The following is a 57671-nucleotide window of genomic DNA, read 5'->3' on the forward strand; positions in this document are numbered from 1 at the left end:
TGATGTATGCTGAATTAACAGGAGGCTTTAACTTGGGAGATTCTAGGCAGCCAACTTGTAAAAGTCCTCTGCCATTTGATTTGGTGTCTTAAAATCCAATCCTTTCTGAATTCTCTGCTGATTATAAAATAACTCTATATATTTTGTAATATCAGCCTTAGCTTCCTCCCTTGTTTTATAATTGCGATGATGTACAAGTTCGTTCTTTAATATTCCCCAAAAGCTTTCAATCGGCGCATTATCGTAACAATCTCCTTTTTTACTCATTGAGCCTTCGAAACCATATTTTTCAAGCATATTCCGATATTCTTTACTGCAATATTGGCTTCCTCTGTCTGAGTGAACGATTAAGTTTCGAGAGGGTTTATGATTGCGGATAGCCATGCTAAGTGCGTTGCAAACAAGCTGTGATGTCATCCGTTCACTTAAGCTATAGCCAACCACTTGTTTGCTACAAAGGTCTTTTAAAGCAGCTAGATACAGCCATCCTTCAGCTGTCCATACATATGTAATGTCACTTACCCACGCAACATTTGGAGCAGTTACTGCAAAGTTTTGCTCTAACAAATTATTATAAATAGAACGATTGTGGTCGCTATTCGTTGTTCTTTTAAAACGCTTATGGCGCTTACAGTACAGATGATTCTGCTGTTTAATGCAACGCACAGCATACTGGCTAATTTGGATACCTTGAGCCTGTAAATACTTGGTCAGCCGAATATAACCGTAACTTTCATTGGTCTTTTGATGGGCGATTTTGACCAATATTGTCTGCTGATTGCTTAGAATCTTTCGTTGGCTTAAACCTTGTTTAAGCCAATCATAAAACCTTGATACTGAGACATTTAGCAATCTAGCCATCATCGTGGTTGGGTATGTGTTTTTGTGCTCTTTCATATAAGCGTACCTCACTGACTTTCTTTGGCAAAGTACGCTGCCGCTTTTTTTAGAAATTCTTTTTCCATTTCCGCAGTTTTGAGTTGTTGTTTGAGTTTCTTATTTTCTTCGAGTAGAGCAACGAGATCGGGCAAATATTGTTGTGTTCCTTCTAATGTCCCAACCTTTGCTTTGTTGTACCAATTTGAAAGGGTTTGCATGGAAATACCAAGCTGTCGAGCAGTTTCAGAGACATTGCCTTGATTTGATTCAATCGCTTTGATTGCTTCAGCTTTGAATTCTGCTGTATAAATCTTTTGTTTTTTGCTCATGGTAAACTCCTGATGAGTATGTCTAGTTTACCAAGTGAAAGCCTCCGTTTTTATCAGCACACATCACTATCGAACTTTGTAATTTTAAAACTTTTGATATTATTTTTTATGCATGTAATTTGAAATTTAAGACGATTTGTAATTTGTAAATTTAGAGATTCTTCTTCATTAATATACATGCTTAAGAAGCGTATATTTTGCTTGTGTATATGATTGTAAAGAGTGTGGGTGAGAGAGGAATGTGCAATTTCGATTTCTCTATCTAGAATTGGGAATTCTTCATCGAGTGTATACATGGGTTGCATGAATTTATCTCATATAATTGATTTTTAATAAGTTAATTATTTAATTCAAATCACAATAAAAAAAGGGAGGGATTAACCCTCCCTTTTTAGAAATAAATCTAAAAAGCTATTACCAGCTTAACGCACCGCCAGTTTGATAATCTGTAACACGTGTTTCGAAGAAGTTCTTCTCTTTACGTAAGTCCATCATCTCAGACATCCACTGGAATGGGTTATTCACACCAGCGAATTGTTCAGGTAAGCCCAATTGAGCCAAACGACGGTTTGCGATGAACTTCAAATATTCTTCCATCATCGCAGCATTCATACCCAATACACCGCGTGGCATGGTATCACGTGCATATTCGATCTCAAGCATCGTACCTTCAAGAATCATTTGAACGATTTCTTCTTGGAATTCAGTCGTCCATAGACTTGGGTTCTCAATCTTGATTTGGTTGATCATATCGATACCAAAGTTCAAGTGCATAGACTCATCACGTAAGATGTATTGGAATTGCTCAGCAACACCATTCATCTTGTTACGACGACCCATAGACAAGATTTGAGAGAAACCACAGTAGAAGAAGATCCCTTCAAGAACACAGTAGAACGCGATCAAGTTGCGAAGCAAGATTTGGTCGTTTTCAGGTGTACCTGTTTTGAATGTAGGATCACACAACGATTGAGTGTACTTCAAGCCCCAAGCTGCTTTACGTGCAACTGATGGAACTTCACGGTACATGTTAAAGACTTCGCCTTCATCCATACCTAAAGATTCGATACAGTATTGGTAAGCATGCGTGTGAATCGCTTCTTCAAACGCTTGACGCAGAATGTATTGACGGCATTCAGGGTTAGTAATGTGACGGTAGATCGCCAATACTAAGTTGTTTGCAACCAGTGAATCGGCAGTCGAGAAGAAACCTAAAGAACGCATGACGATGGTACGCTCATCTTCAGTTAAGCCATTTTCAGACTTCCAAAGCGCGATGTCGTGGTTCATGTTGACTTCTTGAGGCATCCAGTGGTTTGCACAACCGTCCAGATACTTCTGCCAAGCCCATTCGTATTTGAACGGTACAAGTTGGTTCAAGTCAGCACGACAGTTAATCATGGCTTTGTCGTCAACTTGTACACGTTGCGCGCCCATTTCAAGCTCTTCCAAGCCTGGAGCAGCATCCAAAGTTTCTAAGGCAGCAGATGCTCTTGCCAATGAATCGGTTGAATGTTTTGCGGCGCTTTGATTGGTTCGAGCGGGTTGTGCAGCTGCCACACTCGACGGTTGGTTGCTTGCATCAGATACCAACGGTGTATTAACCGTTTTTTGCGGTTCGAGGGGCGCAGACTTGAGTTCAGGTGCAGCCGGTTTTTGCGAATCATCTTCGAAATCGTCCCAACTTAGGATAGACATATCAATTCTCTCTACGTTGCTTATATCTTTTTGTGCAGATATCTCAACGAGAGATATCTACTATACGCTTAATTTGTGTAAGCAAAATTAAGTTTTGCGGATCATCGCCATTTTTTAAATAAAAGGCAGTCCACACTACTTATTTTGCTTACGCTGTTGTTTACGAATCGTAATCCACGCAATTGCCAGTGGAATATAAAAGCAAACTAAAAAGGAAATCACCAAGGCAATTAGGCCTAACATGTAGTTATGCGTCATATGTGGCATAGTGATTTCCTTTTGTTTGATTTTTTTAATCTCCCTAAATCCCTCTTTAAGAAAGAGGGACTTTCACACCTTAGATTATGGGATGTGATTCCCCTTCCTTTTAGGAGGGGTTAGGGGAGGTGGTCAGATTACTGACAAGCCTCACAATCAGGGTTGTCAATTGAACATGCCATTGGCACTGGCGCAGCTTGACCGAAATCATCTTCTTCAGTCGGAGCTTCTGCTTTAGGTTGTTCTTTTGCAACAGCAGCCACAGGTGCAGCAACAGTCGTTGCTTTTACTGCATTCAATGCGCCAGTGTTAATGGTTGATTTCTCAGCAGATGTCGCACCCAATGCACGGAGGTAATAAGTTGTCTTAAGACCACGCAACCATGCCATTTTGTAGGTCATATCCAATTTCTTACCATTCGCACCAGAGATGTAAAGGTTAAGAGACTGTGCTTGATCGATCCATTTTTGACGACGAGATGCAGCATCCACAATCCAACGTGGCTCAACTTCGAACGCAGTTGCAAAGATTGCTTTTAATTCTTCAGGAATACGTGCAATTTTTTGTACAGAACCTTCAAAATGTTTCAGGTCATTTACCATGACAGAATCCCACAAACCACGATCTTTTAACGCACGCACTAAGTACGGGTTGATCACTGTGAATTCGCCAGAAAGGTTAGATTTCACATACAGGTTTTGGAATGTTGGTTCGATCGACTGGGACACACCGCAAATATTTGAAATAGTTGCCGTAGGTGCAATCGCCATTACGTTTGAGTTACGCATACCGTCTTTTTGAACTTTGGCACGTAAAATATCCCAATCCAAACGGGTAGTACGATCTACTTCAAACATACGATCTGGACGAGATTTAGCAACGATGTCTAAAGAGTCGATTGGTAAGATACCTTGATCCCAAAGTGATCCTTTAAAGGTCTCGTAAGCACCACGTTCAACAGCTAAGTCACTAGATGTTGAAATGGCGTAGTAAGAAATGACTTCCATTGATTCATCGGCAAAATCAACTGCCGCATCAGAACCGTAAGCAATTTGCATTTCGTATAAAGCATCTTGGAAGCCCATGATACCCATACCCACAGGGCGGTGCTTCATGTTAGAAGTGCGTGCTTGTTCAACAGCGTAGTAGTTGATGTCAATGACGTTATCGAGCATACGAACAGCAGTTTTTACTGTGCGAGCCAATTTTTCACGGTCTAATACACCACCTTTCACGTGTTGTACAAGGTTAATCGAACCTAAGTTACAAACTGCGATTTCGTCTTGGTTTGTATTGAGTGTGATTTCTGTACACAAGTTAGAAGAGTGAACGACACCGACGTGTTGTTGTGGTGAACGTAAGTTACACACGTCTTTAAATGTGATCCACGGATGACCTGTTTCAAACAACATCGACAACATTTTGCGCCACAAATCTTTTGCACGAATTTTCTTGTGCAGCATATTTGTTTCTTTCGCGATGCCTTCATAATAAGCATAGCGTTCTGCGAATGCTAAACCAGTCAAATCATGTAGATCAGGTGTTTCAGATGGCGTGAACAATGTCCATTCAGCATCTTCAAATACACGTTGCATGAACAAATCTGGAACCCAGTTTGCTGTATTCATGTCGTGTGTACGACGACGGTCATCACCTGTGTTTTTACGAAGCTCTAGGAATTCTTCAATGTCTAAGTGCCAAGTTTCAAGGTATGCACATACTGCACCTTTACGCTTACCACCTTGGTTGACCGCAACAGCGGTATCATTGGCAACTTTTAGGAACGGAACAACGCCTTGAGATTTGCCGTTTGTGCCTTTGATATAAGAGTTCAATGCACGAACAGGTGTCCAGTCATTACCTAAACCACCCGCCCATTTAGAAAGAAGGGCATTGTCACGCATAGAACCGTAGATGTTATAAAGGTCATCTGCGATTGTCGTTAAGTAGCAGCTTGATAATTGGGGACGTAAAGTACCTGAGTTAAACAATGTCGGCGTAGATGCCATGTAATCGAAGCTAGACAATAAGTTATAGAATTCGATGGCACGATCTTCACGGTTGTCTTCGTTGAGCGCTAGGCCCATACATACACGCATGAAGAATAACTGTGGTAATTCGAAACGTACGTCATCTGAGTGGATGAAGTAACGGTCAAATAATGTTTGTAGACCTAAATACGTGAATTGGTTTGAGCGTTCAGGTTTAATTGCTGCTGCTAATTTTTCAAGGTCAAAGTTAAGCAATTCTGGAGATAGAAGCTCAAGCTCAACACCTTTTTTCAAGAATGTTTCTAAAGCAGCACCTTCATGGGTATCTGTCGGTAGACCCAAGAACTCAAGACCTGTTGCAACCAAGTTGTCACGAAGTAAACGTGCTGTCACATAAGTATAGTTTGGTTCTTGTTCAATACGGGTACGCGTTGCCATCATCATGGTGGTTGAGATGTCGGTTGCTTTCACGCCGTTGTATAAGTTCTTTACAGTTTCATCAACGATGGCTTGAACATCGATGCCTTCCAAGCCTTCACTTGCTTTGGCAATTGTTGCGTGTAAGCGACTTAAATCAAGAGGTTCTAGCTGACCGTTCGTACCTGTGATTTGAAGAGAAGGGTGATGATGAGCGCCTTTTTGTTTACGTGCTTCTGAGCGTTGTTCACGATAAATCACATACGCACGAGCAACTTTCTGTTCGCCTGTACGCATCAGTGCTAATTCAACTTGATCTTGAATTTCTTCAATGTGAATTGTGCCACCAGACGGTAAACGACGGTTAAACGTATTCATCACCATCTCAGTCAACTGCGTGATGCGATCGTGGATTCGACTTGAATCAGCGCTTGGTTGACCTTCAACGGCCAAGAAAGCTTTACCAATGGCTACAGCGATTTTATCTGCATCAAAAGTGGCAACATCACCAGTGCGTTTAATCACTTGAAGTTGACCGGGGGTTGTATTAGCGCTCATTGTCAGCGTAGCTCCATTGTCATCATTATTATGTTTATAGACCATTTGAATCGGACAAAATGATGGAATTTCATCGTCACGACATTTGAGGGATAAACACAAGACTTAGTGGTTTAATTAGATTTAAGACACAAGATACGGTAATTTTTCGCTTAGATCAATATTGACATTTTGATAATTTTTTTTACCGAGGGGATGCATGATTTGAGCATTGTTTTCCCGACGAAAATCATTTTTGTGGTGTGAATATTTTTAAAGGTGGCTAGCATAACAGAGCTTTTTTGGTGTGCTTATAGATAAGGTTGTGGATAACTTTAAAAGCCGAAAAAAGAGATAATTGGCAGTAAAAAAGAAGCCAATGAAACAATTTGTATAAAAATTACTCGCAATTATTACTCAAAATAATTTAAATAAAGGATAAGGTGTGAATTAAGGGATAAAAACGCCTAAAATTCAAGGATTAATAAAAAACAACAAATTGCTACGGTCGTGTATCAGTTTGGTGAATAGCATCTTGTTTACAATGTAAACGTGTGTATATTGCAAGCATAGCGTGTTGAATCTACAAAATTTGTAGCGTAAACCCAGTCAAATATAGGGGCGGTGTATGAGCCAAGAAGAAAAGTTACCTAAAATTTTAATCGTTGAAGATGACGAGCGTCTTGCGCGTTTAACGCAAGAATACTTAATTCGTAATGGTTTAGAGGTTGGGGTTGAGCCAGATGGTAATCGTGCCATTCGTCGTATTATTGCGGAACAACCTGACATGGTTGTATTGGATGTGATGCTTCCTGGTGCAGATGGTTTAACCGTTTGTCGTGAAGTTCGTCCACATTATCATCAACCGATTTTGATGTTGACTGCCCGTACTGAAGATATGGATCAGGTACTCGGCTTGGAAATGGGTGCAGATGACTATGTTGCGAAGCCTGTGCAACCGCGTGTGCTTTTAGCGCGTATCCGTGCATTACTGCGTCGTACTGATAAAACGCCTGAAGATGAAGTGGCACAGCGTATTGAATTTGATGACTTGGTCATTGATAACGGTGGTCGTTCAGTGACATTGAATGGTGAGTTGGTTGATTTCACCAGTGCTGAATACGATTTATTGTGGTTGTTGGCGTCGAATGCCGGTCGTATTTTATCTCGTGAAGATATTTTCGAGCGTTTACGCGGTATTGAATACGATGGTCAAGACCGTTCAATCGATGTGCGTATTTCGCGTATTCGTCCAAAAATTGGCGATGATCCAGAAAATCCAAAACGTATTAAAACTGTTCGTAGTAAAGGTTATTTATTTGTTAAAGAAACCAACGGGATGTAATCATCTCTTGGTTTAAACCAGAAGGCTTGAATCTGCTTTCAAGCCATTCGGCTTATCCGCCAATTTTCTAGGTTATTCATACGTGTCTAAACACAGTATCTTTCTGCGAATCTATGCAGGTCTCGTGATTTTGGTTGTTCTGGTGGCGATATTTAGTTATTTGCTGGTGCAAATCATTAACTATCAGCGCGCGCAAGAATATCGAGAGTCTTTGACAGATGGCATTGCGTATGTCATCAGTGAGGGCGTTGCTCGCCAGCAAACATCTCAACAAAAAAATGATTGGATTTCTGATGCATCTCATCTACTAGAACTTCCGATTTTTTTATTGGATTCAAAAAAAGTTGAGTTGTCACGTACAGAGTTAAAGCGAATTGAACAACACAAGGCTGTGGTGCGTTACGATGCTGAAAAGGGCATTGCTTATCTGGTGGTTGGTATTTCCAATGATCCTACACAGTACCTCTATATCAAGATAGACAGTATTGGTGAAAAACAAATGAAGGTAATTCCTGTCTTTATTTGGGATTACTTGGTTTACTATCCTGGACAAGAACAAGAACACTTACAGAAAATCAAAGACCACTTCTATTACGATATTGAAATTAAGAATATTGCAACTTTGAAGTTGGATTCAGAACAAATTGGTCGCTTGCGTTCAGATCAAAGTGTGATTCTTTATCAAGATAGCGCAACGGCAAAAGGCACGACTTTTTCAGTCATTTCACCCATGCCAAACTCTCCAGGCAATGTGTTGCAAATTGGTCCGATTCCAATGTTCAATTGGATGCCATTTCAGTTGGCGGCAGGTATTACTTTACTCAGTATGTTTATCCTTTGTCTGGGTGTTTATGGTTTGATTGTACCGATGCAGCGTAAGTTGCGTCAGGTGAATGATGCTTTAAATGTCATGCAAAAGGGGGATATGTCAACGCGCGTACCTGTTGAAGGGCGCGACGAAATGGCCAGTCTTGCTTCTAGCTATAACAGCATGTCTGATCATATTCAGCGTTTGATTGAGGCGCAGCGGGAGCTGATGCGTGCGGTGTCACATGAACTTCGGACACCTGTGGCACGTATTCGTTTTGGGATGGAGATGTTGGCAGATGAGGACGAGCATGAGTATCGTCTTCAACAAGTGGAAATGATTGATAAAGATATTGAAGCACTGAATACTTTGATTGATGAAATCATGACTTATGCCAAGCTTGAGCAAGGTATGCCCTCCTTAGAGATTGAAAAAATTATCTTATTTGAAGTGCTTGATCAGGTGGTCATCGAAACTGAAGCACTGAAAACCAATAAAAAGATTCAATTGGCGGCACCGCCTTTAAACTTAGTGGTCGATGCTGAGCGCCGTTACTTGCATCGCGTGGTGCAGAACTTGGTGGGAAATGCGGTGCGCTACTGTGACGATCAAATATTGATTAGTGGTGGTGTAACTGCTGAAGGCATGGCCTATGTTTGTGTAGAGGATGACGGTCCAGGTATTCCTGAAGCCGAGCGCGAACGAGTGTTTGAAGCCTTTGCACGTTTAGATGATAGTCGTACTCGAGCATCGGGTGGTTATGGTTTGGGGCTTTCGATCGTGAGTCGGATTGCGTACTGGTTTGGTGGAACAATTAAAGTAGATCAAAGTCCAACCTTGGGCGGTGCCCGTTTTGTGATGGAGTGGCCCGCACAGCGGTTTAAAAAGAAAAGAAGCGCAACGCATACATAGTTAAATTCAATAAAATTTAATAAGCATTGAGAAGCTTTGATAGGCTTTATAATCTGATTAGATCGTGTGAATCATAAAAAAAGCACCAGAAGGTGCTTTTTTATTGATTGGATATTTTTATTTATTGGATAATTGGAGCGGTGTAAACAATTAGAAGATCATCAAGAGGTAAATTGGTTGATCTCTTGATTGAATCTATCTCCAGCACATTTATAACTATTGCCAGCACATTTATAACTATTGATAGTTATTTGCATCAGGCTCATTGATTTTTTTACCGTCTCTCAGGGCGGTTAACGCATCTGAATTAAAATCAATCAATAAGCTGTTGTCGGATGCATTGATATTGTACTGACTAATGATCTTTTGATCTCCAGCGAGTGTTTCCACTGTATATTCATCTGCGATATTTAAAATCGCATCTAAATTTGTCGTGGTCGATGGGAGGTCTTCGCGGAAGACTTGATAAATGTCACGCAAATCGAAAATGGCATTATTCGCATCAGGATGTTTTTTGATATAAGACTCAATATGACGGATCATCAGTTGAGCATATAAAAAGTAATTCGGTTTGTGCGTAAATTCTAGGGACATTCTTGTTTTCCTTTTCGATGGAATTTGGTTGGTTAAATTCTTTATTTTTTAAACAGGTTGTTTATTTGGAAATAGTCAATGATGTTATGCAACATCTTTTACTGATCAAATTTTATATTGATCAGCTGTCTATATTTTTGAACTCTGTTTGAAAACAATGATGTTTACATTATAAATAACATAAACAATGGATCAGATGCAGTAAGATTTGCAAAAAATCACACGAATCTTAATGGGTTGCTGGGAATTTATTTTTGGCGTCTTGAACTTTGACTATTTTGAAAAGGTGATGCAATGTAAGCGATATGAGGAGCTTTCATACAATTAATAACCAGCTTTTATCAAAATAAAAAAATAATAATCAAAAATCACTTTTCTATTCAATAAAACGATTAATGCTGAATATAGGGTGATCAAATCATTTTTTTCTGAAGATTGCTTAAAATATCATCCCAAAGACTAAGACGCTTACGCTAGCAACTGACGACTGCAATCAGGTACAATTGGCGGGATTAATTTTGTGTTTGGTGTATTTAAAGGCCAATACATACATTCTTTTGTTAATAAATAGGCCTGCCAGGAGTTATCCCCGCATGAGTGCCATTACTCCATACGAATGGGCAATTATTGCCTTCGTGATCGGCGTTACATTTTTATGCGTCTTTATGCTGACTGTTCCATTACTCCTTGGTGGTAAATCATGGGGTCGTGCGAAACAAGAGCAATTTGAGTCAGGTGTTGTAGGTGCAGGTGGTGCACGTATTCGCTTGTCTGCAAAGTTCTATTTAGTTGCAATTTTCTTTGTGGTTTTTGACTTAGAAGCACTTTACTTATATGCATGGGCTGTTTCAGTTCGTGAAGTAAGTTGGGTCGGTTTTGCAGCTGCAGCCGTATTTATTTTAGTTTTACTTGTGGGTTTGATTTACGAACTTTCTACAGGCGCACTGAATTGGGCTCCTTCGGATAAGCGTAAAGCAGCAGGAATTAAAGCTAAAATCGGTTCTCCAAATATGGACATCGCGGAAATTACACGCTTTAACTCAATTGAAGAGTTGGTAATCGATCCTACGGGTCAAATTCCAGCACAATCGTCTGGTCGTGTGAAGTCTAAGACACCGACTGCATCATCTGATAAGGAGTAATACGGGATGAAATATACATTAACCCGTGCGAATCCGGATGCTGATCAATATCCACTTCAAGAGCGTCAAATCGTGACAGATCCGCTTGAAGAAGAAGTGAATAAAAATGTGTTTATGACTCGTTTAGAGGACGTAGCACATACAGCAGTAAACTGGGGGCGTAAGAACTCAGTTTGGCCGTTTAACTTTGGTACATCATGCTGTTACGTTGAGTATGCAACCACCTTAACAGGTGTGCATGACTTGTCGCGTTTCGGTGCAGAAGTTATTCGTGCTTCACCGCGTCAGGCGGACTTGATGATCGTTGCAGGAACGTGCTTCGTAAAAATGGCTCCAGTAATTCAACGTTTGTATGAACAAATGCTTGAACCAAAATGGGTGATTTCTATGGGTGCATGTGCAAACTCTGGGGGTATGTACGACATTTACTCGGTTGTACAAGGTGTAGATAAAATTATTCCTGTTGATGTGTATATCCCAGGTTGCCCACCTCGTCCTGAAGCTTTGATTCAAGCCTTGATGTTGCTGCAAGACCAAATTCAACTTGAGCGCCGTCCACTTTCTGCGGTGATTGGTGATGATCTTAAGCCTGTATATAAGCCAAAGATGATGCCAGAACGTGATCGTAAGAATGCTGAACGTATTGCAGTGAAAAACTTACGCTCTATGGATGAAATTAAATAATCTGAGCGACAAAATTTTGATGCACCCAAATGGGTGTAATTGTCGTTTTGGTTGACTGAATTTGTATTAAATAGGAAGCCAAGCTAATGGCTGAAACTGACATTGCTATGCCAGAGTCAACTCCAGTTGATTCACGCCCAGCATTTGCGATTGTAGAAGATCTCAAAACCAAATTTGGTGAGAACTTCTATGTGCAAACGACTTTTGAAGATTTTCCAACGGTCTGGGTTGAGCGCGCACGTGTACAAGAAGTTTTAATGTTCTTGCGTACAGTGTCACGTCCTTACGTGATGTTGTTCGACTTGTCTGCGGTAGATGAGCGTTTACGTACGCACCGTGACGGTTTACCTGCGTCTGACTTCACTGTGTTCTATCACTTGTTGTCACTTGAGCGTAACACGGACATTCGTATTAAAGTGGCGCTGAACGAGAGCGATCTCAATCTTCCGACAGCAACCAACATTTGGCCAAATGCCAACTGGTACGAGCGTGAAGCGTACGATATGTTTGGAATCAATTTCGAAGGGCATCCAATGCTCCGTCGTATTTTGTTGCCAACGTATTGGGAAGGTCACCCACTTCGTAAAGAGTATTCTGCTCGTGCGACTGAATATACACCGTATATGCAGAACCAAGCGAAGCAAGATTATGAACAAGAGCATCTGCGTTTTGTACCTGAAGATTGGGGTATGAAGCGTGGTAATGATGATGAAGACTTCATGTTCTTGAACTTGGGTCCTAACCATCCATCTGCGCACGGTGCATTCCGTGTGATTTTGCAGTTGGACGGTGAAGAAGTGAAAGACTGTGTGCCCGATATCGGTTATCACCACCGGGGTGTGGAAAAGATGGCTGAACGTCAAACTTGGCATTCATTCATTCCTTATACAGACCGGGTTGATTACTTAGGTGGTTGTGCGCAAAACATGCCTTACGTGTTAGGCGTAGAGCAAATGGCAGGGATTACAGTTCCTGATCGTGCGCAATGTATCCGTGTCATGATGTCTGAATTGTTCCGTATCAATAACCACTTGTTGTTTATCGGTACTGCGATTCAGGATGCCGGCGGTATGACGCCAGTCTTCTACATGTTTGCGGACCGTCAAAAAATCTATGACGCGATCGAAGCGATCACGGGTTACCGTATGCATCCTGCATGGTTCCGTATCGGGGGTACAGCACATGACCTTCCAAATAACTGGCAACACCTGATCCGTGAAATCTTGGATTGGATGCCAAAACGTTTGAAGGAATATCATACTGCTGCACTGAAAAACTCTGTGTTTGTAGGCCGTACTCGTAATGTTGCTCAATACGATGCAAAATCTGCATTGGCTTGGGGGGTAACCGGTACAGGTCTACGTGCAACAGGTATTGATTTCGACGTTCGTAAATATCGTCCGTATAGCGGATACGAAAACTACGATTTCGATGTGCCCGTTGAATATGAAGGCGATGCTTATGCACGTGTGATGGTTCACTATCGTGAAATCGAAGAATCATTAAAAATCGTGAAGCAGTGTTTAGATAACATGCCTTCTGGCGCGTACAAAGCGGATCATCCATTGGCTGTTCCACCGCCAAAAGATAAGACTTTGCAAGACATTGAAACACTGATTACGCACTTCTTAAGCGTATCGTGGGGTCCTGTAATGCCTGCGGGTGAAGCTTCTGTCATGGCAGAAGTGGTGAAAGGTGCGTCGAACTACTACTTGACTTCAGACAAGTCAACCATGAGTTACCGTACCCGTATCCGTACACCGACTTTCACGCATTTACAGCAAATGCCTTCTGTGATTAACGGCAGCTTAATGTCTGACTTGATCATTTATTTAGCGACAATTGACGTCGTAATGGCTGACGTGGATCGCTAAGGGGTAAACGCATTATGATGATTTTGACTGATAAAAAGCCACGTGTGAACGTTGAAGGGATTTTGACTGCGGAAGAAATCCACGATATCGAACATCACATTGAGCATTATCCGTACCCACGCGCAGCATGTTTGGATGCACTGAAATGCGTTCAACGTCGCAACGGTTGGGTAGATGATGCACAGATGAATGCGATTGCTCAAATGTTGAGTATGAGCCTTGCTGATCTTGAAGGTGTAGCAACGTTCTATAACCGTATTTATCGCCAGCCCGTAGGTCGCAATGTAATTTTACTTTGTGATTCGATTGCTTGCTTCCTGATGGGTGCTGAGACTTTAGCTGAAGCATTCCAACGTGAATTGGGTATTCAATTTGGTCAAACGACTGCAGATGGTCGTTTCACGATTTTGCCGATTTGCTGTTTAGGGAACTGTGATAAAGGTCCAACCCTGATGATTAATGAAGATACTCACGGTCTCGTTGAAGTGTCTTCTGTGAAACAGCTCTTGGAGAAGTATGTATGAATACTGAACCAAAACCGATTTATGGCGACGGTAACCCAGAAACTCATCCGCTGACATGGCGTTTGAGCAAACAAGCGAATGTTCGTAGTGCTGATGACTATGAAGCGCTTGAAGGTTATGCAGGCTTTAAAAAAGCAATCACGATGCCACCGAAAGATGTGCTTGAAGTGATTAAAGCTGCGACCGTTAAAGGTCGTGGTGGTGCAGGTTTCCCAGCAGGGATCAAATGGTCGCTGATGGCACCAAATGACAACTCAGGTCCACGTTACCTGATTTGTAATGCCGATGAGATGGAACCAGGGACATTCAAAGACCGTTTGTTGATGGAAGATCTTCCTCATCAATTGATCGAAGGGATGTTGATTGCTGCTTATACATTAGAAGCGACACATGGTTATATCTTCATTCGTGGTGAGTATATCGAAGCTGCGAAGTACTTGAATGAAGCATTAGATCAAATCCGTGCCAAAGGTTATTTGGGTGAAAACATCCTAGGAACGGGCTGGAGTTTTGAGTTATATGTGCATACAGGTGCAGGGCGTTATATCTGTGGTGAAGAAACTGCATTGATTAACTCGCTTGAAGGTCGCCGTGCAAACCCACGTACTAAACCACCATTCCCGCAAGTTGCAGGTGCTTGGGGTCGTCCTACGATTGTGAACAACGTAGAGACCTACAATAACTTACCCGCAATTATGCTTCGTGGTCCTGAATGGTATATCGGTTTGTCTGAAGGCAAGTCGAAAGATCCAGGTACGAAAATTTACGGCGCATCAGGTAAAGTAAAATTCCCAGGTCTTTGGGAACTTCCTTTTGGTACCACTGCACGTGAAGTGATTGAAGATCACGCGGGTGGTATGCGTGATGGCTTGAAGCTTAAAGCATGGTTACCAGGCGGTGCATCTACAGACTTTTTGGCTGCAGAACATATCGATCTTCCTATGGATGCGGAAAGCATCATGAAAGCAGGTTCACGTCTAGGGACGTGTTTGCTCATGGTGGTTGATGAAACTCAATGTATGGTTTCAGCAACACGTAACCTTGAAGAATTCTTTGCACGTGAGTCTTGTGGTTTCTGTACTCCATGTCGTGATGGTTTACCTTGGGCTGTTAAAGCATTGAAAGCGTTAGAAAATGGCGAAGGTAAGCAGGAAGATATCGATCACTTACAAGAGTTAACTCGTAAGCTTTGGATTGGTAAAACTTTCTGTGCTCACGCACCGGGTGCGATGGAACCTTTAATGGGCGCACTTAAACATTTCCGTGGTGAATTTGAAGCAAAAGTGGTGAATGCTGCTGCTCAAACTCGCAACGTTGAACAAGCTTAAGGAATTCGACTATGGCTACAATTCATGTCGATGGTAAATCGTATGAAGTCGACGGCTCAGAAAACTTGCTACAAGCGTGTTTGAGTCTAGGCATTGACATCCCATACTTTTGTTGGCATCCATCCTTAGGTTCTGTTGGTTCTTGCCGTCAGTGTGCTGTTACTCAATATGCGAACCCTGAAGATACTCGCGGTCGCTTAGTAATGTCATGTATGACGCCTGCGTCTGACAATACCTATATTTCGATTGAAGACAAAGAAGCAAAAGATTTTCGTGCGTCTATTGTTGAGTTCTTGATGACCAATCACCCACACGACTGTCCAGTCTGTGAAGAGGGTGGTCACTGTCATTTACAAGATATGACGGTGATGACTCAGCATGATCGTCGTCGCTACCGTTTCACAAAGCGTACGCATTACAACCAAGAGCTAGGCTCATTCATTTCTCACGAAATGAACCGTTGTATCGCATGCTACCGTTGTGTTCGTTACTACAAAGACTACGCTGGTGGTACAGACTTTGGCGTGTATGCAAATGCATCACGTGTTTACTTCGGTCGTCCAGAATCAGGCACGTTAGAGTCTGAATTCTCAGGTAACTTGACTGAAGTATGCCCAACAGGTGTATTTACTGATAAAACGCATTCAGAGCGTTATAACCGTAAATGGGATATGCAGTATGCGCCAAGCGTATGCCAAGGCTGTTCTTCAGGTTGTAACATCTCTCCGGGTGAGCGTTATGGCGAATTACGTCGTGTAGAAAACCGTTTCAACGGTGAAGTGAACCAATACTTCCTATGTGATAAAGGTCGTTTCGGTACAGGTTATGTCAACCGTGCGGATCGTCCACGTCAACCGCAGTTCCGTTCAGGTACCAATGTTGAAACCGTTTCTGTAGATAAAGCTCTAGATACAGTGATTGCAAATATCCAAGGCAAAAAAGTATTGGGTATTGGTTCACCACGTGCATCACTTGAATCTAACTTTGCGTTACGTGAATTGGTAGGACAAGCAAACTTCTCTACAGGTCTTTCTCAAAAAGAGCAGAACTTGGTGGAACTTGCTGCATCCATCATGCAAACCGAAGGTGTATACAACCCAGGTATGCGTGAAATCGAAAGCTATGACGCGGTACTGATCTTAGGTGAAGATTTAACGCAAACTGCACCTCGTATGGCTTTATCTGTTCGCCAAGCTGCGAAGAATAAAGCTAAAGAAATGGCGGCAGAGAAGCGTACTCAAGAGTGGTTAGCTGAACCTGTTCAACGTATTGCACAAGATGCTAAATCTCCAATTTATATCTTGGCTGCAACGCAAACACGTCTAGCTGATGTGGCAACGGGTGAAGTGGTTGCTTCTCCAAACGACATCGCACGTTTAGGTTTTGCTGTTGCTGCGGGTGTGAAAGGTGAAGCAATTCTTGGTTTAGATGATGATGCAAAAGCATTTGCTCAAACCATTGCGGATACGTTGAAAGCGGCTAAAAAACCATTGATCATCTCGGGTACAAGCTTACAAGATCCTGCGATCATGGAAGCTGCAGCTCAAGTTGCTCAAAACTTGGGTGCTAACGCAGGTTTGACATTGACGGTTCCTGAAGTGAACTCAATGGGTATGGCAATTTTGGGTGGTCTAAGCTTAGAGCAAGCATTTGCTCAAGACTACGACACGGTTGTGATTGTTGAAAATGACCTTTACCGTCGTTTACCAGCGAAACAAATTGATGCTGCGTTGGCTAAGGCTAAAGACATCATCGTACTTGACCATTCAGAAACTGAAACTGTGAAAAAGGCGAATATCGTTCTTTCGGCTGCTTCATTTGCTGAAGGTGATGGTACGGTGGTTTCTCAAGAAGGTCGTGCTCAACGTTTCTACCAAGTGTATGACGCAAGCTACTACAAACCTGAATATGCGATTAAAGAATCATGGCGTTGGATTCATGCCATTGAAACTGGCGTAAAAGGTCAAGCGATCTCTTGGACTGTACTTGATGATGTGATCGAATCAGTTGCGAAAAATGTCCCTGCTTTAGAAGCGGTTCAAGATGTCGCTCCAGATGCTGGCTTCCGTGTACATGGTCTTAAAGTTGCGCGTGAACCACGACGTTACTCTGGTCGTACATCTATGCGTGCGCCATTGTCGATTCATGAGCCGAAACAACCGAGCGATAAAGATTCTGCATTAACGTTCTCTATGGAAGGTTATGTCGGTAATCAAACACCTTCACCACTTGTACCATTTGCATGGTCAGCGGGTTGGAACTCTCCACAAGCTTGGAACAAATTCCAAGACAAAGTGGGTGGTTCATTGAAAGGTGGTGATTCAGGTATCCGTTTATTTGATCGTTTAACTAAACGTCCTGCACGTACATTCGTTGCGCCTGCACCTGTACTTGTAAATGCTGAAAGCTTCCGTTTAGTGCCAATGCATCACATCTTCGGTTCGGGTGAATTCACAGTGAAAACTCCTGCAATGGAATCACGTATTCCTGAAGCGGTATTTGCAGTGGGTGAGCAAGATGCGACTCGTTTGAATTTGAAAGATGGTCAAAAAATCACTGTGAAAGCAGGCGATACGTCGATCGTGCTTCCAGTTCAAGTGATTGAATATTTACCAACAGGTTATATTGGCTACCCAATTGGTCTAGCACCAACGGTATCGTTAGCAGAGCCTGTATCAGTAGCGGTAGGAGCATAATTCATGGAACAAGAATTAATCCGTCAAACGCCGCTTTGGGCTGAGAACTGGCCAATTGCCTACTCAGTCGTTCAAGCGATTGTGATCTTACTGGTTGTGGTATTGATCGCTGCGTTGATGTCGTTCATTGAGCGTCGTTTACTGGGCTTATGGCAGGACCGTTACGGTCCTAACCGTGTCGGTCCAGGTGGTATGTTCCAGATCGTTGCCGACATGCTTAAAATCATGTTCAAAGAAGACTGGACACCGAAGTTTGCTGACAAATTAACATTCCGTTTAGCGCCAGCAGTTGCGATGGCAACTGCGGTGCTATCGTTCATGGTTATTCCTGTTTCACCTTATTTAGGTGTTGCAGACATGAGCATCGGTCTATTGTTCTTTATGGCAATGGCAGGTATCGCTGTTTACGCAGTTCTATTTGGTGGTTGGTCTTCTAACAACAAATATGCATTGCTGGGTGGTTTACGTTCTGCAGCTCAAACCATTTCGTATGAAGTGTTCTTGGGTATTTCACTCATGGGTGTGGTTGCGATTGCAGGCTCATTCAACATGCGTGAAATTGTAGAAGCGCAAAAAGATGTTTGGTTTGTGATTCCTCAATTCTTAGGGTTCTTAATCTTCGTGGTTGCGGGTGTTGCGGTAACGCATCGTCATCCATTTGACCAACCAGAAGCAGAACAAGAATTGGCTGAAGGTTACCATGTTGAATATGGTGGTATGAAGTGGGGGATGTTCTTCGTTGCGGAATACGTCAACGTGGTACTGATCTCTGCTTTGATCGTGACTTTATTCTTTGGTGGTTGGTTAGCGCCTTTCAACTTAGACATTCCGTTCCTTCCACCAGCGTTCTGGTTCATTATTAAAACCGCATTCTTTGTGATGATGTTTGTCTTGGCTCGTGGTTCGCTTATGCGTCCTCGTTATGACCAAGTGATGAACTTCGGTTGGAAGATTTGTTTGCCTTTAGCGTTGGTCAACTTGTTGGTGACTGGTGCTGTGATTCTGATGAATCAGGCCTAGGACAGCAGGGAGTACAAAATGTATAAAATTCTAGCTGGATTTGGGACGATCGTTCGTTCGTTGTTCATGGTGTTTAGCCATGCAACACGTAAACGTGACACCATTTTATATCCAGAAGTTAAAGCTGAAGACATCGTACCACCGCGTTTCCGTGGTCGTATCGTGTTAACACGTGACCCAGATGGCGAAGAGCGCTGTGTGGCGTGTAACCTTTGTGCTGTTGCATGTCCTGTTGGCTGTATCTCATTACAAAAAGCTGAAAAAGAAGATGGTCGTTGGTATCCGGAATTTTTCCGTATCAACTTCTCTCGCTGTATTTTCTGCGGTATGTGTGAAGAAGCATGTCCTACGACTGCAATTCAAATGACACCTGATTTCGAATTGGGCGAATACGTTCGTCAAGATTTGGTGTATGAGAAAGAAAACTTACTCATCTCAGGTCCAGGTAAATACCCTGACTACAACTTCTACCGTGTAACGGGTATGGCTGTAACAGGTAAAGATAAAGGTCAAGCACAACGCGAAAGCGCGCCAGTTGATGTACGGAGTCTATTACCATGATGTGGCCATTTTATTTGATGGCACTTGTGGCCATCGTTTCCACGATTCGTGTTGTGACCAACGCGAATCCTGTACATGCATTATTAAGTTTGATCGTGTCGTTACTTGCTGTAGCAGGGATGTTCATGATCGTGGGCGCGCCATTTGCGGGTGCGCTTGAGATCATCGTCTATGCAGGCGCGATCATGGTTCTTTTCGTATTCGTGGTGATGATGCTGAATTTAGGTCAACACACGGTTGAACAAGAACGTAAATGGATGACTTCATCTGCTTGGGCATATCCAGCGTTGATGAGTTTCCTGATGGGCTTAACGCTGATTTGGACATTTACTTCTGATTTCAACACCGTGACTGCACCATTGATGGGTACAGAAATGGTTGGACCGAAAGAAGTCGGTATTGCACTGTTTACGAAGTACTTATTATTGGTTGAAATTGCTGCGATGTTATTGCTTGCTGCCTTGGTAGCGGCATTCCATTTGGGCAAACGTGAACCAAGTGCAGAAGAGGAAAAGAATAATGGGTAATATCCCTTTAGAACATGGTTTGATTGTTGCGACCATTCTTTTTGCACTCGGTTTTTACGGTGTGATGGTTCGTCGTAACCTTTTATTTGTGTTAATGAGTCTCGAAGTGATGATGAATGCAGCAGCGCTTGCATTCGTTATGGCGGGCAGTGCTTGGGTGCAACCAGATGGACAAATCATGTTCATTCTGATCCTAACGCTTGCTGCGGCTGAGGCTTGTATCGGACTTGCAATCGTCCTTCAGTTCTACCATCGCTTCCATCATTTGGATGTAGATGCTGCTAGTGAGATGCGCGGATGAGTTTATTAGCATTAACGATATTATTCCCGCTCATTGGTTTTGTCCTTTTAGCGGCAGGGCGTAACAAGCTTCCTGAATCTGTTGCAGCCATCATTGGTGTAGGTTCTGTTGGTCTTTCTGCATTATTTGCTCTAATTGCAGGTATGCAGTTTATCAATAGCGGTCAACAAGCTGAAGTTCATCATCTTTGGACGTGGTTCAATGTTGCAGGTTTCGCACCTGGCATTAGCTTACACCTTGATGGTTTATCGCTCTTGATGCTCGGTATGGTCACAGGCGTTGGTTTCCTGATTCATATCTTTGCTTCATGGTACATGCGTGGTGAAGAAGATTTCGCACGTTTCTTCTCTTACTTCAACTTGTTCGTTGCGAGCATGTTGCTTCTCGTACTTGGCGATAACTTAGCGTTATTGTTCCTCGGTTGGGAAGGTGTAGGTCTGTGTTCTTACTTGCTGATTGGTTACTACTACCAAAACCCATCCAATGGTGTTGCAGCAATCAAGGCATTTACCGTAACACGTATTGGTGACGTGTTCTTATTGATCGCTTTGTTCTTAATCTTCCAACAGTTTGGAACTTTGAATATTGCTGAAATCGTAGCAAATGCGCCAACGGTTATGACACAAAGTTCATCACTCACCATTTGGACTGCTTTAATGTTGTTCTTGGGTGCTGCAGGTAAATCTGCTCAAATCCCATTACAAACATGGTTAGCAGATGCGATGGCAGGTCCTACACCTGTATCTGCATTGATCCACGCAGCGACCATGGTAACAGCGGGTGTTTACCTGTGCTGCCGTATGTTCTCTGTGATGGAAATGGCGCCAGAAGTGATGATCTTCATCTCAATCACGGGTGCAGTGACTTTGCTTGTTGCTGGTTTTGCAGCTTTGGTTCAAACAGACATCAAACGTATTCTTGCTTACTCTACTATGAGTCAGTTGGGTTATATGTTCATGGCAGTGGGTGCAGAAGCATACCAAGCAGGTCTGTTCCACATGTTGACTCACGCATTCTTTAAAGCGTTATTGTTCTTGTCGTCTGGTGCAGTCATTCTTGCGTTCCATCACGAACAAAATATTTTCAAAATGGGTGGCTTGTTCTACAAGAACAAATTCCTATTCGCTTGTTTCGCCATTGGTGGCGGTGCATTGGCAGCGATTCCATATTTAACGATTGGTTTCTTCTCAAAAGATGCGATTCTTGCAGCAGTATGGACACAACAGCATTTAGCGGGTGAGTCAATCTTCAATATCTTGTATTGGGTTGGTGTTGTGGGGGCATTCTTAACGTCTATTTATACGTTCCGTTTAATCTGGATCGTATTCTTTGGTAAAGAAAACACGCCTTATCACGAAATCAAAGGTGCAACCTATTGGGCGCCTTTAGCGATTCTTGCTGTACTTTCTACAGGCTTGGCAATTGTGCTGAAAGCACCAGTCATGAGTATTTTGAATGCTGCTCAAATTCCTGCATTTGAAATTCCTGAAGCGCTAAAAGCTGGTGCGCATGGCGCTGAATATGTAGCCATTGCTGTTGCATTGACTGGTCTAGTGGTTGGTGTGGTGTTATTTGCATTTGCATATAAAGCAGTTCAATCATTTGCAAACACTTGCTTAGGTGCTGGACTCGTGAATATTTGCCGTAATGCACTTGGCTTTGATGCGTTGTATGACATCGTATTTGTTAAGCCTTATTTACTTATCGCGAAGATTTTAGGTCGTGATCCAATTGACGGTTTGTGGTTAATGCTTCCTGCTATTGTGAAAGGTGGTCATAGCTTCACAAGCTCACGTCAAACAGGTTCATTGCGTGAATACGCATCAAGTATGGCATTCGGTATCGTTGTCATTTTGATGATCTTGGTCGTGACTCAGGTCGTGGGGAAATAAGATGGAAATCACAAACAACTGGTTTTTACCCGCGCTGATCTTAGTACCGTTCATTGCTGGTTTTGTATGTTGGTTAGTCGACAAGTTCGACGAACATTTGCCGCGCTATATTGCGATGGCAGGTATGCTTGTTACTTTAGTGATCTGTATTGCACTTTGGCAGTCAGGTACGTATAGCTATGAAGTTGGTGGCGCTGCTCCAACGTGGTCTGCTGAATTCATGGTGCCATGGATTCAAACCCTTGGTATTAACATCCACTTAGCGGTAGATGGTTTATCTTTACTCATGGTTGGTTTGACTGCACTCCTAGGTGTGTTGGCAGTGGGCTGTTCATGGGGCGAGATTCAAAAGAATGTTGGTTTCTTCCACTTAAACCTTTTATGGTCTTTGGGTGGTGTGATCGGTGTATTCTTAGCGATTGATATGTTCCTCTTCTTCTTCTTCTGGGAGATGATGTTGGTACCGATCTACTTCTTGATCGCGCTTTGGGGTCATAAAGGAGCAGATGGTAAATCGCGCGTTTATGCTGCAACTAAATTCTTCATCTACACACAAGTTGCTGGTTTGATCATGCTTGTGGGTATCTTAGGTCTGGTGATCTATGGATACATGATGACGCAAACGATTAGCTTTGGTTACGGTCATTTAATGGCTGTAGCAAATGCACTTGATACTCAAGCACCCGCAATTGCTTATGCATTCATGATCTGTTTATTCATCGGTTTTGCGGTAAAACTTCCAGTTTTCCCATTACACGGTTGGTTACCAGATGCGCATGCTCAAGCGCCTACAGCAGGTTCTGTAGACTTAGCAGGTATCTTGATTAAAACAGCGGCATACGGTTTATTACGTTTCGTGATTCCGTTCTTCCCCGCTGCGTCTGCACAGTTTGCAGATATCGCAATCATTCTTGGTTTGATCGGTATTTTCTACGGTGCATGGTGTGCTTTCCAACAAACAGATATGAAACGTCTGCTTGCGTACACTTCAATTTCACACATGGGCTTTGTATTACTTGCAATTTATGCAGGTAACGTTCTGACGTTCCAAGGCTTAATGATCATGATGTTGGCACATGGCTTGTCATCTGCTGCATTGTTCATTATGTGTGGTCAAGTGTATGAGCGTTTACATACGCGTGATTTACGTTTGATGGGTGGTATCCGTGGTCAATTCCAATACTTACCATTCTTCTTAATGTTCTTCGTCGCTGCACTTGTGGGTATTCCAGGTTTAGGTAACTTTATCGGTGAATTCCTGATCTTGATGGGTGCGTTTGCCAAGTTCCCAACGTTCACAATCATTGCTGCGGTCAGCTTAGTATTCGCTGGTTTGTATGGTTTGATCCTGATTCACAAAGCATTGTTTGGTACGCCAAATGAAGAGCAAAAACAGCACTACACGAGCCCATTGAAAGATTTAAATGCGCGAGAGTTAGTGATTCTGTCGATCTGTGCTTTAGGTCTACTGTGGCTTGGTCTTTACCCACAAACTTTCCTTGATATTTCAAACTCAAGTATGGCGTGGTTAGCGAACAGCTATATTCCAGTACAAGAAGCAGTTGAAGTTGTTCAACAAACAACAACTCAATTTGAAAATGTGGAGATCCAATAAGTCATGAACTTCACACTCTCTTTTTCTGAGCTAATGCCATTGGCTCCAGTGATGATTGTTGCTTTGACAGCAATCGTCGTGATGATCCTTACAGCGATCAAACGTAATCACAATCTGATTGCGACTGTTTCTGTGATTGGTCTGAATTTAGCACTGGCAAACATTTTATTAACCATGTTTGGTGGTGAAGTTGTTCCTAAAAATGTGATGGGTCTATTTATTGTCGATCCATTTTCATTGCTTTATCAGTTGGTGATTATTGTTGCAGCACTTGCTTGCTGTACTTTATCGCACGCGTATATTGATTCGTATAAAGACAATCGTGAAGAGCTGTATATCTTAATGTTGATCTCGATTTCGGGCGCAATGTTAATGGTATCAAGCGCTCACTTTGCATCGTTCTTCATCAGCTTAGAGTTGATGTCGATTCCTGTATATGGTCTGTTGGCTTATACACATCAACGTGCGAAGTCTTTAGAAGCGGGTATTAAGTATCTTGTGCTTTCAGCAACCGCTTCGGCGATGTTGTTGATGGGTATGGCTTACGTTTACGCAATGTTGGGTTCACTGTCATTTGCTGGTCAAGTCGATGATATGTTCTGGACATTAACGCAAACTCAAGATCCACAATTGATGATGGCGCTTCAAGCGTATCTTCCACAATTGGGTGAGAAATTCACGTCTGTATTCGGCATCTTGGGTCTTGGTTTAATCGTTGCCGCAGTTGCATTTAAATTGTCTCTTGCGCCATTCCATAAATGGACACCAGACGTTTATGCAGGTGCGCCTGCGCCAATCGCAACGTTCTTAGCAACTGTTGCAAAAGTGGCGATGATTGGTTTGTTTATTCGTTACTTATTGTCTTCTGGCGTGATTGGCGTTGAAGCAATCAAGACGATCATCATCGTGATTGCAGTGATGTCGATTCTTGTAGGTAACTTACTTGCGGTTAAACAAGTCAACCTTAAGCGCATCTTGGCTTACTCTTCAATTGCGCATTTCGGTTACTTAATGCTCGGTCTGATCAGTGCATCATTCTTGAGCTTAACGTCTGTAAACGTATATGTGGTGACTTATGTATTAACAACGATCGGTGCTTTTGGTGCTGTCGCGTTAATGTCGAGTCCGTACAACAATGCCAATGAAGCAGAAACACTTGCCGACTATCGTGGTTTGTTCTGGCGTCGTCCAGTGCTAACGGCTACCTTAACAGTGATGATGTTGTCTTTAGCGGGTATTCCGTTAACAGCGGGCTTCATTGGTAAGTTCATGCTTGTGATGACGGTTGTGTCTGAGCAACATTGGTTCTTTGCTGCAATGATCATTATCGGTTCAGGTATTGGTTTGTACTACTACCTCCGTGTGATGATTGTGATGTATATGACAGCACCAGAAACACCACGTATTGATGCTGATAAACATTGGGGTCAGAAAGTGGGTGGCATCATGGTGTTGCTTGCAGCATTGGCAGTATTGGTGATTGGTGTTTATCCAGATCCGATTATTGCTTTGGCGAACCAAGCACAACTGGTAGCTCCATTACACATTGTTCTTCAATAAAATTGTGTAATCATCTAAAAAACCTATAGCGGTTAACAAAAAAAGCCCTCATTGATTGAGGGCTTTTCTTATTTCTTATATAAAAAACATTTATAATAGTGGAAATTTACTTTTATGTTTTAGGTGTTCTCCCGTGCCCATTCAAGAAATCCGTCATCCGCTCATTCGTCATAAATTAGGTTTATTACGTCGTGCAGATATCAGCACCAAGAACTTCCGTGAACTTGCTCAAGAAGTAACCATGCTTTTGACGTATGAAGCAACAAAGGACTTACCCGTGGTTGACCATGAAATTGCGGGTTGGAATGGTAAAGTCACTGTTGACCGTATCGCGGGCAAGAAAATTACTGTCGTACCGATTCTACGCGCTGGTATTGGGATGCTCGATGGATTCTTAAGCCTAATCCCAAGTGCTAAAGTTTCTGTATTGGGTCTTGAACGTGATGAAGAAACACTTGAAGCGCGTACTTACTACAAAAAGTTAGTACCTGACGTTCAAAACCGTTTAGCCATGATCATTGATCCAATGCTTGCAACGGGTTCTTCATTGGTTGCTGCGATTGATGTATTGAAAGCAAGTGGCTGTAAAGATATCCGTGTCATGGTTTTGGTTGCTGCACCTGAAGGAATTAAACGTGTAGAAGCAGCTCACCCAGATGTGATTATCTTTACTGCATCGGTTGACCAAGGTCTAAACGAAAATGGTTATATTGTTCCCGGCTTAGGCGATGCAGGTGATAAAATTTTCGGTTCTGTGCAGAAAGACTGAATTTAAAATCAGTAAAAAAGGGGCTTGGTGCCTCTTTTTTATATACTAAGATCAATGTGTTTATAGAGTAGGGTTAAGTTCATGAAATTAGAATTTAAATTTGGGAAAGTGATTAAATTCAATCCAGAGAAAGGGTTTGGATTTATTTCGATGGCGGGTGAAGATATATTTTTCCATATTTCAGACTTTCCAGATGCACTTGAAACTGAACCGAAAAAAAATGAAAAAGTGAAATTTGTCCTTGAAGAAAATGGTGACAAATTAAAGGCAGCACGTATTGAGCGTGTAGACCCGAATCCTGCTAAGACCAAGCAGAAAAAGATTTTGGCGCATAATGAGTCGATTGCGACCAGTTTATTGTCGAGTTTTAGAAAATAATAGCTTGTCTTTTGACCAAATTTTGAATGTTAATGTTCAATTCGTTAAATGTTGAAGTTATATGTGAAGGGGGGATTCCCCCTTTTTTGAATCCATTTTCAGGAGAATCAATCGATTTTATAAATTTAATCATGATAAAACAATGTTTTGTAGGGTTTTTGGATCACTTTTAGGGAAACATGATGAACAAAAATCATATATACCCTAATACCTAATATTTATATTAAATAGATCAAATTTTTAAACCTAAATCACTTACCTATATACATAAAGGCTAAAAATTGAGTAATATAGCAAAGAGGCTGCATGTCTCATTTTTGTTAATTTTCATACAAATAATGTTAAAAGAACATAACAAATTTTTTGATTGTTAAGGCTTTGGGGACAGTCTATGTTTTATAAGGGAACACTTAAATCTTATGATGCTACCGAGCAGGTGGGAATCATTCATTTATCAGATAAAGATATAGACGTTCATTTTTCAGTGAAAGATTTTCCAAATTCAACTTTAGAACCACAAATTGGTGAGCGTGTAAAATGCTTGGTTGAAGAGAAAGATGCTCAAAATATTGCCAAATTTATTGTCCGTTTAGATTACAAAAACGCCAGAACTGAAAAACCTCGAAATAACATTTTTTATAGTGAAGAGGAAGATTTAGAGGTATTAAAAAAAGAACAGCAAGAAAAAGAAGCTACTTTAAACGAAAATGATGCAGATGAAAAAAAACATCCTACTACGCTAGCACTTTTAGAAAACAATCAGAAACTTAAAAACGGTATAAAACTGAATATCAAAAAGGATGATGTTGATCAAAAGCCTTTAAATATGGTGAATACTCTAAACGCTGTAAATAAAGAGGGTACAGAGGAGCAGTCTTATCAACCTCACAAACAACAAATTCAATCAAACAATTTAACTAGTTCGAATACTCTTTTAAATCATAAAGAAAGCATTCGGGAGCAAAATACTCAAGTTACAAGGGATGTTCATCCTGAGTTTGCGTCCGAAAATCTATCTGATTTGATGGAAAAATCTGAAAATAATGAACAAGCTAAACCATATATTCCAAGTGATTCAATTGTTCAGATAAATAGTAGTACATTTGTTTCGAATGAAAATTCAGATTTACCGGAATTCATAGAAGATTCTAATTCAGTACAACAAGATTCTCTAGATCATTTTGATATAAGTGCCGATCAAACTCAAAAGGTGGTAAACACGCCTGTTTTGCTTCTGAAATCTGAAGATGAAATTAAAATACCTCAAACAGCAAAGTTGTCTACATTGACCGAGCCTGTAGATGTAGATATTAAAGGAACCTTAGATTTATCACATCCAACTGAAATAAAACCGATCTTCCATGAAAAGCCAACAGCGTCATTAATTACACCATCAAATGACTCGGCTCATTTAAGCCATGCCAAGACGATTGTTCCATTGTCGAGCGACCCTTTTGAGCAGCTTCAACAAGAACTAGGATCAAGACATACGACATCAATTCCTGAATATAACCGGAGTATGGGGGCTGATCGTCAGCAAAGTACAGCCAGCCATTCAGTTGAGTCAAATTCTAAGGATCTTACTCAACAACAGGATGAGAATAAATTACAAAAGGTCAAGACTCAGCTTTCCTATAACACGCATAAAATCAAACCCAATAGGAAAATGGAACTCAATTTTAATCCATGGATTTTACTCGGGCTAATTTCCTTAATTTTATTGGCTGGATTCGGTTATCTAGGTTTTGAAAAGTATCAACTACATAAGCAAGAGCAAGAAGCCAAAGCTCGTTATTATTTACTGGAACAGCAAAAGGCAATTGAAGATCAACGTAAGAAAATGGCGAAACTTTCTGATAAGCCGATTATTCCAGAGCATCGTCGCAAAGAGTTACTTGGTGAAAATGCTCAATAATTTTGCCGCTTGATAGCAAATTTGCATCATGAAAAAAGCCCCATCATTGGGGCCTTTATCATTTTAAACGTCTATTTTTTGAGAAAATGCTTGTTATTCATCGCAGAATTTCATAAAGGATTTTAATCCCGGGCCTTGATACTTTTGACGATGAACGAGCATAAATAATGGGCGTGTTAATTGCCAGAATGGTGTATCTAAAATCACCAATTGTCGTTTTTCAATCAAGGGTTGGATCGCAAGTTTAGAGATACACGACACACCTAAACCACCCGCGACAATTTTTAAAATTGCTTCATTGTGCCCAAGTGTTAAACGGATATTGGCATTGGGTAGATCTTTTAAAATTGCATTATCAAACACTTCACGTGTACCAGAACCTTCCTCACGAAGGATCCATTCCGCATCAACAAAATCTTTCAGGGTAATTGGATGGTCAAGCTGAGCCAAAGGATGGTTTGGAGAACAACATACGGCTAACTCATCATCACGCCAGTGAATAGACTGTAGTTGTGGCAAATGACATGAACCTTCAATCAGGGCTAAATCCAGTTGGAATTGATTAACGGCTTCAATCATTTGACGAGTATTACCGACCTGTAACTGCAAATGAGCTTGAGGTTGCTCTTGAAGAAAATTGGCCATCAAATCAGGCATGAGGTAGTCACTAATCGTCAGTGTTGCACCAATACGCAAATCAATGCTTTGTAGTTCACCTTTTGCTGCTTGTTCAAAGGCTTCACAACGACCTAAAATTTCAAGTGCTTGTGGAAGTAAGAAACGACCTAGATCATTCAATTGTAAACGTTTTCCCAAACGATCAAACAGCGGAGCACCTAAACCATCTTCAAGATCAGCCAAAGCCATACTTGCAGCACTTTGAGTTAGTCGAACTGCATCACTTGCTTTGGTCACGGTACCTTCTTGAGCAACGGCTACAAAAACAGCCAGTTGGCGTAATGTCATGCGCATGGGTGAAGCCTTAATGTGAATATATAAATAAGAGTTGGTGATGAAAATATTTCATATCGAGAACATTGTGAATGGCTGAGTCATGACCAATTATTTGAAATGAGATCATTGGCACATTCATGGACTTACTCAATAGGTATAGACCATGGATATACACCAAAATCGCGAGTTCACAATGATGGTGATAGAACATTGCTAGTATAAGACATTTGATCGTTTAAAGTTGAGCTTAAATTCGAAGCATCCACAACTCAATATCTAAAACTTTGATCAACATTTTATTGGGCTTGTATAGTATGGCGATATGAAATTTCAATCACCGCTAGTGTCATGCTAACATGAGCACAGTCTGTCGTGCCACGTTGAAATTATGTCAATTGAAAAATTTACTCTAGAAAAAGTTTTATCTGTTCACCGTTGGACCGATACATTGTTTAGTTTTACCATGACACGACCATCACATTTTAAATTCACGGCAGGGCAGTTCGCTCGAATTGGTTTAAAAGTCGGTGATGATTTAGTTGTTCGTGCATATTCCGTCGTGTCTTCGCCTTTCGATGAAACGCTAGAATTTTTTTCGATCGTTGTGCCAGATGGTGCTTTTACTTCAAATTTGCAACATCTCCAAGTGGGTGATGAACTTTATTTAGAAAAAATTCCCTATGGTTTTTTGACACTCACACGTTATCAACTGCCTTTGCCTCAAGACCTATGGTTACTTGCCACAGGGACGGGTTTAGCTCCCTTTATTTCGATGTTGCAAGATTTTGATACATGGGCCAAATATCAAAATATACATTTGGTCTATAGTGTGCGTACAGCATCTGAGTTGGCTTATGTAGAACGTATTCAAGAGATTGCTGTGACCTTTGGTGAAGGGCACACAGGATTTAAGTTCATCCCAATTATTACTCGAGATCCACATGCAACCTTGCATGATCGATTGCCAGTATTGATTGAAAATGGTGAACTAGAAAAATATGCAGGTATAAACTTTAATGTGGAAACATCTCATATTATGCTTTGCGGAAACCCTGAAATGGTTGAAGACACCAAAGAAGCTTTGAAAGCACGTGGTTTGATCATGAATCGTCGTGGTGAAGGAAATATTGCCGTAGAAAATTATTGGTAATTGCAGGTAGATAATTTTCAGCTAGATACTGTTATAGACAGACGGCCATGTTTGAATACTGATCTTCTAGGATTAAGGTTTTTTAGACCCCATACATGAGTAAATCATTCGATCTATAAATAATTAAAAACCTCCTTTCAAGGAGGTTTTTTATGTGCATTTAATCAATGTGCATTTAATCAATGCAAATCTCAATGAACGAACATATCCATAAATTGACGAATTTCTTGGATTGCTGTTTCTACATCACTGGTGAGCCAAGTCGGTTCAAATAATCCAGCATAATGCTCCAAACGATCATGTGGTACAACTAATCGGATTGGGCAATCTTCTTCCAATAAACGCCATGGGATAATAGGAACTTCATTGTCTAAAAATGCAATAATATTACGAATATCAATAATCATCGCATTGACGCATTCAGGAAATGGCATCACAGAAAACTCTTCAGTTTTGCGACGGAAATATTCGAGGTCACCCCATTTCAAAATGTAGCTTGGCTTATTGAATTCAATAATTCCAATCAAATGCTCATCACGCGTCTTATGTAAATAACATTGATGAGTGACATCTGTGTCTAAGTCTAAAGAGACACTTTGCCTGCGATAGGTCATATATTAACAACAGCGAAAAGTAAGGGAGCATATTATAGCCCATTTTTCTTTTTATCTCAGGACTATTCTGTCTGTACCAATTCCTACGCTTTACTCACACAATGCAACACAAATACTTGATAGTATAAAAAAACATCAAATAATATCGTTTTAAAGGGGAATCAATATGCCACATGATTTTAATAAAGAACCGCATAAAACGAATGAACTTGAAAAAGCTGAAAAGAAAAGAATTCCGATATTTATCTTAATCATTATTGGGATTTTCTTGGCAGCCCTTATTTTCTATATGCTTGCTGATCGAGAACCAAAGCCTGGTCAAGTCCCAGCGGATACAAGTGTCCCTGCTGTACAACAAAATCAAGATACGACTGCAACTGCCACAGATTCTTCAGTTGTGAATACGACCAATGCTGTTGCTGAAGATACTGCAACAGCCACAGCAACTGATCAATAGGATGATATTTTAATTATCCTTGAAAGCCTCAGAGATCTTCTGGGGCTTTTTTTATGAAGTTGGTGAAACGAAATATCCTGAAATGATTTAGAGCGATGTGTATCGAATTGTAGCTATTTTGCAGTTCTATATTGTTTAAAAAGTAGACAATTATGTATGGTGAAGATTGCATGGATGTGCGAAATACAATTGAAATAAAACGATTAGAAATAATGCAAATGCATATACCACAAGAAACTGAACATTAACTCAAGGCTTCAACAACCAGAACTTTCCAAAAACTAGGAATGCCTAGAACAAACAGAAGAGGATTGAAGATATGAATGATTTTATAAATGGTTCATCGAAAGGTGGATTCAATGGCATGTACTATTGGGAACAATTCCATCCTATTCTAGCTGCAGTTGCGATCCTAATTGTCGGGTGGATTATTGCCCTTATTATTGCAGGGGGGATCAAGAAGGTATTATCAAAATTAAATACCAATCAAAAACTATCTACTGCCACAGGACATCGCTCAAATATTGAAAATATTTTATCGAGAGTTGTGTTTTGGGTGGTGATGATTATCGCTGTGATTGGGGCATTGAATGTGCTCAATCTCAATAGTGTTAGTGGTCCATTTAGTAATATGGTTCAACAATTCCTACTGTTTATACCCCAGTTATTGGCTGCCCTTGCGGTAGGCTTTATTGGCTGGATTGTGGCGAATTTGGTGAGAGTCGGTTTAACCAAGTTGCTGAATAAAACCCAGTTAGATGAAAAACTTAGTCAAGATGTTGGGGTAAACTCTTTTAGCCAAAACATCAGTGAAATTATTTATTGGCTCATCTTGTTGCTGTTTTTACCAATCGTCTTATCGATTTTAGGTTTGAATGGTTTGTTGTATCCAATTCAAAACATGGTCAACGAAGCAATAGTATTTCTGCCTAATATCTTTATGGCGGGTATTATCATTTTTGTGGGCTACATTTTGGCAAAAATTGTTCGTGGTATTACAGAAGGGCTATTAGGCAGTCTGAATGTGCAACAACAGGCTGAAAAAATCGGACTATTTAAGAATTCAAATCTTCCTAAAGTACTCGGCTCATTTGTCTTTGCGATCATTGTCATTACTTCATTGATCATCGCCTTTGAAGCATTAGGCGTAGAAGCGATTTCTCAACCTGCGACAGCGATGCTGTATGAGATTATGAATGCGATTCCGCATATCATTGCAGCAGGTTTAATTTTAATCCTATCTTATGTAGTGGCACGATTTGTTGCTAATTTGGTGGTAGAAGTGGTTTCTGGAACTGGAGTGGATGAGATTCCAGCCAAATTAGATATACAGCGATTCCTTGGCACAACGAAAGTGTCTTGTATTGTTGGTTATCTGATCGTGTTCTTCACCATGTTATTTGCAGTATCAGAAGCTGCGAATCGCTTGGGCTTTGAACAAGTCAGTAATTTAATCGCCATGTTTATTTACTTTGGTGCCAATATTCTACTGGGTGCTGTAATCCTTGTAATCGGATTTTGGTTGGCCAATATTGTTGCCAATGTGGTGCAACGTGGTGAAAATAATAGTGCACGATGGTTAGGTAATTTGGTTCGTGTATTGATTATGGGCTTAGTAGTTGCCATGGGCTTACGTGCCATGGGCATAGCAGATTCAATTGTGAATTTGGCATTTGGTTTAACACTCGGAGCTGTCGCGGTTGCATTTGCACTTGCATTTGGTTTAGGCGGTCGTCAGCCTGCAGAGCGCTTACTGAGTGATTTAATCGACAAAGCAAAAAATGATGCAGATAAACCAAATCCTTTACATACATCTCAAAGTGGTACTAAAACAGCATCGAAAGCAGACTGGGATTCAGGTTCATCTTCTCATTCATCTTCGACTAGTCCTCAAGTACCTGTTGCACCATTAGAAGAACAAATGGATGCTACAACCGTTTCTGAAGAATATAAAAAGGCGGATATTCCACCGACGCAACTGGATGTTGATCCTACAAATAAGCCTTTAAATAATCCTTTTGGATCTACAGGTGAGCCAGAAGCTGATGTTGATACTCAACCTAAAGATGACCCGAAATAAACTGTAAGATCACCATAGGTTCAGCCACAATAAGTTGTGGCTGGACTTAATCTTGACCATATTGTTATTCAAAATTTGGGATTTAAAAAGGGTTCAAAAGGGATTTGAAAAGGACTCAAAGTTAAGTGACTAAAGATAAAAGTTGATATTGAACAAGATTCACTCATATATTGATAGGGTTTAAATAAATGATAAGTTTATATCAGAGAGAAAAATAATGAAGAAGCAACCAAATAAATTTCTTGCCCCAGTTGTGATTGCAGGGGTAACGATTGGATTTTTAGCCAGTGCTTACAAATTCGTTTTTGCTAAACATCAGCCTGTAAATAATCAAAAGACTGATGTGCAGCCGGATCAACTGAACGATCAGGTTGAAGAACCAGTTAGAAAATAAATTTCAAATTGGTATATTTTATGCTTTATTAATATTAAATAAATTTCTTAAAATATAGATACTTATTTATATTGTTGTCATATTTATTCAATAATATTGTATAGATCAGGAAGATCATAAATGGAGAAATTATTCGTGTTGAAATTAATTGAAAATTTTAAAAGACTATCTGGTATCCAAAGCTCAAATGAGATTTCAGAAGAGCTGGTTAAACTTGAACGTACAGTTGAACGTTTAAACAGTGCGAAAAATGTTCACCTATTACGCACTGATTATTTGGAATGATGCTGTATTCATGTCTACTCAAGCAAATTTTAATCAGTCATTTTAAACAGTAAAATGATTAGACAAGCAATGATTGTATAAGCAAGATTAGACAAACTGCGATGCGGCATGTGCAGACGCCCATGCCCATTGGAAATTATAGCCACCCAAATGCCCTGAGACATCTAAGATTTCACCAACAAAAAACAAGCCTTTTTGCTTTTTACTTTCCATCGTTTTAGATGAAACTTCTGTAGTATCCACACCACCCAAAGTTACTTCAGCTGTACGGTAGCCTTCTGTACCAGAGGGTTTGACATCAAAACCATTTAAACGCGATGCGATGAATTCTAATTTTTCATCACTGATATTACCAATGGAAGTATCTGCTTGATCGAGCCAAATTAAGTTTTGTAATTCAAGCACTACACTTTTAGGTAAAAGCTCAGTCAACAAGGTACGTAATAACACTTTGGGTTGGCTTTTCTTTTTATGGATCAAGAAATCTTTCAAATCGACGCTTGGTAAAAAATCAATTTTGAAACTTTGACCCACATCCCAATAGTTAGACAGCTGTAATGAGCTAGGTCCACTCAAACCACGGTGTGTAAATAATAACGCTTCGGTGAAGCTATTCAGTTCATTGGACAGTGTGGCTTCAACGGCGTTACCACTCAATCGCGTGGTTACTTCTTTGAAACCATCAGAGAAAGTAAAGGGAACTAGACCTGCGCGAGTAGGGAAAATATGATGGCCATATTGTTTTGCGATCTCATAGCCGATCGCTGAACCGCCCAACGTTGGAATCGACAAGCCACCAGAGGCAATCACCACTGATTCTGCTTGAAAATGCCCCACATTGGTTGAAACTTGAAAACCTTGAGGGTCAAGCGCAGTGACCGCTTTTACTTCACAACTGGTTTTAATATCAACGAATTTTGCTTTATCACACTCTGTTAAAAGCATGGCTAAAATTTCTTTTGCACCATTTACAGTAAACAACTGACCATGTTTGCGTTCTTCGTATTCGATGCCGTATTCACAGACCATACCAATGAAATCCCAATTGGTATAACGGCTCAGTGCCGAAATGACAAAATGAGGATTATGGGTAACATAGTTTTCAGGCTCGACGTATAGATTGGTAAAATTACATTTACCACCGCCAGACATCAGAATCTTTTTACCAACTTTGTTGGCTTTTTCCATGACCAACACTTTACGACCACGTTGCGCTGCCATATATGCCGTCATTAAACCTGATGCACCTGCACCAATGACAATGACATCATATTGATTGAAAGACATAGCTGACTCGCCGTGGGAAATAAGGACGCAGGATTATACTCTTTTTCTACTGCTTGTTTTATACTTTGCTTATAATCAACAATGAATAAGTTCGAATAATAATGCAAAGTCTCAATCAACCCGATCAACAACAAAATTTGAAACAGTTCAATCTGATTACTTATGGTCTATATTTTGCGAGTTATGTGGTGGGGATCACTTGGCTAGCAGCGATCATCATGAACTATGTGAAACGTAATGAAGTTCGAGGGACATGGTTAGAGAGTCATGTTGAATGGCAGATTAAAACCTTTTGGTTGAGTTTGGCCGGTTATGTGGTCGGTTTCATTACTACTTTTATTTTAATCGGCTTTGTCATTCTTTTGATCACGTTCATTTGGAATATGTATCGTTTGATTGTGGGTTTAATCGCACTGACTGAAAACCGTCCTGTGGGATAATTATCAATCGGCTCTTTGATCATTTGTTCAAGCATTGATTCTGTTATTTCATCAGAGCATTTAAAGCTGTATATAAGGGCAGATGTTGTGCATTTTAATTGGATATTTAATCAACCATTTTGCCTTGTAAGCCTCCAGTATGAATTAACAAAATGCGTTGATTCGCTCTAAACTTTGCTTGCTCAATCCATTGGAATACGCCGTAAAACATCTTAGCGGTATACACTTGCTCAAGTGGAATATGATACTTCTGTTCAAACCATGTCATAAATTCAAGTAATTCAGGTGTGGTTTTTGCATAACCGCCACAACAAAACTCATCGGTCATATACCAATTGGACTTCTGCGTTTTTTGGCGGACGTCTTCTGTCAAAAAATCACCTTTCAAAGCAGAAAAACCAATTACCATTTGATGGGGGTAACTGGCTTCAATCAAACCTGTAATGGTTCCACCTGTGCCTACAGCGCAACAAATCACATCAAAATTTTGCTGATCTTGTAAGCTTAAAATCTCTTTACACCCTTGAATCGCCAGTTGGTTTGTTCCGCCTTCGGGAATGATGTAATGCGATGGAAATTGTTGAGCGAGCTTGCTGAGGAATTTAGGTTGATCTTTATCACGATAGGCGGTGCGGCTGATAAAGTGTAGTTGCATGCCTAGTGCTTGTACTGTTGCTAAAGTTGGGTTTAAAGGGCGATCTTTCAGTTCTTCACCACGAATGATGCCAACACTGTTAAAACCAAACTGATGTGCTGCAAAAGCCGTTGCAGCAATATGATTGGAGTATGCACCACCAAAGGTCAGCACACTTTTAAAGCCTTGTTGTTGAGCTTCTTGAAAATTATATTTGAGCTTAAAAAACTTATTCCCTGAAATCTGCGGATGAATCTGATCTAGACGTTTGATAGTGAGTGGCACACCTAAATATTCAATCTGTTGCTCATTTACCGTTTGGGCGATGTCATCAAACATTTTATTCTCTAAAGCGTGGAAGATAAGATTAAACAAAATTTGATCAGGAAGCGTACTAGATTGGTCATTTCCATTTTAACGTGGAATCTCTTCGAATTATATGAGCTTAAAAATCAATATGGTTTTTCTTTAAAGCGCTATAAAAACTGTGTTGGCGCTTCAAATTTGTTAGTATGACGCAAAATAACTGATCCAAAAATAATATGCTTTCGCGTTCCTTTACACTTTTTTCGAGTGCTTTTTTCTGCTTTTTACTTAGTTCTGGTTGCTCTGAACAGAATTCTCAAAATAAAACTCAGTCTGCTGAGGAGTTAAAACAAGTCAAAGATAAACGACAACAAGCACAGTATCAGCAACAGTTTGAACAATGGAAACTCACTCAAGACCCGCAATTAATCGAAGAATACGAAAGGTTCTTTCAATCTAAAGTAAAACAAGTGCCGACTTTATATGAGTTGACCCTGAATTCTCACCCTTTGAGCGCTGAATGTCAGCAACATCGATTTAGTTTGCCACCTAAAAAGTTATGGTCGAATTTGGTTGCGCCACTACAGTTGATTGAACAGTTGCAACAAGAAGGTTATTTTGCCCATTATAAAATCGTGTCGGTATATCGAAGTCGAGAAGCCAATACCTGTGTTCATGGCGCGAAAGCCAGTAAGCATTTAAGTAATTTTGCAGTCGACTTTCAAACCTTGGATGAGCATCGAAAGCCTTATGTCAATCATGATGAAATCGATCAAAAACTGTGTCAGTTTTGGCATCAGCAAGGCAAAAAACATCGCCTCGGTTTAGGCTTATATAGCAAACAACGCTTCCATATTGATACGCAAGGCTATCGAACTTGGGGGATTGGTTTCAGGTCAGTGTCTTCACCGTGCTTAAACTCTAAAATCTGAAATCTTAAAATAAATACTGAAGTAGTATGAATGGAAAATCTCAGGCGGAATAAAAGTTTATTTTTTATACGGTCATGTTAATCTAAACACAGCAAGCACATCAGGAGCGTGCCATGATCAATAACAATAAAATCCTATTCTTCATGCTGAGTTTATTTTTATTCGGATGTGACTCCATGCAACAAGCGGATGATCGTAACATTGAAGCGCGCACGATGATTATTGGTGGCGTTCCTGTACATGATAAAGATTATAAATTAGCAGATAACCATCTACCACTGAACAATCAATCGCTGAACGAGAGTCAGGTCAAATCAGCACCCTGAATATGTAGAGAGCTCAATTTTAATTTTCATCCATAGAGGAACTGAAAAAAGAATAGGGTGGGCATAGTGTCAGTACGTGGTCGTGAAAAGTACCTTGTAAAAGATAACAGATGCAGGGTGCGACGTCAGCATTGTAAGCTTTTGAAGTAGACGTTTTACTTCTGCAATCGTTTGTTGAATTAAAGCCTTACAAACGAATAAAAGGCTGTGTACTCGCCCAATATGCCCGAACGGGTGAGAAAGATAAACTTCCTGAATTTGAGTGATCTATATTAATTCAACTTGCCAATTGGATGCCTGAATTTCCAAATTGTTTTTTCGCAGTTGCTGACTAATCGCATCGGCCTGTTTTTGTAAATCCGCAACGGAAATGGTCTTGATCCAACGAATTTCGCTTGAACTATAACGACCATTTTCACGACGAGAGCTATCAATCGCCTGTTGCAATACGCGATGCTGCTGCGTCAATAAATCTCGTTGATTGAGAACAGCCAATAGCGGATTTCCTTCAATGGACTGTGCTTGTGCATTGGTCAAGTGGATACGCTGAATCAGTTGATGTAGTTCTTGATTGACTGCGAATGCTTCTTGAATTAATGCATTGGCATCTTCACTGGCTTGATCACCTTCTTGAATTAACACATTGTTATTAATACGTTGCTGTAGAGAAGCCAGTTTGGTTTGAAGGTCACTACGGAGCAGTAAAGCTTCGGCTAATTTCATCTTTGTTCTAATCTCAAAGTTCTAATTTAAAAGTTCTAATCTAAAAGGTTCTAATCTAAAAATCATGTCATTCATGGATCATGCATTGAATTCGAAGGTGATTCAATGAATTTGCAGTGAATTATTCGGTGAAATTGTAAAAATGAATTGAAATATAGCAAGATATTCAATTTTTAAATCGGTAGAATTACCAGAATCAAATTGGGTTAGGGTGTCGCGGTGGAATCATTTTGGATTTTAGGATCGATAGCATTTGCACTGATGTTGGGTGCGATGAGTCCTGGGCCGACCTCTATTTATGTGGCTAAAAATTCAATTGCGATTTCGCGTAAGCATGGTTTATATACAGCATTCGGTACAGGAACTGGTGCTGCGATATTTGGCTTGCTTGCTGTATTGGGCTTACAAGCTTTATTGCTCGCTGTGCCTTCAGCATACTTCGCTTTAAAAATCTGCGGTGGTTTATATTTATTGTGGCTTGCCTATAAAATTATTAAGCATGCCAAAGAACCGATTGAAGCGGATCAATCTGTTTCAACACAAATGTCTTTTCGTCGTGCCTTTACCACAGGTTTAATTACGCAATTGGCCAATCCTAAAATTGCGATTGTCTTGGCCAGTATTTTTACCGCATTGTTACCCAAAGAAATCCCGACCTATTATTACTTTGTATTACCGTTGCTGTGTTTTTTTATTGATGCAGGCTGGTGTTCCTTGGTTGCTGTAGCTTTGTCTGCGGAAAAACCACGTCGTGTTTATCTAAAATTTAAAGCGGTGTTTGATCGTGCTGCGGGTGTAGTCATGACTGTACTTGGCTTAAAGCTGATCTTTGGAATGAAATAAGTGATATGAAGTCAGTGATATGAAATCAGTGATATGAAATATCCATTCTTGGAATTTGAATAAAATGAAATAAAACAAGCTGGTTTCAAATTATTGATACTGGGTTTATATTAGAAAAATTGCTTCCATTTGATACAGTCTCTGCTGATCTGAACGTCTGATCTCGAATGAAATTGTCCTACAAAAACTTGGATATGACCCTTAATCACATTCTCGAGTCCTAATCAGCCATAAACTTCACATCTATATCTAAGTAGTCTGTAATGATCTCATTCTCCCTGAGCAATACATGCATTCACTTTTAAGCAGTAAGCCGCGAAATTATACCGTACAACAGAAAGTAAAATATCGTCTTGGTCAAGTGGGTACCAAGCTCCTTGGTGCGGTTTCACCCGATGCGCAAGCTGAACTTCCACGTGATTATAATTTTGATGCGCATGTATTTCATTCACAATTTGCGAGTACACATTACGGTATCATGATTCCTGATTTGCCTGAACCGTATCGTTATTTGTCTTATGCTGCTGTAATTGGTGATGTAGGGGCGAAGATCACTAAAGTGTCGCCTAAACTGACGAATTTAGCGCCTGAAAATAGCGCAACTTTAGTACATGGCACAGCGCTGTCGGAAACAAAAGATGCCTATAAAATTTATAATATTGAGCATCAATTAAAGTTCCAACAGTCACCATTTCGGATCGATTTTGCTGAAGATTCATCGCTCTATGAGGAAGATGGCAAGTATCGCCTTGTATCTAATTCAGATGACTTAAAAGTGGATCTCACTTTAACGCCAACGGATGCTTTGACGTGGTTTTCGCATAGTTCGTTGTATCAACATTTTAGTGTCTTGATGAAGTATAGAGGTTCATTGACGCAAAAAGGTGAAATCATCAAATTCTCAGGCTTATGTACATTGGAACATTGGAAGTCGATTTCAGTGTCGATGTTGCCTAAACAGCTTTTAATGCATAATTTGACTTTACCCTTATCGTCATTTACTTATCAGGTGATTAACCTAAACGCAGAAGAGCAGTTGGTTTTGGCATTTGTGGGTTTTGCGGGTGAGCCTGCGTATACGGCGGTGTCATACCGTCATGTGAATGGCACATCGATTCAGTATGATGATGCTTTTTTCGAAGTGGTGGCATTGAAAACAGAGTCATTGATGACGCCTGATGGTCATGCCATGGAAGTTCCTCAGTCTTTTCGTTGGGTGGCGCATCATCAGGGTGAGAAAGTGTTGGAGATTGTTGCTGTGGTGGATACTCCATATTGTTATGGTTTGGCAGCGGGTTATGTCAGTTCTTATCAATGGACAGGTGTGGTTAAGGAGCAAAAGGCTGAGGGGAGAGGGTATTTAGAGTTTATTGATCGGAGGTAAAATATAACCTTACTTAATATACAAAAATAACGGATTTTTTCTAATAATTGATATGATTCTTAAAATTGATTATGAATGATAGTGAAATCAAATTATTGGTTTCTGCGAATTGGTCAAGAATAAATTGAGAGTTGAGTTTCCAATCAATTATTGAGCGTTCTAAGATTTCACTTAAGGCAGGTATAAGTTATCAAATTACTTTACGATAAATAGCAGTTTAAAATACAAAAATATGGTGTTTTTCACTCAAACTGGCATTCTCCTCATTTGAGCCGAATGGTCTTTTTTACGCATAGAATTTATGATCAATTTTAATCTTTTGTATATGAAAAATAATCATAATAATTTATGGGGGAATTATCAAAATGGGAGTTTTAATTCTAATTACTTTCTGTATTATTATTTATCTTGTCGTTTGTTTTCTTTTTTATAAACTTATTTTTAAAGCATATCGCCACGTTATCTATCATCTAAAAATTCTTATCAATGAACATCAGATCAATTTAAAAGCTTCACTAATGATGCGAAATGTCCTTTCCTTTATTGTAATTTCGATTTTTATTTTTGATGTTGGTAATGTACAAGGAGACGTAGGTTTCGGTTTTTTTCTATTACCTCTTATCTTATTTTTAGCTCCTTTTTTTTGTATTGTATTAATTTTATTATATAATTTAATTTTTCATATACTGTTGTATCGTTTGATAATTAAATTTAGTAGCATAAGATTTTATAAGATATATTTTCTATTATCAGTAATTTCAATTTTATTTTTTCAATTCATTTGGTGGAAATGGTTTTATAGTGAAATTTCTTTATCAAGAAGAGTCACTGTATGGAATATCGTGACAATTTTTTTTCCGCTAATACCAATGTTAGGATTATTACTTAAACACTCTGGCAAACTTGTTAAATAATTTTAAAAGCCCTTGCAATGTAAGGCTTTTTTCTCATCTCAATAATTTGAAAATTAAGACACTTTATCACCTGGTTTAGCACCAGTTTCAGGTGAAATCACAAAAAATTCGCCTATCATTATTTCAATGAATTTTATATTGGCTTCGTTGCTTTTTCCATTCTATCCATGTACAAATCACACAAACAGGAAGGATAAGTACAAATTCAATATATAGAAATAATTTAAACTCGAAACCTGTTGCTAAATCTATTACAAAAATTAATGGTGACCATATCAAGCCTATAGTTAAGCCGTACAAAGTTGCACGACTAAAACTAACTGAGCCAATTTTAGCTGCATAAAAATGCTCAAAAAGTCCCTTGCTAATAAGAGCAGGAAGCAATCCTATTAAATATCCAAATGGTAAGATAAATACGAATGCTAAAAGCATTGGAAAAATAATATGTGGAGTGATTAATCCATGTAAAAAACGAATTGGATCATCAAAAAACATTAGTGAATGAAATGAGAGTGTAAAAAGTAAAGTTCCAAGGAGCGAACCAATTGCGATGAATGCAGAATTTTCATAGATGAAATTTTTAAAAAGCTTCATATAGTTTTTATTGATTGAATTTTTAAGTGTTATAGCATAAAAAAGCCCCTACAATGTAGAGGCTTTTCCTATCTAAGATTTAAATCTTAAGACACTTTATCACCCGGTTTAGCACCCGTTTCAGGTGAAATCACCCAAACACCGTCGCTATTACCCGCAGCGAGTACCATACCGTTTGAGATCCCAAAACGCATCTTACGTGGTGCAAGGTTTGGAATCAAAGAGAGTAATCGCTATCTATAGAGTGGGGTATAAGAAAGACTATTATTTCCCTTGATTTAAGATCTTCTCAATATCTTTAGAGAAATCAACCAGCTTGAACTCTCTCGTGTCGCAATTTGCTAACTTACAGACTTCCTTTTGATATTCATCAGAACCCATTGAAGCTATCGCTTTTTGCTTCCAATACTCCGCTTTTTTTGTACTTTGTAACTCTTCAGGTAGTCGGAAATTATACTCATCGACAAGTCTTCTTTGTGCGATAGGTGAACCTTGTTCACCTGCTTTTTCTAAGAATTTTATATATTTGTTGGGATCGTATTTAAAGTGTTGAGCCAGTAGATACGAGGCATAAGCATTATTCTGATCTGAGAGTTTTTCAATAGGAGTGATATTAATTTCAGATCTTAGCTCACGTTCCTTGAAGAATAGGGCGAACTCTAGGAGAGCCATTGATGCAGATGAGTCACCTTGAGAAATTAATTGATTTAACATATCAAAATATTTTAACTTTTCTTGTTCAGCATACTGAGCAATTTTATTTTCATTACCTTCTTTTACTAGCAGATCTAATTCAGACGAGTAAGAAATGCTATGAGCAGTTGAATGCTCAGACATTAAAATATTTAAAAGTTTTTGATAGTTGTTCTTAAGCACTTGAACAGATGGACTAAATTTATAGGTTATTTCATTTTCAGCTGAATGTACCATCAGTGAGATGAACAAACTAAAAAGCAATATGATTATTTTTCTTAACATGGTTATCCCTTTTATATGAAAAAGGCTTCCGAAGAAGCCTTATTTTAAAAATATCAATTAAGACACTTTATCACCCGGTTTAGCACCCGTTTCAGGTGAAATCACCCAAACACCGTCGCCATTACCCGCAGCGAGTACCATACCGTTTGAGATCCCAAAACGCATCTTACGTGGTGCAAGGTTTGCTACCATCACGACCAATTTGCCTTTTAAGTCTTCCGGCGCATAGAACTCACGAATACCGCTAAACACGTTACGTGGCTCAGCTTCACCGACATTTAAAGTGAGTTGTAAAAGTTTATCAGAACCTTCAACCGTAGCAGCCTCTAAAACTTCAGCTACACGCAGGTCAACTTTCATAAAGTCTTCAATGCCAATGGTGCTTGTGTTAAGAGCAGCTTCGCCAACTTTAGGTTCAGCTTTCTTTTCGATCTTCTTCTCTTTTTTCTTCTCAGCTTTAGGTGCTTCAGCAGGGGCAGCCAAAGAATCTTTAGATGCATCCACCATCGCAGCAACCGCTTTCGGATCAACACGTTGCATCAGTGGTTGGAACAACGCAATTTCATGACCGATAAGAATCATTTCACGAGAAGCAAAGTCGAAAGATGCTAACTGCAAGAAGTCTTGAACTTGTTTTGCCAAAGTTGGCAATACAGGTGCAAGGTAAACTGCCAATTGACGGAACAAGTTAATACCCACAGAACACACGTCATGGACTTGTTGATCTTCACCTTCAATTTTTGCAAGCGCCCAAGGTTTTTTCTCATCAATGTATTGGTTGGCTTTATCAGCAAGCGCCATGATTTCACGGATTGCAGCCGAGAACTCACGTGCTTCGTATTGAGCAGCGATAGACGCACCTGCATCAACAAAGCTTTGAACCAACTCAGGCTCTGCACATGTTGCAGATAATTTATTGTCAAATTTAGTATTAATAAACTTCGCACAACGACTTGCGATGTTGACCACTTTACCCACAAGGTCTGAGTTAACTTTTTGAACAAAATCATCAAGATTTAAGTCAGAATCTTCAACTTTATCAGACAGTTTAGATGCAAAGTAATAACGTAGATATTCAGGGTTTAAATGCTGTAAATAGGTTTCCGCTTTAATAAACGTACCACGAGATTTCGACATTTTTTGACCATTTACAGTCAAGAAGCCGTTCACGAATAAGCCAGTTGGGGTACGGTAATTTGCACCTTCAAGCATTGCAGGCCAGAACAATGCATGGAAATACACGATGTCTTTACCAATGAAGTGATACACTTCATTTTTAGAATCCTTTTTCCAGTAATCATCAAAGTTCAATTCAGGACGTTTGGTTTTGATGTAGTTTTCAAAACTCGACATATAGCCGATTGGCGCATCCACCCAAACATAGAAGTATTTGTTTGGCGCATCTGGAATTTCAAAACCGAAATAAGGCGCATCACGAGAGATATCCCAGTCATTTAAACCCGCTTCAAACCATTCATCGAGTTTGTTGGCAATCGACACAGGCAGACGCCCTTCATCACGTGTCCATTTTTGTAAGTATTCACCAAAGTTTGGTAATTTAAAGAAGTAGTGATCTGAAGATTTTTCAACAGGTGCAGCACCGCTTAAAGTCGATTTAGGATTCAACAATTCAGTTGCATTGTAGGTTGCACCACAGACTTCACATGAGTCGCCGTATTGATCTTCCGCTTTACATTTCGGGCAGGTGCCTTTAATAAAACGATCCGACAAGAACATGCTTTTTTCAGGGTCAAATAGCTGTGTCACTGGGCGAACTGCAATATTGCCTGCTTCACGGTTTTTAATATAGATTTCTTGAGAGCGTGCTTTATTGGTATCGCTATTGGTTGAGTCGTAATGATCAAAGTGCACACCAAAACCATCAAAATCACGCATATGTTCTTTTTGAACATTGGCAATTTGTTCTTCTGGAGTAATACCATTGGCTTCGGCACGAAGCATAATTGCTGTACCATGCGCATCATCCGCACATACATAAGTCACATCATGACCCATCGCACGCATGGCACGAACCCAAATATCTGCTTGGATATAACCAAGTAAGTGTCCCATATGGATTGGACCATTGGCGTATGGAAGGGCGTTAGTGACTAAGATATTACGCACGGATATAACTCTCTCATTCGTCGTGTATGCAAGGTGGATGATTTTACCTGATGCGTGTAGGAATACAAAGCGATGCTTTAATGGAATTTGTCGGGTTGATTCAGTAAAATGACTTTAAAGATGAGATCAAAAAATATTGAGCAAAGAAGAATAAGATGCAATCAAAATCTGATGTGTATTTAAATTGGGCATCTAGAGCTTTAATGACTCACTTTTCAATGAGTGGATCAGTTCTTTTGGTGTGGTTTCTTTATACGGGTCCTTATCTACATTTGATTCAAGGGATATTGCTGTTGTTGGCAATGGTTGCTTTAATGGCTTTTCTGGTTTTGTCATTTTTAGGTTTTAAATACAAATAGAGTCTAGGGAACAAATCACTCTATCTGTTTTTGAATAATCATGGATAATACTGTATTTGCATTGATTGAAAAGAGTAAAGCTTCCGTGATTGAATATGACGACTATGAAGATGATCAGTTTGATCGTGAGATTACACGCATTCCTCAGCGTACACCCAATAAAGTGCTTGGCAAAAGCATTTTAGAGCAAGCCAATCAATACTGGCAGGAGATTGGTGAAGCTGAACATACTTTACTGATCCAAAGTTTAAGAACATTAGCCACCAAAGAATCTTATTTTGATGTGCTTGCAGATGAGTTAGATCAACCTATTGAGGCTAAGATTGCTAATGATGCCTTGAACTTGATGCACTTTTGGACACTTATTCAAAAGAATGAAGCAAATCCCGAACAGTTCAATTTACTGGATTTAATCAAGACAGAATATTTTCAAAACGAGCTTTTACAAGCCTTTGATGAATTAGAAATTGGTGATCTAAAAGCACAGCGCCGTGAAATTTTGCAAGAAGCGTTCAAGCTCTATCAACTTGAATGTTATGCAGGATGTATCCCTGTGATTTATGCGCAGTTGGAAGGTTTACTGACAGATGTGCTGATTGCACAAGGCTATCTCAAACAGAGCCAAACGAAGTTTGTTGACGTTTATAAAATTGTGCCTGGTCTAAAAGGACATGAGATTAAAAGCCTTTGGCACAAAGCAAAAATTGCAACCGAGCTGAATCGATACTTTGCAGAACTTGCACCGTATAAAATGGACAGTAGTTCAACGGTCACCATGACACGACATAACATGTTACACGGAACTGATGTTGCCAACTTTAATCAAGAGCGCAGTTTTATCTTGTTTATTTGGTTATTTGCAGCGATTAGCTTTATGAGTACAGTGAAGAAATAATATTATAAAAGGAGGTGAATAGACATTTGCCTTCTTTATAGCTATATTTTTTTAATTCAATATAAATCAACATAATTTATAAGATTTATTATCTTTTTCTTTAAAGTACAAGCCTTTCTACAATGATAGTACTTTAGTGCTTTTTCCCAATTTTGATCTTTGATTAAGCAAACCTTAAAATATCCATTGCCTTTACCATTATATTTATACCAACCTACATCCAGTACTATGTTTTTCTCTAAAAATTTTATTTGTAATAAATCTTCAGAAAAATCTAAGAAAGAATTTTTATTTAGCCTGTAATCATTATTCAACCAAGAAAGATTATCAAAAGTCACAACACCTGTTCTTATATTGATTCCCCACCATAATGTTGCGTCAGATAACTCGCTTTGGCTCATATTTTAAATGTCCTTAATCAAAAATATAGCTCACTATATACCAAGATAATTGTTCATACTTTAGTTTTCATCTTGCACTATGAGCTGTTTAATTTTGGTCGCTTTCTCAAAATGATCCAATTGATGCGTTTGAATCCACCATGTAGCCACTTGCATCAAGGTTTCAGGATCATCATTTTTATTGGCAAAGAAAGCATAAAACGATAAGCCGACATTGTCACCTTTCTGTCTGATTTTATCTTCACAAATTTGAATAATCTTCTGTTTTAGCTTCGAATCAAGTTTGGTTTTTTGAGTATCTGGCATCGTTTTACTTCTAATGGTCATTTTGATGTTTGAAAAATGACTGTAACACTTGTAAGCAAAAAATACTGCGCAACGGCATGTAGTCACTTTGTTGCAAAATGATGCTAAAACCATGCAAGTGAATGAAATGCTGTATAAATAATTGTTAGACAATTTTAAAACAATCAGAGAGGTGCCAACATGAGTAATAATAAAAATGTAGAGCAGTTAAAAGATAAAGTAGCTGATTTAGGTACGGACATTAAGCATCAAGTCAAAGAGGCACAGTTGAGCAGTGAAAAGGCGTTAGATGATCTCAAGCATTCTGTAAAGGAAGTTAAACTTGAAGGCGAGAAAAAGTTAGATGAACTGAAGCAAAATGTACGTGATGAAACTAAAGATGGACAAACCACTCTAAATGACAAAACAGAACATGCGAAAGATAAATTTACTGATGTGAAAAACAATGCTCAAGAAAAGTTGGAGCATTTAAAGATTGAAGCTAGCCATAAATTGGATGAAGCAAAAGTGAAAGCCAATGAACTGAAACATGATGCAAGCTTAAAGTTTGATGAACTGAAAGTGCAGGCAACTGAAAAGTTTGACGAGTTAAAAAAGAAAGCTTCTGAAACACTGTCAAAATTTAAAAAGGATGAATCAGCTCAAACGGATAATCAGTCCGCACAAGACAGCACTTCCGATACTTCAAACAATGACGATAAAAAAGTTTAAGTCATTTCAAAATGATTTTTGTTGAACTGAGTATTGATGAATAGATAGTCCGCAACTGTAATCATCCAAGAGCTATAGCAAAAAAGAAGAGTGCCATTTGGCACTTTTCTACATTGTAGGATTGTTAATGGATCAATATTTTTATTGTAGATAAGACTTCATTTCGATTTTTCTAATTTGTTCCTTAACCACAGTCACCGTATAAACATTGTCGCCAATGTTATAGTCATACTGCATAGCATTGACCTGATTAGAACCCTCTTGCCAAGGGGTGGTTCGCATAGCAGTTGGTGATTGACCTGTACGACTCATTAATTGGGTCAAACTATCACCAAGTGCAACAGTCTGATTACTCGCGGTTTTAAAGCTAGACGTTTCGACTGAAGCAAATGTTAAAAAAGAAAAAAGCCCAGCAATCAAAAAAATGATAATTGATTTCATGCCAATCCCTTAAATTGTGTTTGATTTTGGATTATAAGCACAAAGTGTGAAATAAAACACATTATTTTTGTGTCGTATCATCCTGATATGGCAAGCATTTAAACAAAAAAAAGCGTGATAAATAAATGACAAATTATGTCATTAATTTATTATTTTTACTTGAAAAGTAGAATAAATCTGATTGATTTAGTCGGGATTTAATTTTCTATAGGATTTGAACGATAACGAGGCTTAAATTTAAGGGCTTTTCCAGTTACACTAAGGCATTCAGCTGTATGTCCTGTTTGGAGCAAATATATGTCGTGGCTTTCTTCACTTAAATCGGTTTTTTCACCAGCTCAAGACGTGAAGGAAGAAGAAATCCAAGCGATTTTGCAGCGCTATATCCTTCCAAATTCAACTCATCTTTTAAAAGATCGCATCAGCCAAGTCAATGTTGAAGGTCGTGTGCTTCAAATCACGATCAATATATTCAAGTCAGAGGCCGAGCATTTACAAAAAATTCATGATGACCTTGCCGATGCGCTTGAACCATGTGGTATTCAAGAGTTGAATATGCATGTGATCCAACAAAAACATGAACAGGGTGAGTCTGGTGGTTGTGGGCACAATCATGCAGCGGGTGAAAGCTGTTCAACCAAGCCGTCAACTACATCATCAAATACAGCAAAACCGAATTTACCCCCTGTGATTGATGCTTCTGCACACTCTCAAACTAAAGTTGCAACACTATCAACCGTTGAAAAGGCAACCAAAGCTGAACCAAAAAATGACGACGTAGATCCCAATAATCCACCCATTCAAAAAGCTGCTCCACAGCAACGTGATGTTCCAAAACATCCACGAATTCAAAATGTCGTATTGATCTCATCTGGCAAAGGTGGGGTGGGTAAATCGACCACCACGGTAAACATCGCACTTGCGCTGCAGCAAATGGGATTGAAAGTGGGTGTGCTTGATGCAGACATCTATGGTCCAAGTATTCCGACGATGTTAGGCAATGCAGGTCGTACACCCATGATCGAAGCAGAACATTTCGTACCTTTAGATGCTTATGGAATGGCAGTGCTTTCAATTGGACATTTAACAGGTGATCACAATACGCCGGTTGCATGGCGTGGACCGAAAGCAACAGGTGCTTTGATGCAGTTGTTCAATCAAACGTTATGGCCAGACTTAGATGTGCTTTTGATTGATATGCCACCTGGAACAGGAGACATTCAGTTGACTTTGGCACAGCGGATTCCTGTGACGGGTGCTGTGATTGTGACAACACCTCAAAATGTCGCATTGATGGATGCCACTAAAGGCATCGCATTGTTTAACAAAGTCGGCATCCCAGTGATGGGGGTGATTGAAAATATGTCGACGCATATTTGTTCAAATTGTGGATTTGAAGAGCAGATCTTTGGTACAGGTGGTGGCGATAAATTGGCAGAGCAATACGATATTCCGCTATTGGGTCGTTTGCCTTTGAACGCGAGTATTCGTGAAAATGCTGATATTGGTAAGCCTTCTGTAATCGCAGGAGACAGTGCAGCTCGGTCTTATATTGAGATTGCTGAAAAAATTGCAAAGCAATTACCTAAAGCTGATAAGAAAGAAAATCGTATTTTTTAAATTTATGGATATCTTAAAACCGCACAATTATTCTTAAATACTTAAAGCTCAACTGAAGTTGGGCTTTTTTGTTTCTTAGATTAGCATTTAAAGTGGAACATTGATTTTAAAGCTGAGAAATCTCGAAACCTTAAACTGACTATAAAACATGCAAAATTGTGATTATTTACTCTAATTTTAATCACTATACTTTAGCTTCTCCCAACAATAATGTGTAGGTTCATTGATATGCGTACCTTAAAAGTGATCATTCTTGCATTCAGTTTTACTTCACTTACAGCATCTGCCGCAATTATTAACCATGTTGATTTCCCTGAAGCTTTTGTTCAAGCCAAAGAAAAAGCTGTTCAGGCGGATTCAGGTGAAGTGACTGTATCTGCGAGTACATCTAAATAATCAGTACAAAAAAAAGCTGAAATAGATAAAAATCATTTAATGAGTATCTTAAAAAATGAGGGTTTCGGCTCTCTTTTTTAATTTTTAGATGATTTAAAAATGTTCATAACAATTATAAAAATTGAATTTTTAACACATTTGGATGAATTTTGGGAAATAGAGCGAAATGACTGTGGAGTAGAAATATTAAAAATCATTAACTGGTTGAAATTATTTTATTTAAATAAATATTGTTTTTAGCTCATGTCTACTTACAATTATTTTTTTGCAAGGCTGAAAAAACAGGATTAATCTGCAATCGCTCAAGAGTGAGTTTATTGTATGATTTCATGGCTATTTATCGGTTTAGTGATTACGATCCTCTTCACACCAGGACCCACAAACACATTACTTGCATCTTCGGGGATTCAAGTGGGGGTAAAGAAATCATTTCGACTTATCCCAGCAGAAGCGATTGGCTATCTGATTTCAATTACATTTTGGGGCTTTCTCATTGGCAAAGTCTCAACTCATATGCCTTTATTACCGACTATTCTTAAATTATTCAGTGCAGGTTATCTTCTATATTTGTCGATCAAATTATGGCGTACTGCTGGGGCAGATGAAGAATTAGTTCATTCGTGTATACGTGCGCGTGAGTTATTTTTAGCGACGCTATTAAATCCAAAAGCTTTGCTATTTGCTTCAGCGATTTTTCCCAATATGGCTTGGACGGATGCGCATGTTTATGTACCGCACATGTTGGTTTTCTTGATTTTGATTATTCCAATTGCTTTTAGTTGGACAGTATTGGGTTCTTTATTAGCGTCGAATAAAATCCATTGGCTTAATCAAAAAAATATGCAAAAAACGGCATCTTTGATTCTGATGAGTTTTTCTATTCCACTCAGTTATTCAGCACTTTTGAGCCTTTAAAATACTCATCGTTTTACATATCTTACATAGCTCAAGTGCACACAGTTGTTGTTCAACGCAAATGAGCATGATCAAGGCTTTGTTATTTCCATTATTGTCGAATTCAGTTAAAGTAACCCGCAGTAATTGAAATCAGTTTTTGGGAAATATAAATGGCAATTAAGTCTGATCGTTGGATTCGCGAAATGAGCGAAAATCACGGCATGATTGAACCGTATGCAGAAAACCAAGTTCGCTTAGATGAGAATGGACAAAAGCTCATCTCTTATGGCGTATCGAGCTATGGTTATGATGTACGTTGTGCACGTGAATTTAAAGTATTTACCAATGTTCATTCAGTCATTGTGGATCCAAAAAACTTTGATGAAAAAAGTTTTATCGATATCGAAGCAGATGTTTGTATTATTCCACCGAACTCATTTGCTTTGGCGCGTACCGTTGAGTACTTCCGTATTCCACGCAATGTATTGACGGTTTGTTTAGGTAAGTCGACTTATGCACGTTGCGGTATTATCGTAAACGTCACACCACTTGAACCCGAGTGGGAAGGTCATGTGACTTTGGAATTTTCTAATACTACAAACCTACCTGCACGTATTTATGCAGGTGAGGGTGTAGCTCAAATGTTATTCTTTGAATCAGATGAAGTGTGTGAAACGTCTTATAAAGACCGCGGTGGTAAATACCAAGGTCAAACAGGTGTGACGCTTCCAAAAACTTAAAATATTGGCTTCGCTGAATGTTAAAAAGCAAACGCCATCGTTTGCTTTTTTTATTTATGACACTTTGATCAGTCTAAAATAAAGTGTAATAACAAAAAAACAATCAAATATACCTCATTAAAAACTGATTCATTGGTTATAAGTTTTTATTATTCTTCAATAAATTAAACAACAATCACTTATCGGAAAAAGTGTGTTTTAGGACGCATTATTTTGCATAAAGCATTCAACTTGGATAATATAAAATGTGATGCGTTAATCAAATGTTTTAAGAAAAAATGGATCTTTCTTAAAAAATTAGAAATTTAAAATCCAAAAATAAAAATATGGTGCGGAGCATCGTATAAAAAGGAAGGTCAAGATGACTACACTCAATTATACGTTTAATTTTAATAAGACGATGTTATCGACTTTGATGACTTTGTGCATCTCGCAAATGAGCTTCGCACTGCAACCTCTTTCTGATGAAACTTTAAGTACTACAACGGGTGAGGGTATTGCTCTCGTACCCCAAGATGCCTACTTTGTATTTCAGGGCGAAAATTCAACGGGTACTGATCTCACTGATCGATCTAAAGATACAGGTTACATCCATGTTATTCCTGTTGGGCCTTTAACCAACGCAGCTCTCGACACGAATAAAGACAATGTTGTCGATGCTAAAGATCACTCTGTGGGTAAAGCCGATCTATTTGTTTATGGTTTAGCACTGTCCAAATCTGATGGAAATCATAATTCCCGATTGGCCAATTCTGATGCTGCAGCGCGTATTGGTTCATGGGGAACGGCGACCAATCCATGGATTTTAAAAGTAGAAACTGAAAATCAAGTGCCCAATTTTGATCTCAATAGTAAGTGTGCGGCAAGTGATCCAAAGTGTCAGGTGCCTTACCTGACTTTAGAAGCCCCTTTATTTAATACTTCCATTCCGACCAATGCCGCTGATGGTGCAGATGCATATAAGTTAAAAATGGGCCTATGGGCGGATGCTTTTGTGTTGGATCCAAGTAAAAAAGAAGGTGATGCATCGTTGTATAAATTAGGTGCGACCAATCAAACAACTGAAGGGCGTGCGAATAGATTACGTTTACAAGCCATTTGGAATGATTTCACCCTTAATGGCAGTCGTCTACAGGTGTTTCAAACTTTAAATGGCTCTACAAATGCCAATGGGATGAGTGCTTTTTATAATAATACTTTAGGTATAGCGGGCTTAGTCCGATTAAACAGTGGTGATGCAGCGAATTTAAAGACCACAAGTTTAAACGATAAAGTGTTACGTCTAAGTACCAGAGAAACCACGAATACCAATTTGTTAGATAGTCCTGCAGTGAATGGAACATCTGCGCCAATTTTTGATGCGAATGAAGGATTATTTATCCATAATTTGAATGCAAACTTAGTATTAGGTTCATTGTATCAACCGCTGATCTTGGGCTCAGATGGTGCAAACTTCAGTTTAGAACTGACTCGTATTCCCAATAAAGAAGAAATTTACCGAAAAATTTATACTGACTACGACAACCCCAATTCAACTGTATATCAGGGCTCAACCTGTAACGTTTATAAGTGTGGCAATAATGGACTGACTGGATATCAAGGGAATAATGCGACCCACAGCAGTATTACGATTGGTTCAACCGTTTACGATGCATCTAAAAATACGTTGAGTGCATACAAAGGTGCAGATGCAGTCGGTGTTTCATTTGGTGCTATGCGTCCAGTGGCTCAAACACCGGGTGCAACAGCGCCAGCGGCTAACTTTAAAAATATGGGTTCAGCCGTGATTGATGGGGTATTAATCCAACATCTTAAAATCACCACCAAAGGACTATAAGGAGAACCTAATGAAAATACTCTCGACTCTTCTTATAGCGAGTTTAATGTCTACACAAAGTTTTGCATTAGAAGCTCTAAGCGACCATGCTTTACAAGAAGTTGAAGGTCAATCTGGCGCAGATTTATCAATAAAACTCTCACTGAATCAAAAATTGGTTGATGGTAAGTATGTTTTTGATAATGGTGCGGGTGCTGTTTGTGAAAAAGTTGAGTTTTGCCGTTTAGCTGTTGCAGTTAACAATCGCTATGTCGATGCAAATGGTCTAGCAAGTAGTACAGGTGGTAATAAATTATGGCTAGTGATGAAAGGTATTCAAGGAACCATTAATATCCAAAAAATCGGACTGGATGGTATCGATTTAACCTACAAAAATGATGGTGGTGCCGACAAGATCAAAGCTGCGATGCAATTAAGCTTTGATCCTCAATTACCGATTCAAATCCGCAACTTTGGATTTGATGCTCTAGCCTTTGGCAAAGATACGTTTGTCTCCTCGGCAACCAGCGACGGTGATAGTATAAATCCAGCAGATCATGGCTATCTACAAGTATCTCGTTATGACTCGGCAAATGCACCTAAATCTGCATACGATCATGGTCGTGAGAAAGGTTTTATGGGCGTGCGTATGAATGGAAATTTAGCACTTCAAGGTAAGGTGATGATGTTTGGTTGTGATGCTAGTCATCCACGTTGTTAATTACCAATCAGCCAACAGGGAATAGTGATGAATAATAAAATCGTGATAAAAAATAAGAAGCAAAATCACAACAAGATTTTAATGTTAAATACTTTGGCGATGAGTGTTTTACTCGCTTCGGGTCAATTATATGCACTCGAAGCAATGCAAGACGAAGCATTAAGAGCCGTTGATGGTCAAGATGGCGTTCAAATTTCAACGACTTTAAGTGAAGCCAATATTGATCAACTGTATTGGTCCGATGATGCTGGTCGTGGCAGTTTAAATGCAAATGGTACGACACTAAGAGCAACTGCTGATCAAGTTAAGATACGCCAAAGTAATGCATCATCTGCTCCATTGGGTGCAGATATTCAGATCAATACGGGCAGTAAAGAGAATAAAGTTGGCTTAGATTTAGCAGTAAGTGCTTCGCCTGCGTTGGTTACTGTAGATTCTTTCCGTATTTGTGAAGGTGCTTCAACTGCCAGCTGTACCCCTGCGATTGGTAATTTAGCCATTCAAACCGCTTCGAATATTGATTTAAAGTTAAGAACCATCGATGGGCTATTTAGCAAAGATAATCTGAGCGAAATGTCGATGGGGCTTAAAAATGCCAATATTTATTTAGGGCAAACAGATGTCAATTCTAAGCTGAATCAGTTGATTCTTAAAAACTTCAACTTTAACTTTGAAGGCAAAGGTTCAATTTTTGTAGACTCAGCTGAAGGTTTGAGAATGCAAACCAACACTCGTGATGGTGCTGTTGATCGTTATGCAACGATGAGTAGTACACCCAATGAAAATTTAGGTTATGTCGATTTAAATCGCGTCGCAGATCCAGCGTCTTCAAATGCAGGGTTTAAAAATACAGGGACTTATTCAGCAAATGGGGTAACCACAAGTTCTGGTTTGAACTTAGAGATTATGCTGAATAAAGAGGCGAATGCGCAAAATCCTTATGCCATAGATGCCACAACAAATAGTCCGCAAGGTGCAAAAGGGCTTATTCGTTTAGGTGCAAGTGGACGTATGGTGAACTCATCACTTGAATTTCGAGGTACGAAAGGTCAAGAAAACGTATTGGGTAATGCTGTACGCACAGATGGCGCTCAAGGCGGGAACAATATTGGGAATTCAGGGATTGGCTTCCGGATGAAAGCTGAATTCACCAATGATAACGATTCAATGTTAGGCGGCGATGCATCCAAAGCGACAAAACTTGAAATTGGTGGTGCGGGTTTAAATGCTTATGGATTTGAGTTCAGTAATTTAACTGGATTGATGGCAGGCAGTCGTGCATCTTTTGACAGTGGTAATGTCTACATTAACTTAGTGGACACCAAGTTTTTATCTATTCCTGTGAACAATGTGTTTCAAACCAGCCGTTTTGGTAATGGTGAGTTTCTTACTAAAGATCTCGATTATAGACAATATGTCCATAATGCGATTAGTACAACTAATCCATATAGTGTTGCTGTGGCTATTCGTGGGGCTGAGTTCCAGTCCTTAGCGCGTCGTGGTCGTTTTACAACGAGTGCGGGTGTGGATGATGCAAATTTATTTGCCAATAATGGTTTAAATAATGAGTGGGGACTTGCACTTCCTTTTTATAATTTAAATGCAAATTTGGCATTGTATGGTACTAAAGTTCAAGCAGATCAAGCATTTTATTACACACTGTCAGGTTCAAATGTGGTTAAAAATTTGGTCAGCAGTGCAGGTGAAACAGCACGTTTGGGACTATCGATTGCGATGAGTACTGAAGGTGTGAGTAAAGGCAAAGGCGATAAAACAACGTCGATTCTGTTGATTGATGGCGGAAAAGTAGGCCAAACCAATACCACAACGGATTACTATATGGGACTGCGAAATGTGGATACCCTGCTTAAAGGTGCGGGTCATTTGGGTGTGGAAAATGGCAGTCTGAACGTCAGTTTAAAAGATATGTTGATTGTGATGTCGGCTGAAGTTGCAGCAGGTTATTTACCAGGTACAACTTATAAAACATGTAAGCTAAGTAGTTCTGCTGCGGGTTGTGCAACGCAGAGTGCCTCTACTGCAAATAATTTCTCGCTCCCTGATGATGTACTGTTTGGTTTGAAACTACGTTTAGGCGGAGATATTAATTTTTCATTACTTCCGAATAGTTCAATTGCTGATGGTAGTCGCTTATCTGTGGCAGGTGAGCTTGATCTGAAAGGTAATAACAATACTGTTCAGATTAGTGATCCACAAAATGGTTCGACACTCGGTTTAGATAGAATTACAGGTAAAGTGGCATTTAATAATGCCATTGTGGTGAATAAAGATCAGACCAGTGGAAATGCAAAAGTTGGCTTCCATGCGAATTTACTCTTAAATCCACAGCAAACCACTTCAGGTGTGTTTAGAGCAAGAGATATCAATTTCT

The 57671-nt window shown here is 39.6% G+C and carries 53 protein-coding genes and 2 pseudogenes (1 of these 55 running past the window's edge); 38 read left to right on the forward strand and 17 right to left on the reverse strand.

The window, feature by feature from the left end:
• Window positions 1-42: 42 nt before the first annotated feature.
• The 4 genes from AC5YCE_RS05720 to AC5YCE_RS05735 all read right to left on the reverse strand — a co-directional run bounded on the left by AC5YCE_RS05720 (window position 43) and on the right by AC5YCE_RS05735 (window position 6175).
• Window positions 43-1208 (reverse strand): IS3 family transposase gene (locus AC5YCE_RS05720; protein ID WP_496171372.1). Its coding sequence is split into 2 segments (ribosomal slippage): window positions 43-941 and window positions 941-1208, totalling 1167 coding nucleotides; the frame shifts between segments, so codons are not numbered across the junction.
• Between the two features lie 414 nt (window positions 1209-1622).
• Window positions 1623-2906, reverse strand: coding sequence for a ribonucleotide-diphosphate reductase subunit beta (locus tag AC5YCE_RS05725; protein WP_496171373.1), 1284 nt, complete (start codon window positions 2904-2906; stop codon window positions 1623-1625).
• 135 nt (window positions 2907-3041) lie between these two features.
• Window positions 3042-3173, reverse strand: a complete 132-nt coding sequence (locus AC5YCE_RS05730) for a hypothetical protein (RefSeq protein ID WP_496171374.1) — start codon at window positions 3171-3173, stop codon at window positions 3042-3044.
• A gap of 128 nt (window positions 3174-3301) precedes the next feature.
• Window positions 3302-6175 carry a ribonucleoside-diphosphate reductase subunit alpha gene (locus AC5YCE_RS05735; RefSeq protein WP_496171375.1) on the reverse strand — a complete coding sequence of 958 codons (2874 nt, stop codon included), beginning with the start codon at window positions 6173-6175 and terminating at the stop codon, window positions 3302-3304.
• A 562-nt stretch (window positions 6176-6737) separates the two neighbouring features.
• Here AC5YCE_RS05735 and bfmR point away from each other — a divergent pair.
• Both bfmR and bfmS read left to right on the forward strand, forming a co-directional pair.
• Window positions 6738-7454 carry a response regulator transcription factor BfmR gene (gene bfmR / locus AC5YCE_RS05740; protein ID WP_035267251.1) on the forward strand — a complete coding sequence of 239 codons (717 nt, stop codon included), beginning with the start codon at window positions 6738-6740 and terminating at the stop codon, window positions 7452-7454.
• A gap of 82 nt (window positions 7455-7536) precedes the next feature.
• The gene (gene bfmS, locus AC5YCE_RS05745) at window positions 7537-9174 is read left to right on the forward strand and encodes a sensor histidine kinase BfmS (protein ID WP_496124462.1); all 1638 of its coding nucleotides are present in this window, start codon (window positions 7537-7539) and stop codon (window positions 9172-9174) included.
• Between the two features lie 237 nt (window positions 9175-9411).
• Here the strand turns inward: bfmS and AC5YCE_RS05750 are convergent, their stop codons facing one another.
• Window positions 9412-9768: a hypothetical protein gene (locus tag AC5YCE_RS05750; RefSeq protein WP_496124464.1), complete on the reverse strand. Its 357-nt coding sequence runs from the start codon at window positions 9766-9768 to the stop codon at window positions 9412-9414.
• A gap of 593 nt (window positions 9769-10361) precedes the next feature.
• Here AC5YCE_RS05750 and ndhC point away from each other — a divergent pair.
• The 16 genes from ndhC (at window position 10362) to AC5YCE_RS05830 (ending at window position 28554) form a co-directional block, all read left to right on the forward strand.
• Window positions 10362-10910 (forward strand): NADH-quinone oxidoreductase subunit A, encoded by a 549-nt coding sequence (gene ndhC, locus AC5YCE_RS05755; RefSeq protein WP_496124465.1) that lies wholly within the window; start codon window positions 10362-10364, stop codon window positions 10908-10910.
• A 6-nt stretch (window positions 10911-10916) separates the two neighbouring features.
• A complete protein-coding gene (locus AC5YCE_RS05760; RefSeq protein WP_004695382.1) occupies window positions 10917-11594 on the forward strand; it encodes a NuoB/complex I 20 kDa subunit family protein in 678 nt (225 codons plus the stop codon).
• Window positions 11595-11680: 86 nt separating this feature from the next.
• Entirely contained in the window at window positions 11681-13468 is a 1788-nt protein-coding gene (gene nuoC / locus AC5YCE_RS05765; RefSeq protein WP_496124468.1) for an NADH-quinone oxidoreductase subunit C/D, read from the forward strand.
• Window positions 13469-13482: 14 nt separating this feature from the next.
• Window positions 13483-13992, forward strand: a complete 510-nt coding sequence (gene nuoE, locus AC5YCE_RS05770; RefSeq protein ID WP_496124469.1) for an NADH-quinone oxidoreductase subunit NuoE — start codon at window positions 13483-13485, stop codon at window positions 13990-13992.
• Window positions 13989-15320 (forward strand): NADH-quinone oxidoreductase subunit NuoF, encoded by a 1332-nt coding sequence (gene nuoF, locus AC5YCE_RS05775; protein WP_496171376.1) that lies wholly within the window; start codon window positions 13989-13991, stop codon window positions 15318-15320. The genes nuoE and nuoF overlap by 4 nt, the downstream gene beginning before the upstream one ends.
• 11 nt (window positions 15321-15331) lie before the next feature.
• Complete coding sequence (gene nuoG / locus AC5YCE_RS05780) at window positions 15332-18016, forward strand: NADH-quinone oxidoreductase subunit NuoG (RefSeq protein ID WP_496171377.1); 2685 nt, start codon at window positions 15332-15334, stop codon at window positions 18014-18016.
• 3 nt (window positions 18017-18019) lie between these two features.
• Window positions 18020-19036 carry an NADH-quinone oxidoreductase subunit NuoH gene (nuoH, locus tag AC5YCE_RS05785; RefSeq protein ID WP_496124472.1) on the forward strand — a complete coding sequence of 339 codons (1017 nt, stop codon included), beginning with the start codon at window positions 18020-18022 and terminating at the stop codon, window positions 19034-19036.
• Between the two features lie 18 nt (window positions 19037-19054).
• Complete coding sequence (gene nuoI / locus AC5YCE_RS05790) at window positions 19055-19597, forward strand: NADH-quinone oxidoreductase subunit NuoI (RefSeq protein WP_496124473.1); 543 nt, start codon at window positions 19055-19057, stop codon at window positions 19595-19597.
• A complete protein-coding gene (nuoJ, locus tag AC5YCE_RS05795; RefSeq protein ID WP_496124600.1) occupies window positions 19597-20124 on the forward strand; it encodes an NADH-quinone oxidoreductase subunit J in 528 nt (175 codons plus the stop codon). The genes nuoI and nuoJ overlap by 1 nt, the downstream gene beginning before the upstream one ends.
• Window positions 20117-20425, forward strand: coding sequence for an NADH-quinone oxidoreductase subunit NuoK (gene nuoK, locus AC5YCE_RS05800; RefSeq protein WP_496124474.1), 309 nt, complete (start codon window positions 20117-20119; stop codon window positions 20423-20425). The genes nuoJ and nuoK overlap by 8 nt, the downstream gene beginning before the upstream one ends.
• Entirely contained in the window at window positions 20422-22317 is a 1896-nt protein-coding gene (gene nuoL, locus AC5YCE_RS05805) for an NADH-quinone oxidoreductase subunit L (protein WP_496171378.1), read from the forward strand. Before nuoK ends, nuoL begins: the two co-directional genes overlap by 4 nt.
• A 7-nt stretch (window positions 22318-22324) precedes the next feature.
• Window positions 22325-23932, forward strand: coding sequence for an NADH-quinone oxidoreductase subunit M (gene nuoM / locus AC5YCE_RS05810; RefSeq protein ID WP_496124601.1), 1608 nt, complete (start codon window positions 22325-22327; stop codon window positions 23930-23932).
• Between the two features lie 3 nt (window positions 23933-23935).
• Entirely contained in the window at window positions 23936-25492 is a 1557-nt protein-coding gene (gene nuoN, locus AC5YCE_RS05815) for an NADH-quinone oxidoreductase subunit NuoN (RefSeq protein ID WP_496124476.1), read from the forward strand.
• Window positions 25493-25625: 133 nt separating this feature from the next.
• A complete protein-coding gene (gene upp, locus AC5YCE_RS05820; RefSeq protein WP_496171379.1) occupies window positions 25626-26261 on the forward strand; it encodes a uracil phosphoribosyltransferase in 636 nt (211 codons plus the stop codon).
• An 81-nt stretch (window positions 26262-26342) separates the two neighbouring features.
• Window positions 26343-26639, forward strand: coding sequence for a cold shock domain-containing protein (locus tag AC5YCE_RS05825; protein WP_496124478.1), 297 nt, complete (start codon window positions 26343-26345; stop codon window positions 26637-26639).
• A gap of 391 nt (window positions 26640-27030) precedes the next feature.
• Window positions 27031-28554 carry a hypothetical protein gene (locus AC5YCE_RS05830; protein ID WP_496171380.1) on the forward strand — a complete coding sequence of 508 codons (1524 nt, stop codon included), beginning with the start codon at window positions 27031-27033 and terminating at the stop codon, window positions 28552-28554.
• 93 nt (window positions 28555-28647) lie between these two features.
• Here the strand turns inward: AC5YCE_RS05830 and gigC are convergent, their stop codons facing one another.
• Window positions 28648-29526: a LysR family transcriptional regulator GigC gene (gene gigC / locus AC5YCE_RS05835; protein WP_496124480.1), complete on the reverse strand. Its 879-nt coding sequence runs from the start codon at window positions 29524-29526 to the stop codon at window positions 28648-28650.
• Window positions 29527-29896: 370 nt separating this feature from the next.
• On the opposite strand from gigC, the gene AC5YCE_RS05840 reads away from it, so the two are divergent.
• The gene (locus AC5YCE_RS05840; protein WP_496171381.1) at window positions 29897-30658 is read left to right on the forward strand and encodes a ferredoxin--NADP reductase; all 762 of its coding nucleotides are present in this window, start codon (window positions 29897-29899) and stop codon (window positions 30656-30658) included.
• Window positions 30659-30849: 191 nt separating this feature from the next.
• On the opposite strand, the gene AC5YCE_RS05845 is transcribed toward AC5YCE_RS05840, so the two are convergent.
• Entirely contained in the window at window positions 30850-31272 is a 423-nt protein-coding gene (locus AC5YCE_RS05845; RefSeq protein ID WP_496124482.1) for a hypothetical protein, read from the reverse strand.
• Between the two features lie 166 nt (window positions 31273-31438).
• On the opposite strand from AC5YCE_RS05845, the gene AC5YCE_RS05850 reads away from it, so the two are divergent.
• The 4 genes from AC5YCE_RS05850 to AC5YCE_RS05865 all read left to right on the forward strand — a co-directional run bounded on the left by AC5YCE_RS05850 (window position 31439) and on the right by AC5YCE_RS05865 (window position 34488).
• Window positions 31439-31729, forward strand: a complete 291-nt coding sequence (locus AC5YCE_RS05850) for a hypothetical protein (RefSeq protein ID WP_496124483.1) — start codon at window positions 31439-31441, stop codon at window positions 31727-31729.
• A gap of 319 nt (window positions 31730-32048) precedes the next feature.
• On the forward strand, window positions 32049-33809 hold the full coding sequence (locus AC5YCE_RS05855; protein WP_496171382.1) for a mechanosensitive ion channel: 1761 nt from the start codon (window positions 32049-32051) through the stop codon (window positions 33807-33809).
• Between the two features lie 217 nt (window positions 33810-34026).
• Complete coding sequence (locus tag AC5YCE_RS05860; RefSeq protein ID WP_496171383.1) at window positions 34027-34203, forward strand: hypothetical protein; 177 nt, start codon at window positions 34027-34029, stop codon at window positions 34201-34203.
• A 120-nt stretch (window positions 34204-34323) separates the two neighbouring features.
• Window positions 34324-34488: a hypothetical protein gene (locus AC5YCE_RS05865; protein WP_496171384.1), complete on the forward strand. Its 165-nt coding sequence runs from the start codon at window positions 34324-34326 to the stop codon at window positions 34486-34488.
• Between the two features lie 87 nt (window positions 34489-34575).
• Here AC5YCE_RS05865 and AC5YCE_RS05870 read toward each other — a convergent pair whose 3' ends face one another.
• Entirely contained in the window at window positions 34576-35775 is a 1200-nt protein-coding gene (locus tag AC5YCE_RS05870; protein ID WP_496124487.1) for a BaiN/RdsA family NAD(P)/FAD-dependent oxidoreductase, read from the reverse strand.
• 101 nt (window positions 35776-35876) lie between these two features.
• On the opposite strand from AC5YCE_RS05870, the gene AC5YCE_RS05875 reads away from it, so the two are divergent.
• A complete protein-coding gene (locus AC5YCE_RS05875) occupies window positions 35877-36215 on the forward strand; it encodes a DUF4870 family protein (protein WP_496171385.1) in 339 nt (112 codons plus the stop codon).
• A gap of 106 nt (window positions 36216-36321) precedes the next feature.
• On the opposite strand, the gene AC5YCE_RS05880 is transcribed toward AC5YCE_RS05875, so the two are convergent.
• Window positions 36322-37188: a 1-aminocyclopropane-1-carboxylate deaminase/D-cysteine desulfhydrase gene (locus AC5YCE_RS05880; RefSeq protein ID WP_496171386.1), complete on the reverse strand. Its 867-nt coding sequence runs from the start codon at window positions 37186-37188 to the stop codon at window positions 36322-36324.
• Window positions 37189-37391: 203 nt separating this feature from the next.
• On the opposite strand from AC5YCE_RS05880, the gene AC5YCE_RS05885 reads away from it, so the two are divergent.
• Entirely contained in the window at window positions 37392-38087 is a 696-nt protein-coding gene (locus tag AC5YCE_RS05885) for a D-Ala-D-Ala carboxypeptidase family metallohydrolase (RefSeq protein ID WP_496171387.1), read from the forward strand.
• Between the two features lie 113 nt (window positions 38088-38200).
• Window positions 38201-38413: an NF038215 family lipoprotein gene (locus tag AC5YCE_RS05890; protein WP_496124491.1), complete on the forward strand. Its 213-nt coding sequence runs from the start codon at window positions 38201-38203 to the stop codon at window positions 38411-38413.
• Between the two features lie 267 nt (window positions 38414-38680).
• Here the strand turns inward: AC5YCE_RS05890 and AC5YCE_RS05895 are convergent, their stop codons facing one another.
• Window positions 38681-39136: a DIP1984 family protein gene (locus tag AC5YCE_RS05895; protein WP_496124492.1), complete on the reverse strand. Its 456-nt coding sequence runs from the start codon at window positions 39134-39136 to the stop codon at window positions 38681-38683.
• A gap of 219 nt (window positions 39137-39355) precedes the next feature.
• Here AC5YCE_RS05895 and AC5YCE_RS05900 point away from each other — a divergent pair, with 219 nt between their 5' ends.
• Window positions 39356-39979, forward strand: coding sequence for a LysE family translocator (locus AC5YCE_RS05900; RefSeq protein WP_496124493.1), 624 nt, complete (start codon window positions 39356-39358; stop codon window positions 39977-39979).
• 289 nt (window positions 39980-40268) lie between these two features.
• Window positions 40269-41363 (forward strand): DUF6670 family protein, encoded by a 1095-nt coding sequence (locus tag AC5YCE_RS05905; protein ID WP_496171388.1) that lies wholly within the window; start codon window positions 40269-40271, stop codon window positions 41361-41363.
• A gap of 1037 nt (window positions 41364-42400) precedes the next feature.
• Here the strand turns inward: AC5YCE_RS05905 and AC5YCE_RS05910 are convergent.
• The 4 genes and pseudogenes from AC5YCE_RS05910 to metG all read right to left on the reverse strand — a co-directional run bounded on the left by AC5YCE_RS05910 (window position 42401) and on the right by metG (window position 45976).
• Window positions 42401-42871, reverse strand: coding sequence for a hypothetical protein (locus tag AC5YCE_RS05910; protein WP_496171389.1), 471 nt, complete (start codon window positions 42869-42871; stop codon window positions 42401-42403).
• A gap of 86 nt (window positions 42872-42957) precedes the next feature.
• Window positions 42958-43086: pseudogene (locus AC5YCE_RS05915) on the reverse strand (hypothetical protein); the annotation flags it as partial.
• A 49-nt stretch (window positions 43087-43135) separates the two neighbouring features.
• The gene (locus AC5YCE_RS05920; RefSeq protein WP_496171390.1) at window positions 43136-43849 is read right to left on the reverse strand and encodes a sel1 repeat family protein; all 714 of its coding nucleotides are present in this window, start codon (window positions 43847-43849) and stop codon (window positions 43136-43138) included.
• Window positions 43850-43906: 57 nt separating this feature from the next.
• Window positions 43907-45976 carry a methionine--tRNA ligase gene (gene metG, locus AC5YCE_RS05925; protein ID WP_496171391.1) on the reverse strand — a complete coding sequence of 690 codons (2070 nt, stop codon included), beginning with the start codon at window positions 45974-45976 and terminating at the stop codon, window positions 43907-43909.
• Between the two features lie 155 nt (window positions 45977-46131).
• On the opposite strand from metG, the gene AC5YCE_RS05930 reads away from it, so the two are divergent.
• Complete coding sequence (locus tag AC5YCE_RS05930) at window positions 46132-46335, forward strand: hypothetical protein (RefSeq protein ID WP_496171392.1); 204 nt, start codon at window positions 46132-46134, stop codon at window positions 46333-46335.
• A 40-nt stretch (window positions 46336-46375) separates the two neighbouring features.
• Window positions 46376-47230, forward strand: a complete 855-nt coding sequence (locus AC5YCE_RS05935; protein WP_496171393.1) for a hypothetical protein — start codon at window positions 46376-46378, stop codon at window positions 47228-47230.
• A 56-nt stretch (window positions 47231-47286) separates the two neighbouring features.
• Here AC5YCE_RS05935 and AC5YCE_RS05940 read toward each other — a convergent pair whose 3' ends face one another.
• Window positions 47287-47631: a hypothetical protein gene (locus AC5YCE_RS05940; protein WP_496171394.1), complete on the reverse strand. Its 345-nt coding sequence runs from the start codon at window positions 47629-47631 to the stop codon at window positions 47287-47289.
• A 60-nt stretch (window positions 47632-47691) separates the two neighbouring features.
• Window positions 47692-47937: a DUF6500 family protein gene (locus tag AC5YCE_RS05945; protein WP_496171395.1), complete on the reverse strand. Its 246-nt coding sequence runs from the start codon at window positions 47935-47937 to the stop codon at window positions 47692-47694.
• Between the two features lie 180 nt (window positions 47938-48117).
• On the opposite strand from AC5YCE_RS05945, the gene AC5YCE_RS05950 reads away from it, so the two are divergent.
• Window positions 48118-48648, forward strand: a complete 531-nt coding sequence (locus AC5YCE_RS05950) for a hypothetical protein (protein WP_496171396.1) — start codon at window positions 48118-48120, stop codon at window positions 48646-48648.
• A gap of 141 nt (window positions 48649-48789) precedes the next feature.
• On the opposite strand, the gene AC5YCE_RS05955 is transcribed toward AC5YCE_RS05950, so the two are convergent.
• Window positions 48790-49089, reverse strand: coding sequence for a hypothetical protein (locus AC5YCE_RS05955; RefSeq protein WP_496171397.1), 300 nt, complete (start codon window positions 49087-49089; stop codon window positions 48790-48792).
• 297 nt (window positions 49090-49386) lie between these two features.
• Here AC5YCE_RS05955 and apbC point away from each other — a divergent pair, with 297 nt between their 5' ends.
• The 7 genes and pseudogenes from apbC to AC5YCE_RS05990 form a co-directional block, all read left to right on the forward strand.
• Window positions 49387-50709, forward strand: a complete 1323-nt coding sequence (gene apbC / locus AC5YCE_RS05960) for an iron-sulfur cluster carrier protein ApbC (protein ID WP_496171398.1) — start codon at window positions 49387-49389, stop codon at window positions 50707-50709.
• A 228-nt stretch (window positions 50710-50937) separates the two neighbouring features.
• A complete protein-coding gene (locus AC5YCE_RS05965; RefSeq protein ID WP_496124502.1) occupies window positions 50938-51105 on the forward strand; it encodes a hypothetical protein in 168 nt (55 codons plus the stop codon).
• A gap of 321 nt (window positions 51106-51426) precedes the next feature.
• Window positions 51427-52020, forward strand: a complete 594-nt coding sequence (locus tag AC5YCE_RS05970; RefSeq protein WP_496124503.1) for a LysE family translocator — start codon at window positions 51427-51429, stop codon at window positions 52018-52020.
• 152 nt (window positions 52021-52172) lie between these two features.
• A complete protein-coding gene (dcd, locus tag AC5YCE_RS05975) occupies window positions 52173-52742 on the forward strand; it encodes a dCTP deaminase (protein ID WP_496124504.1) in 570 nt (189 codons plus the stop codon).
• 361 nt (window positions 52743-53103) lie between these two features.
• Window positions 53104-54459, forward strand: a pseudogene (locus tag AC5YCE_RS05980) (hypothetical protein); the annotation flags it as partial.
• Between the two features lie 130 nt (window positions 54460-54589).
• On the forward strand, window positions 54590-55279 hold the full coding sequence (locus AC5YCE_RS05985) for a hypothetical protein (RefSeq protein WP_496171399.1): 690 nt from the start codon (window positions 54590-54592) through the stop codon (window positions 55277-55279).
• 27 nt (window positions 55280-55306) lie between these two features.
• Window positions 55307-57671, forward strand: the 5' portion of a protein-coding gene (locus tag AC5YCE_RS05990) for a DUF6160 family protein (protein WP_496171400.1). Its footprint extends 95 nt past the window's final position; 2365 of the gene's 2460 nt are visible here — the first part of the coding sequence; it begins with the start codon at window positions 55307-55309; its stop codon lies off the right edge, out of view.

The organism is Acinetobacter sp. CY79, from assembly GCF_059515845.1.

Bases quoted from the DNA above. Each gene is read 5' to 3' on its own strand.
- AC5YCE_RS05725 (WP_496171373.1), bottom strand. From the start codon at position 2,906: ATGTCTATCCTAAGTTGGGACGATTTCGAAGATGATTCGCAAAAACCG.
- AC5YCE_RS05730 (WP_496171374.1), bottom strand. From the start codon at position 3,173: ATGCCACATATGACGCATAACTACATGTTAGGCCTAATTGCCTTGGTG.
- AC5YCE_RS05735 (WP_496171375.1), bottom strand. From the start codon at position 6,175: ATGGTCTATAAACATAATAATGATGACAATGGAGCTACGCTGACAATG.
- bfmR (WP_035267251.1), top strand. From the start codon at position 6,738: ATGAGCCAAGAAGAAAAGTTACCTAAAATTTTAATCGTTGAAGATGAC.
- AC5YCE_RS05750 (WP_496124464.1), bottom strand. From the start codon at position 9,768: ATGTCCCTAGAATTTACGCACAAACCGAATTACTTTTTATATGCTCAA.
- ndhC (WP_496124465.1), top strand. From the start codon at position 10,362: ATGAGTGCCATTACTCCATACGAATGGGCAATTATTGCCTTCGTGATC.
- AC5YCE_RS05760 (WP_004695382.1), top strand. From the start codon at position 10,917: ATGAAATATACATTAACCCGTGCGAATCCGGATGCTGATCAATATCCA.
- nuoC (WP_496124468.1), top strand. From the start codon at position 11,681: ATGGCTGAAACTGACATTGCTATGCCAGAGTCAACTCCAGTTGATTCA.
- nuoE (WP_496124469.1), top strand. From the start codon at position 13,483: ATGATGATTTTGACTGATAAAAAGCCACGTGTGAACGTTGAAGGGATT.
- nuoF (WP_496171376.1), top strand. From the start codon at position 13,989: ATGAATACTGAACCAAAACCGATTTATGGCGACGGTAACCCAGAAACT.
- nuoG (WP_496171377.1), top strand. From the start codon at position 15,332: ATGGCTACAATTCATGTCGATGGTAAATCGTATGAAGTCGACGGCTCA.
- nuoH (WP_496124472.1), top strand. From the start codon at position 18,020: ATGGAACAAGAATTAATCCGTCAAACGCCGCTTTGGGCTGAGAACTGG.
- nuoI (WP_496124473.1), top strand. From the start codon at position 19,055: ATGTATAAAATTCTAGCTGGATTTGGGACGATCGTTCGTTCGTTGTTC.
- nuoJ (WP_496124600.1), top strand. From the start codon at position 19,597: ATGTGGCCATTTTATTTGATGGCACTTGTGGCCATCGTTTCCACGATT.
- nuoK (WP_496124474.1), top strand. From the start codon at position 20,117: ATGGGTAATATCCCTTTAGAACATGGTTTGATTGTTGCGACCATTCTT.
- nuoL (WP_496171378.1), top strand. From the start codon at position 20,422: ATGAGTTTATTAGCATTAACGATATTATTCCCGCTCATTGGTTTTGTC.
- nuoN (WP_496124476.1), top strand. From the start codon at position 23,936: ATGAACTTCACACTCTCTTTTTCTGAGCTAATGCCATTGGCTCCAGTG.
- AC5YCE_RS05825 (WP_496124478.1), top strand. From the start codon at position 26,343: ATGAAATTAGAATTTAAATTTGGGAAAGTGATTAAATTCAATCCAGAG.
- AC5YCE_RS05830 (WP_496171380.1), top strand. From the start codon at position 27,031: ATGTTTTATAAGGGAACACTTAAATCTTATGATGCTACCGAGCAGGTG.
- gigC (WP_496124480.1), bottom strand. From the start codon at position 29,526: ATGCGCATGACATTACGCCAACTGGCTGTTTTTGTAGCCGTTGCTCAA.
- AC5YCE_RS05840 (WP_496171381.1), top strand. From the start codon at position 29,897: ATGTCAATTGAAAAATTTACTCTAGAAAAAGTTTTATCTGTTCACCGT.
- AC5YCE_RS05845 (WP_496124482.1), bottom strand. From the start codon at position 31,272: ATGACCTATCGCAGGCAAAGTGTCTCTTTAGACTTAGACACAGATGTC.
- AC5YCE_RS05850 (WP_496124483.1), top strand. From the start codon at position 31,439: ATGCCACATGATTTTAATAAAGAACCGCATAAAACGAATGAACTTGAA.
- AC5YCE_RS05855 (WP_496171382.1), top strand. From the start codon at position 32,049: ATGAATGATTTTATAAATGGTTCATCGAAAGGTGGATTCAATGGCATG.
- AC5YCE_RS05860 (WP_496171383.1), top strand. From the start codon at position 34,027: ATGAAGAAGCAACCAAATAAATTTCTTGCCCCAGTTGTGATTGCAGGG.
- AC5YCE_RS05865 (WP_496171384.1), top strand. From the start codon at position 34,324: ATGGAGAAATTATTCGTGTTGAAATTAATTGAAAATTTTAAAAGACTA.
- AC5YCE_RS05870 (WP_496124487.1), bottom strand. From the start codon at position 35,775: ATGTCTTTCAATCAATATGATGTCATTGTCATTGGTGCAGGTGCATCA.
- AC5YCE_RS05875 (WP_496171385.1), top strand. From the start codon at position 35,877: ATGCAAAGTCTCAATCAACCCGATCAACAACAAAATTTGAAACAGTTC.
- AC5YCE_RS05880 (WP_496171386.1), bottom strand. From the start codon at position 37,188: ATGTTTGATGACATCGCCCAAACGGTAAATGAGCAACAGATTGAATAT.
- AC5YCE_RS05885 (WP_496171387.1), top strand. From the start codon at position 37,392: ATGCTTTCGCGTTCCTTTACACTTTTTTCGAGTGCTTTTTTCTGCTTT.
- AC5YCE_RS05890 (WP_496124491.1), top strand. From the start codon at position 38,201: ATGATCAATAACAATAAAATCCTATTCTTCATGCTGAGTTTATTTTTA.
- AC5YCE_RS05895 (WP_496124492.1), bottom strand. From the start codon at position 39,136: ATGAAATTAGCCGAAGCTTTACTGCTCCGTAGTGACCTTCAAACCAAA.
- AC5YCE_RS05905 (WP_496171388.1), top strand. From the start codon at position 40,269: ATGCATTCACTTTTAAGCAGTAAGCCGCGAAATTATACCGTACAACAG.
- AC5YCE_RS05910 (WP_496171389.1), bottom strand. From the start codon at position 42,871: ATGAAGCTTTTTAAAAATTTCATCTATGAAAATTCTGCATTCATCGCA.
- AC5YCE_RS05920 (WP_496171390.1), bottom strand. From the start codon at position 43,849: ATGTTAAGAAAAATAATCATATTGCTTTTTAGTTTGTTCATCTCACTG.
- AC5YCE_RS05930 (WP_496171392.1), top strand. From the start codon at position 46,132: ATGCAATCAAAATCTGATGTGTATTTAAATTGGGCATCTAGAGCTTTA.
- AC5YCE_RS05935 (WP_496171393.1), top strand. From the start codon at position 46,376: ATGGATAATACTGTATTTGCATTGATTGAAAAGAGTAAAGCTTCCGTG.
- AC5YCE_RS05940 (WP_496171394.1), bottom strand. From the start codon at position 47,631: ATGAGCCAAAGCGAGTTATCTGACGCAACATTATGGTGGGGAATCAAT.
- AC5YCE_RS05945 (WP_496171395.1), bottom strand. From the start codon at position 47,937: ATGCCAGATACTCAAAAAACCAAACTTGATTCGAAGCTAAAACAGAAG.
- AC5YCE_RS05950 (WP_496171396.1), top strand. From the start codon at position 48,118: ATGAGTAATAATAAAAATGTAGAGCAGTTAAAAGATAAAGTAGCTGAT.
- AC5YCE_RS05955 (WP_496171397.1), bottom strand. From the start codon at position 49,089: ATGAAATCAATTATCATTTTTTTGATTGCTGGGCTTTTTTCTTTTTTA.
- apbC (WP_496171398.1), top strand. From the start codon at position 49,387: ATGTCGTGGCTTTCTTCACTTAAATCGGTTTTTTCACCAGCTCAAGAC.
- AC5YCE_RS05965 (WP_496124502.1), top strand. From the start codon at position 50,938: ATGCGTACCTTAAAAGTGATCATTCTTGCATTCAGTTTTACTTCACTT.
- AC5YCE_RS05970 (WP_496124503.1), top strand. From the start codon at position 51,427: ATGATTTCATGGCTATTTATCGGTTTAGTGATTACGATCCTCTTCACA.
- dcd (WP_496124504.1), top strand. From the start codon at position 52,173: ATGGCAATTAAGTCTGATCGTTGGATTCGCGAAATGAGCGAAAATCAC.
- AC5YCE_RS05985 (WP_496171399.1), top strand. From the start codon at position 54,590: ATGAAAATACTCTCGACTCTTCTTATAGCGAGTTTAATGTCTACACAA.